A 57671-nucleotide genomic window follows, 5' to 3' on the forward strand; every position below is an offset into this window, starting at 1 on the left:
TCACTTAATGGCGCGTATTGCTATCCAAAATAATGCCATGATCCGTTTAACGGTGATTGGTTTAAAAGAGAGTGATTCAGGTGTGGCGGCAACTGGCACCATTACGCTAACAGGCACAGCAAGCAATGCAGGGGCGCTTAAAGTTATCATTGGTGGTCTTGATTATGCGGTGGCAATTGCTAAATCGGAAACTGCTGCCACCATTGCCGCCCGTTTAAATGCAGTGATTAATGCGGGGGAATATTGTCCTGTCAGTGCAACAGTCAATGAAGGTACTGTTACGCTTACTGCGAAATGTAAAGGCGAAATTGGCAATGAGATTAGTGTCAATGCCACATTAAGCGTAAATGATATGGCAGTGAATGTTTCTGCCCTTGCAAATGGTGCCGAAAATGCCGATTTAGCAGCGGCATTAGCATCTGTAGCTGGTCAGCATTATCACGTGATTATCTCCCCTTTTGCGGATGATAAAAATGCGAAAGCCTTGCGCGAACATTTAGAGTCGGTCGCAAGTCCTGTTGAGAAAAAACCAGGTGTTGGCGTATTAGGTTTTAATGGTACGTTGGCAAGCGGTACCACTTATACCGAGAAAATTAATGCTAACCGTATTACAGTGGGTTGGTATAAAGGGGCGGTGGAATCTAATGCCTTAATCGCTGCGGGATATGGGGCGGTTATTGCAGGCGAAGAAGACCCAGCTAAACCGTTAAATACACTTGAGATTAAAGGTTTAACCCCTGTTGATGCCACTCAATCACCGTTAAAAACCGAAGTCAATCAGGCGTTATTCCACGGTTTAACCCCTATTACAGTGGTAAATAATCGTGTGCAAATTATGCGTGCAATTACGACTTATACCAAGTCACCGGCGAATGTAGATGATCCTGCGTGGTTAGACTTAACCACAATTCGTACACTTGATTATACGCGTAAAGCCATTGAACAGCGTATTGAGTTACGTTTCCCTCGTGCGAAATTATCTAATCGCACCCCACCAAAAGTGCGGTCGGAAATCCTTGATGTGCTCTATCGTTTAGAGCAACAAGAGATTTTAGAAAATGTGGATGCGAACAAGGGTAAATTGCTTGTTGTTCGCAATGGCAAAGATCCAAATCGTTTAGATACGGCAATCCCAGCCGATGTGGTAAATGGCTTGCACGTTGTCGCTAACCGAATTGATTTAATTTTATAGGGGGCGTAAATGGAAAAATATGCTGGAATGGCGGTGTTAGAAGTAAATGGCGTTGAATTTGAAATTACCGATTTAAATGTCACAAAACAAACTGGGCGTAAATTAGTCAAAACCATGAACTCTGAAGGACGTGCACGTGGTTTTGCCAAAGGCATTACGACCTGGGAGCTGTCAGTGACTGCTGCGCTGCCGATTGATGGTTCAGAGATTGATTGGGCTGGTATCAGTGATGCGAAAATCACGGTATATCCGCTTAATCAAGAAGATAAGCGTACGTCCTACCTTGGCTGCTTTACTACGCAAGTAGGCGAGAAATACACGGTGGATAACGAAGCCGTTATTGATATCCAGATGAATGCGCTTAAAGAGGTAAAAGAATAATGCGTTTACTTCTTGGTATCTCTTATGAAGACAAGCGTTATTTTGACTTTGGCGTGCGATTACTAACCTTGGGTGGCGAATGTGCTGCCCTTGAGAAAGTCGCCGAGCTTGGTTTAGATGAGAAAGAAAACCTCACGAAAGCGGAGCAAATGCTCGTGGACTTGGCTTATTTATCTGAACAGCTTGATATTATCGGTCTTGCGCAAGATAAGCTCACGCCACAGTTTTTACTGGATAACCTTGCCACGGATGATTATGTGCTGATTACCCAAGCTATCGCAGAACTGCGAAAAAAGCACATCGACGCTGGGGAAAACCCGAGCAAAGCCGAAACCGAATAAAACAACATTACGTTGTGTTTGATGCCGAGAAGAATTACCGAAGTGCGGTTATTTTATTGGCTAAATTTGGGTTTACTGCTGAAGAAGTACGAGCAATGTGTCACGCTGAAGTTGCTGCGTGGGTGGCAAGTTGGCAATATTCGCAAGGTATTAAAACTCAGTCAGAAAAAGGCAACACGGTGCATTACAACCTTATGCGTCGTAAAACTAAGGGGGCGTAAGCCCCTTTTTTTGTGGATTTAAAATGAGTTTAAAGAGGGTTTAAAAATGGCTGAGTTGAATTTAGCGTTGAAGCTGAAAGCGCAAGACCAAGCAAGTCGTGTGTTTCGACGAGCGCAATCGCAGATTACGCAAAGCACACGTGCTATGGCGCAAGCGCGTGAAAGGTTAGGCGTGCGAAGTGAACATAAAATCCAACAAGAAATTAATCATACCATTGCCGCTTATAACCGATTAAAACGTAGTGGCACAGCCACTAGTCGCGAATTAGCGCGTGCGGCTGAAGCGACGCGCTCAAAAATTGCTGGGCTTAATGCGGAAATGGGGAAAACCACGTGGGGGCAACGATTAGGCAATGTTGGTCGAAATATTGCGGGTGCAACGGTAGGTGTTGCCGCTGGTGCAGCGGTTGCTGTACCCAAAATTAGAAAGGCGGCAGATTATGATCTTGAAGTGGCAAAAATTGCAAATACAGCTTATTCAGGTGCAAGTATAGAAGAAAAGACAAAAGGTAAAGAAAAAATCCATGGCGCAATTAAAGCGTCACTAAATTATGGCGGCACAAAAGAAGATGCATTAGGGGCTGTTGGACGTTTAATTGGTGAAGGCAATGTTTCGGTTGAGGACGCATTAAAACTTTTGCCAACGATACAAATGAACGCTACTGCAACTGGGGCAAGCACTGATGATATTTCCGCATTAGTCAATTCATTGCTGAATTTCGGCATTAAAGTTGATGATATTCAACAAGCACTTGATTATGCCAGTGCGTCAGGTAAAGCGGGCGGTTTTGAATTAAAAGATATGGCGCGTTATGCCCCTGAATTTCTTTCAGCCGCAGGCAATACTGGCTTGGGGGGATTGGAAGACTTAAAACAGGTGTTTAAAGGTGCGCAACAGGTTTATAAGGTATCAGGTGGTACGGGGCAATCCTCAACTAACCTAGTCAATTTCTTTTCAAAACTGCGTTCTAGTGATACAGCAAAAAAATTTGAAAAATTAGAAGTTTATGATCCCAAAACCAAGAAAACCCATGGCATTGATTTTGAAAAATCCATGACCAACGAAATGAAAACAGGCAAAAATGCGGTTGAAGCTTTTATGAGCATAATTGATCAGGTGCTTGCAAGCGATAGAACGTATCAAAAACTGCTAAAAAAACTTAATAACGCAAAAGACGATAAAGAAGCTCAAGCTATTGCAGAGCGTATAGCGAAATATGTGGAAACCACAAAACTTGCTGAAGTGATGCCAGATATTCAAGCAGGCACGGCAATGTTTGCAATGCGTCGTGATAAAAATACGGCTCAAAATGTAGATGAGCAATATGCCATTGCTGAAAAAGGCAACTTCAACAAAGAAGATTTTGATTTTATGCGCCAACAAAATTCAGTTCGTTTTCAGATTGCTAAAAACAAACAGGAAATGAATTCAATTGAAAACTGGAATGGTGCAAATGATAGATTAGGAAATGCCGCAGATTGGTTAAGTGAAAATATAGAAGAATTTCCAAATTTAACCAAAGCCGTTGTTGGTGCGACTGACGCGTTACAAATTTTCAGTGCAGGACTTGCTGGGTTTTCTCTAGTTAATTTATTAACGGGCGGGAAAATGGGGGGCGGTGCTTTAGGTAAAGTGACCCAAGGCGCAGCAACATCAGCGATTGCGAATGGAGCTGGCAAATTACTCAATATAGGCGGAAAAGTCGCTACTGCAACTGGTGCAGCAATGGTTGTAGGTGGTTTAATGATTGCTGGAGAACAACTTACAACGGAAGAAGCGAAAGCTGAAGAAAAAGCCGAAGCCAAAACTGCGCAAGAAAAGCAGTTAGAAAACCAATTTTATGCCAATGCTTACGGTGGCAATAAACCGACCACAACCCATTACGCACCGCAAGGTTTCGGTTATAACAAAAATTCAGTCTGGGGGACGGCTTCTCGCTCGGGCGAAGTGGCTGAAATTGCACGTAAAGATGAAGTGGCAAAGGTGCGTTTAGAGCGTGGCACATTGAATCAAGCCGAATACAACGAACGTATGCGTCAAAGTGCGGTGAAAATTGCGGAAATTCGCAATCAGGGGAAAGGCTATTCAGGCTTAGCTGTAGCGGCTAATGACACCGACTCCGCTTTAAGTCGCACACTGGGAGATTTATCTAGCTTGGCTAACTATCAAGCGGATTTTCAGCATTTTGGGCAAACCATTAGTGATGGATTAAAAACCGCCATTGAAAGCCAAAATTTTACAATTCAAAATCAAATTAAGATTGATATGGATGGGCGACCTGTTTATGAAGGGGTTGCTGAAAATATCTATCAATCAATGAAACGGGGGTAACTATGGGTTGGACAATGCCTGTGCAACGTGCAAGTTTTCGCGGCGTGCATTTCGATGTGCTTTCGGTGGATGATGATGTCTATCGCTCGACCATTGAGCATGCTTATCCTTTCGTCAATGGCGCAGACGTGGAAGATTTGGGATTAAATCCATTAACCGTGCGTATGCAAGCCGTATTTTATGGGACAGGCTATTACACGGACTTTAAGAAGTTTTTAAGCGTGTTACAAAAATCAGGGGCGGCAACATTAGTGCATCCGATTCGTGGGCGTTTGCAAAATATGATTTGCACCGGGGCGAGTTTTCACCACGAAGCAGAAATGATTGATTATGTGGCGTTAGATTTGACTTTTATTGAATCTACGCCAGCTAAACCGATTTTTGTCTTTAATTATTCCCTATTGGCAAAAATAGATGCCTTACTGACTGAATTAGAAAACTTTGTTGATGATGTGATGGCATTGTATGGCGAATTTATGGAGATTGTTGCCTTTGCCGCTAATACAAAATCACGTTTGTTGGGTGTTTATGGCGCATTATTTGGTTGTTTTGAGCAAGTGCGCGGGTTATTTGATTTTGACAAAACCAAGTATGGTGTGTCGCCTGTCGTGACACAAGATAACTTTAAAGCAAAATCTAGCCGTGCTGTGCGTGATTTGGTGACAATGATTGATTCAGGGTTGCGCCAAATTGCTGCGCGCAAGGACTTAACTACCCGAACAAAATTTGATGAGGTACTCCGCACAATACGTCAAATTAAGCATATCCCTGCAGATTTAGTGAGTGGTAAGAATATTAAATCTGCCAAAGAACAAGCGGCGTTGAAATCATTAACGACCTCTTTTAGTAAGGATGATACAGAATCTGTGCATTTAATGATGCAGTTAGCCTCCAGTGTTGCTTTGTTGCGTATTGCCACTGAATTGGTAGAGGGCGATGATTTATTGCCACAGGATATTGATTACATCACGACTCAAGTGCGGTCACAAATTATGGATAATTTACAATTGTTACGCAAACAAGTGGACGATGAACATCGTGGGGAAAATATCACGGTATTAAGCACACCTAATACGAGTTTTTATACGGCTGCGCACAATACAGCAGAGCAATTACGCAATAAAGCGCATAAGTTTACTCAACTTGCCCTTGCAGCAATTAATCGTAAACCGCCTTTAATGGTGCGTGAGGTGCCATTTAGCGGTACTGTGCAACAAATTGCACATGCATTTTTTCAGGATCACAAACGTGCAGATGAATTATTAAGATTGAATCCGCAGATCCGTTATCCGAATTTTGTTGAGCGTGGGGAGTGGTTAAATAGCTATGTCAAATAATTACCCTTATGAAAATGATGTCATTCTGGAAGTGGACGGTAAAGCCCACAATAGCTGGAAAAGTTATGATATTGATAGTGACTTTTTAATCCCTGCCGACGCCTTTAAATTTGATTTGGGCGTGCCTTCAAATAGTACGGTTTTACCTGACTTTTCGGGGGCTGAAGTGAAAGTGTGCATTAATGGCGAATTGGTGATGACAGGCATCGTGGATACGACACAGCATACTATGAGTAAAACTAACCGCACTTATAGCCTCAATGGGCGTGACCGTGCGAGTATCCTTGTGGATTGCTCTGCCCCCATTACCAATGTAAAAGGCTTGACTGTGTTAGATGCGGTAAAAAAAATTGTTGAACCACTTGGTATTAAAAAAGTGGCATTGCGTGCGGAAAATAATCCAACATTAGATAAAGTCGATATTGACGTAGGCGAAACAGCTTGGAATGCGGCAATGCGTTGTGCGAACTCGGCAGGCTTGCACTTGTGGTTTGAGCCAAATGGAGAGCTGATTGTGGGCGGTGCGGATTACAGCACGCCACCTGTGGCGACCTTGTGTTGCATGAAAGATGGTAAGCGAAACAACTTTGAGCAGTCGGATTTAACGTTTGATGTATCAAATCGGTTTAGCGAAGTCACTTTTCTTGCACAAAGCCACGGCAAGCAAGGGCAAGACAACAAAAACGATCTGAAATGGGTTTATCACGATCCTGAAATGACTACCTACAAGCCGAAAACCGTGGTGGTGTCTGATGTGGATAATTTGGAAGCCTTGCAAAAATGGGCGAAAAAATACATTGCGGACAGTATGCTAGAAGGTTTTACCCTTACTATCGTCGTACCCGATCACAAAATGCAAGACGGTACATTATGGCAACCAGGGCAACGTGTGCATGTAATTTGCGAGGAATATGATATTGATGCCATTTTCTTTTTAATGGGGCGACGTTTTACGCTGAGCCGAAACGCTGGCACACAAACGGAACTACGCTTTAAACAAGACGGCATCTGGACACCAGATGCTTACAGTGCAAAAGCAGAAAAAGCTCGCAAGCGCAAAGGCAAGAAATTAATGGCGACTAATGGACATGGCAGCTGGGTGGCTGCGAATTAAGGGGACAACATGAGACGATTAAGCCAAGCCATTCAACAAAGGGCGCAAGGTGCGGTGGACGAAATCCGTCAAGCCTTTCGCGGTGTGTTGCACTTAGTGAAAAGTGCGGACAATATTCAGAAAGTTCAGGCATCAGGGCTTGCGGATGAAACCTTGCAAGATGTGGAGTTGATGCAGCAGTTTGGTTTTACCTCTGTGCCTCCGGCAAACACGCAAGCAGTGATTTTACCCATTGGCGGACAAACTACCCACGGTATTGTGATTGCGACCGAGAACGGTTCTTTCCGCTTGAAAAATCTGCAAGGCGGCGAAGTCGCTATTTATGATGAAAGTGGCTCTAGCATTGTATTAAAAAAAGGGCGGTTGATTGAAATTGATTGTGATGTATTAAAGATTAACGCTACAACAAAAGTGGATATATCAAGTCCATTGGTTGAAACCGATCAGGTTTTTACCGCCCAAGGGCAAATCAATGGTAATGGTGGTATGGCTGTGCAAGGTGGCAGCGGTGCGAGCTTTACTGGTAATGTACAGCAAAGTGGCGGTAGCTTTACGACCGACGGCGACGTGAAAGCAGGTATAATTTCGTTAAGTAACCACAAACATACTGGCGATAGCGGAGGCAAAACCAGTAAACCTGAATAATCTAACCTTAAAGGAGATGCTGAAACCCTGCATCTCCTTTCTTTTTACCTCTTATCTTATCCTGTCAATATGGACAGAGAGATCAGCCCGCTTACCGGGGACTATACAAGTAAACAAATCAGTACGCTTGCCAATGCAGCGTATATCAGATTGACCACACCATTAGGCTCTTGGTGGGCAGATGGGCGTGTAGGCTCTCTGCTTCATCTTATTCCGCGCGAAAAAGATTTGTCACGCATAGGTTTAATTGCACAACAATATGCCGAAGAAGCCTTGCAACCCTTGATTGATGATGGACGTGCGGACGAAATTATTGTCAATCATACCCAACCACATAACGGTGTATTGATTTTAGATATATCCATCCGAGATAACCGGGGCGAAACCTATCATTTTAAACACCCGGTAAAAGTCATTTAAAAAGGGTTTAAACCATGTTTATTGTGCCGAGTTTAGAAGATATTCGCCAAGCGATTTTGCGCGATGTGCAGTCATTAGAGCCGAGTGCTGATGTGAGCATAGATAGTGACTATTATGCACGTGCCAGTAGCCTTGCTGCTGTAGCGGAAGGTATTTATGCTCATCAAAAATGGATTATTAAACAATTCTTTCCCGATACTGCCGACACAGATTTTCTTGAAAAACATGCTGGCTTGCGTGGTATTCGCCGTCGTAATGCGACTTATGCTAGTGGGCGTGGCGCAACAGTGACAGGTACCCCTGATGCGGTGATTAAAGTTGGATTACAAATTAAAACAGACGATAACCGATTTTACGAAACCACCGAAAGTGCGGTGATTTCTGCAAGCGGTTCTGCCGTTGTTACCGTGCGAAGTCTTGCGACAGGTGCCAGCCAAAATATTAAAACTGCGACAAAAGCAAACTTTATGGCAGCACCTTTAGGCGTGCAATCCGATGTGGTGCTAAATGATGTAATTGGTGCAACGGACGCGGAAAGCGATGCGTCTTTGCTCGAACGTTTGCTTGAGATTATTCGCCGACCACCTGCTGGGGGCAATCGTTATGACTATCGTACATGGGCATTATCGGTGGATGGCGTGGATGCTGCTTATGTTTACCCATTGCGTCGTGGGCTTGGTACGGTAGATATTGCGATCACATCAAATAACGATGTGCCAAGCGATGAAACAATACGTCGCTGCCAAGAATATATTGACGATGTGCGCCCTGTGACCGCGCGAGAAAGCAAAGTGGTGAAACCTGATGTAACAAAAGTCAATTTTAATATTCAGGTAAAAATCAGTGGCGTGACCTTACCCGAAATTAAGGCAGCGATTTCCACCGCACTTGTGGATTATTTTAATACGTTAATCCCAGGCGATGATTTGATTGTGTCGCAATGTGAAGCGGTGGTAAATAACTTGGTCGGTGTGGTTGATCGTAAGTTTACGGCACCTATCACTAATCTAAAAGCAGATGTGCGTACAAAAATTGAGTGGTTTCGGTTAGGTCAAATCACCGTTACGGAGATGGAATGATGCAAAATGACCACAAAAAGGTGTTAGCAAAACTTTATCCGCCTGTTTCATACGACGTAAATGGAGAGCGTTTTTTAGCACAGTGTGAGGTGGATGGTAATGCCTTTGACCGATTACAAAAAAGTGCGGTGGATTTATTGCAAATTATTGAACCTTCCACCTCCAATACGATGTTGTCTGATTGGGAACGTTTATGCGGCATAAAAACAGATTATACCAATAACTATCAAGCACGAGTAAAACGTGTTATTGCCAAGTTAAATGCAATTGGGGGCTTATCCATTCCCTATTTTAAACGTATTGCGGAAAGTATTGGATATCGCATCGAAATTAAAGAGTTTTCTCCCCTTGCGAATGACTTACCAACGACGGGAGATTTGGTTCAATTTCGCAATGAAGCGCGCGATAACTTGATTTTTATGTGGCGAGTATCGGTGCTTAATGGGGATGACAATATTGTGTATTTTCGTGCAGGCACCTCCTTTGCGGGTAATCATTTAGTGGAATTTGGCGACCCAATTATTGAGGAATTCTTCCGAGATTTAAAACCTGCACATACTTACTGTTATTTTGCTTATCAAACAGGATCTTAATATATGAAAAGTTTAATGCCTCAAATTGATTCAAATGATGGCCTTTTTCACAATGGTAATCCAGCAACAGGTGAACAAGGCACACGAGTAACCGATACGTGGCTTAATAATTTGCAAGACCGAGTACGCGATGTACAAGCGGAAGCCCATTATGTGTTGCAAAAAGCGGGGTTCCAGCCCGTAGAAAATAAGCAAACTCAGCTTTATGAGGCGATTGTTAAGATTATTGATGACAACCGAAAGACGGCAAGTTTAACTCAAAAAGGAGAAGTTCAGCTTAGTTCGTCCACTAACAGCAACAGTGAAACCCAAGCGGCAACCTCAAAAGCGGTTAAAACCGCCTATGATAAAGCAGTAGACGCCAAAACTACCGCAGAGAGCAAAGTAGGATTAAGGGGCAATGAATCGATTCAAGGTACCAAAAGTTTTGAATCTAAAATCATTGGGTTTCGTGGCATTGGGGTGGCTGATTCGCAAACTTATGCAAATGCTAATCACCTCTTAAATATGGGGGCAAATGATGGCGACGGCTGGATAGAGTATAAAAAAAGTAACCGAGTTATCGGCACCATTCGTATTCGGGCAAATGGGGAATTGTCATATAACAATCAAAAAATCTATCACGCTGGGGCAAAACCGCAATTTAATACGGATATTGAAGGCAAGCCTAATACACTTGCAGGCTATGGTATTGGGAATTTTAAAGTAGAACAAGGGCAGGGCGATGCCAATGGCTATAAAACCGATGGCAATTATTACTTAGCAAGTGGTCAAAATCTACCCGAAAATGGGGAATGGCATATTGAAGTTGTTAGCGGTGGGGCAACAAATGCGGTGCGTCAAATTGCACGTAAAGCGAATGATAACAAAATCAAAACACGCTTTTTTAATGGCTCAAATTGGTCAGAATGGAAAGATGCAGGCGGCGACGGCGTGCCTATTGGTGCCGTAGTGTCATTTCCTCGCGCAGTAACCAATCCCGTTGGTTTTTTACGTGCTGATGGTTCAACATTCAGCCAACAAACCTTTCCCGATTTATACCGCACTTTGGGCGACAGCAACCAACTTCCTGATTTAACCCGTAGTGATGTGGGGATGACAGCTTATTTTGCCGTGGATAATATCCCTTCTGGGTGGATTGCCTTTGATAGCATTCGCTCAACAGTCACACAGCAAAATTACCCAGAGTTATATCAATATCTTGTTGATAAATATAGCTCTATTTCAAATGTACCACTTGCGGAAGACCGATTTATTAGAAATACAGGGAATGGGTTAAATATCGGTCAGACACAAAGTGACGAGATTAAAAAGCACGTTCACAGAGTGAGAACACACTGGGCTGATTCATCTGATAGTAGTATTTTTTATGACAAAACGAAAACTGTTATAGATTCACGATTACGCACTGCAACTACAACCGATGATAATCTCAGTGATAATGGATTTATGCATCCGCTTTTAGATACCCCGATGGCAACAGGTGGAGATGAAACTCGCCCTAAATCGCTTATTCTCAAACTTTGTATAAAAGCAAAAAACACATTTGATGACGTGCAATTTTGGGTTAAAGCATTCGGTGTTGTTGAAAATGTTGGGGCTTTAGATGCGGGTACACTTGCACAAAATATGCAAGCGTTATCTGCGAGGGTTGACCAAGAAATAGAAGAAAATAAACAATATACTTTACGAGAAATAAACACTGCAAAATCTGATATAAATCAGCAATTTTTGCAGGCGAAAGAGAGTTTATCTCAAATTAGTACATTAAAAACAGTGTGGCAAGGTAATGTAAGTTCTGGGCGTATTGATATTTCAGAAAAGTGTTTTGGTAAAACACTTATTTTGTATCTTCAGTCATCATCAGGCCACAGTCTTGATGATAATAACAATATTGAACTTGTCAGTTTTGAAGTGGGTGCAGAAATTGAAGGTAAAAGAGGCGGCGTATCTTATTGGCAGACTATTCGTAAAGTAACTGCATACAACTCGAGAAATTATGCGGTAAGTCATGTAGAAGTCGATACATTCTCTGTGTCTGTTGATGGAAACGGTACAACAATAAATATTGTAGACCTTTCTGGTTATTTTGTAAAACGTATCGATATCCGATAAAGGAGCGTTAAATGAAAGTCTATTTTTTAAAAGAAAATTTGAATAGTTATCAAATTTTCCCTATTCCGCAAAACTTAAATGATTTTGTGGAAATGGAAGTAGAAAACGAATCAGAGCTTGAGACTAAACAACTTATTAATTTTAAAAGTCAATACATTCTAGTTGATAGACAACCAACAGAATTACACATATGGAATGGAAATAGCTGGGTTATTGATGAGGAGAAGCAAACTGAAGTTAAGCGTGAACTCATTAAAATACTAGTTGATAGCATTGATGATACAGCAGCTAGTATTAGTGCGAAGTGGACGCGTTTTTCCGAGGAATACAAAGAACGTGAATCTGCAGCTCTGGCATTTAAAGAAGCGAATTTTACTGGCGAAGTAAGCATCTATATATCAAGTTTTGCAACTGTCGCAGGACTTGATAATAAATCAGCAACATTGCTAATTTTAAAACAGGCTGAAGGATTACGAACACTGCAAGAACAACTCGCGGTGCAGCGTATGCGTAAGTATGAGCTCAAGCACGAAGAATTGAGTGAAGAAGAATTACAGCAAATTCATAATGACATTATCAGAAAAATGAAAGCATTAGCAGAGGCGCAACAATGATTGGGACTAAAATCTACTTAGCATTATATAAAGGAAAGAAGTCTGGTAAAAAACCGAAAGACTTATTAGCGCGTTTGAGCGATTGGCTTACAAGAAAATTAACAAAAGGCGCGTATTCACATTGTGAAATTGCAGTAATGAAAGAAACGTTTGTCAGCGGGCATCACTATGAAACAGAAGTGACGTACGAGTGTTATTCGTCTTCAATTCGTGACGGTGGCGTGCGTTGTAAAGAAATTGATGTTTCTGATAGCTTGAAGTGGGATTTAATCCCACTCAACGATGTTACTGAGGAACAAATCAAAGCCTATTTTAGCCGCACTTCTGGCAAAAAATACGACTGGTGGGGCGCGCTAGGAATCGTGCTTGGCATCAAACAAAAACGCTCTAAGTATTTTTGTAGCGAATGGTGTTTTAATGCCCTCAGAAATACTGACCAAGGCTGGCGGTTTAGCCCGAATCAGCTTGCCGTAATGTTCAATAAAAGAAGAATTTAAAGGAGAGTTTACCCTGCACAAAGTTTAATTCAATAAAGAAAAGACGGCGATAACAACGGCACTGGGAATGCTCGTTGTTACCAGCTACGCAGAACGAGCCTGCATATAGCCATACGCCGCCTACCTTGCGCAAGGCGGGCGGATTGTAACAAATCTTTTGATTAGGAGAAATATATGCAGTCAATTAAAGCAATCCGTTGCACATTTTGTAACAAATTATTGGCAAAAGTGGGGATAGTTGGTTATTTAGAAATCAAATGCCCTCGTTGCAAAACCGTTAATACTACACGTTAATTTGATTTGAGTGTCAGAATGCCTTGAGCATCGGAACGCCATAGAATAGAAAGGAAAAACTATGGCAAATCAAAACACCTTTAAACAAGCCCCGTTGCCGTTTATCGGACAAAAACGAATGTTTCTTAAGCATTTTGAAACAGTTTTAAATGAGAATATTAAAGGTAATGGCGAAGGCTGGACGATTATTGATACATTCGGCGGTTCGGGCTTACTCAGCCACACCGCCAAACGGTTAAAACCGAAAGCCCGCATCATTTACAATGATTTTGATGGCTATGCGGAGCGATTGGCACACATTGATGATATTAACCAGTTGCGAGCCGAGCTTTACTCTGTAGTTGGTAACGCTACACCAAAAAATAAACGCATGACGAAGGATTGTAAAGCAGAATGCATCAAAATCATTCAAAACTTCAAAGGGTATAAAGATTTAAATTGCTTAGCGAGTTGGTTATTGTTCAGTGGGCAACAAGTGGCAACGTTTGATGACTTATTCCAACATAATTTCTGGCATTGTATTCGTCAGTCTGATTATCCAAAGGCTGATGGCTATTTGGACGGCGTAGAGATTGTGAAAGAATCATTCCACACGCTTTTGCCTAAGTTTAGCGATGATCCGAAAGCGTTGTTTGTGTTAGATCCGCCTTACCTTTGCACCAAGCAGGAAAGCTACAAACAAGCCACCTATTTTGATTTGATTGATTTCTTGCGACTGGTCAATATTACGCGACCACCGTATGTGTTCTTTAGCTCGACGAAGTCGGAGTTTATTCGCTTTGTGAATTATATGCTGGAAGATAAGGTGGATAATTGGCAGGCGTTTGAAAACGCCAAACGGATTACGGTCAATGCCAAGCTGAACTACCAAGTGGCGTACGAGGACAATTTAGTCTATAAATTTTAGCTATGAAAAAGGCTTCGCGTGATCACGAAGCCTTTGTTTTAGTCTTCTAATTCGGAAAGCAAACAATAAAACGGTGGGGCGAAAGGGGCAAGTGTGGACGTAAATCTGACTACACAATCTTTATGCCCGTCTTCCACAAACCGCACATCTAAAAACGCTGTGTTATACACAAAGGTTTGCCCCCGTCCGTTAGGCAGTGAATATTGCGAACCGTCTACAATAAAACCGTCGTGTTCTTTCACTGCAATAAGGGCTAATTCCATCATCATTTCTTGCTCGGTTCTCATTCTAAAGTTTGTCATTTTGTGGTTTCCTGTGCTTGTTTAAGTTGGTCACAGGATTACTCTCTTCGGCAGGCATAGCAAGTCATCATTGCGGCAAAACGACTGACTGCGGTCGAATTAGACTGGGGAGGTATGGACGGCTAAATAAGTGCAGATATGTAACGCCATTTCACTAAATGAAAAAAGCAAGAAAAGGAAATTATCTTGCTTTTTTAGGAACAGTTATGTTGTGCGGGTTTATCTAAAGTGTAAAATTTAAACGCCCTTTAATGATGATTTAAAGGGCGTTTTTTGTCTAGGTTTAATCTGTGATTTATTTTGCATAATACTAAAACGCTTATGCAAAATAAATCCCAACTTTATGCAAAAAGTTTTGCGAACTTATAAAAATCGGAAAAATAAGCCAATAAACATTGCTGAATTTTTATATCAAGCGGCGTTTCACCATTGGTTTTAAACCAAGAATATTGCTCGGCTGGCAATTTTGTCCCGTTAAATGGGTTATTCAAATATTTGGTACGTACCTCAAATGGACGCTCTGCCGCAAATTTTTCATTGAGTGGTTCTGGCAAGGTTTGAGCCACTTTTTGTAGCATCACATTTTCATCTGTAAAGTCTTCAGGCGCGCCAACATTTGGCATTGAATTTTGATGTTCAAAACCTTTTTCCAGCACTTGGAAAGAAGTGGTTACATGACAAATGGTATTTTTATGTTGAATGGCTTTTACGCGTAATGCAGAAAAATTACGCCCTTCACGCAAGGTTTCCACATCGTAAATAATCGGATATTGGCTGTCTCCTGGGGCAAGAAAATAGGCATGACAAGAATGTAAAATGCGATCTTCTGGCGCCACCTGCATTGCTGCAGATAACGCCTGTGCCACTACTTGCCCGCCAAATACTTGACGAAAACCTAAATCTTGGCTTTCACCACGAAAGATTAAATCATCAATTTTTTCAAGTTTAAGAAGATGAATGAGGTTATTGAGAATATCTGACATATTGCTTTCCTAGAAGATAAGAAAAAGTGCGGTTATTTTAGCGGAGATTTTGGGGAATGCCAAAGTTGGTAACAAAAAGCACGCATTAAAAAATGCGTGCTTTTGCTAGGGAGTTAAATCAAAGGTGTTTAACTCTTCTCTTCACTTCTTCCTGTTTTCCCGCATTAAATGGGCGGGCATCAGGGCTGCCTAGATAGCCACAGACGCGGCGAGTGACAGACACTTTTGTGCTGTCGTGATTGCCACATTTTGGGCAAACAAAACCTTTGCTGGTACATTCAAACTCGCCAGTGAAACCACATTCATAACATTCGTCAATCGGTGTGTTTGTGCCGTAGTAAGGTACGCGATCGTAGCTATAATCCCACACATCTTCCAATGCTTTTAAGTTGTGTTGAATATTTGGATATTCGCCGTAGCAAATAAAACCGCCGCTGGCGAGTGGGGGATATGACATTTCAAAATCCAGTTTGTCGTAAGGATTCACTTTCTTTTCTACATCTAAGTGGTAACTGTTCGTGTAGTAGCCCTTATCCGTGATGCCTTCAATCACGCCAAATTTTTTGGTATCTAGACGGCAGAAGCGGTCGCATAAGTTTTCGCTTGGCGTGGAGTAAAGGCTGAAGGCATAGCCAGTTTCTTTTTGCCAGCGTTTTACTGCCTCGCTAAGGTGGCGAACAATCGCAATGCCTTTTTCGCGTAATTGTTCATCATCAAAAATATGCCCTTTTTTATATAGCGCATTAATGGTTTCATGAATACCGATATAGCCAAGGGAAATAGAGGCGCGTCCATTTTTGAAAATTTGTGCCACATTTTCATCCGCTTTTAACCGCACTCCGCATGCACCTTCCATATAAAGAATGGGAGCAACGCGAGCTTTGGTATTCTCAAGGCGGGCAACACGCGTCATTAATGCTTTTTTCGCAATAGCCAAACGTTCATCTAAAGTGCGGTAGAAATCTTCTTCGTTTTTGGACTCCAACGCGATACGCGGTAAATTCAAACTCACTACGCCAAGATTATTACGCCCATCGTGAATTTCATGACTATTTTCTTCGTATGCACCTAAAAAGCTACGACATCCCATTGGGGCTTTAAAAGAGCCTGTGACTTTGACAACTTGATCGTAATTGAGAATATCTGGATACATACGTTTTGATGCGCATTCTAATGCGAGTTGTTTGATATCGTAATTCGGATCGCCTTTATTTTGGTTCAAACCTTTTTTGATGGTGAAAACAAGTTTTGGAAATACAGGCGTTTTATGATTTTTTCCGAGTCCACGAATCCGATTTTTTAAAATAGCTTGCTGAATTAAGCGGGATTGCCAGCTTGTACCTAAACCAAAACCAAAGGTCACAAATGGTGTTTGCCCATTTGAAGTATGTAGTGTATTAACTTCATATTCTAAGGATTGGAAGGCATCGAAACATTCTTTTTCAATCAATGCTTTGGCATAACCTTCAACATCAGGCACGTTCCATTCTTGGGCATGTTTGAGATGTTTTTCGTAACTGATTTGCACATAAGGGGAAAGCACTTCATCAATACGATTAATGGTTGTGCCGCCGTAAATATGGCTGGCAACTTGGGCGATAATTTGTGCTGTCACTGCCGTTGCGGTGCCGATAGATTTAGGGGGTTCGATTTCCGCATTGCCCATTTTGAAACCACGAGAAAGCATCCCTTCTAAATCAACTAACATACAGTTAAACATTGGAAAGAACGGCGCGTAATCTAAATCGTGATAATGAATTTCACCTTTTTCGTGAGCCTCTACCACATCGCGTGGAAGAATATGGTGCTTGGCATAATGTTTTGCCACAATTCCAGCAAGCAAATCACGTTGCGTTGGAATCACTTTCGCGTCTTTATTGGCGTTTTCATTAAGTAATTCTACGTTGCTTTGTTCAATCAAACCTTCAATTTCTTTTGTTAGCTGGCTACGTTTTTCTCGCGCTAAATCACGATCATGACGATATTCGATATACGCACGAGCAATCTCAGGATAACGACTTGCCATCAATTTATCTTCAACGACTTTTTGAATCTGATTAATATCAATCTCGCCTTGATGACGGGTGAAAATTTCATTCCCTACTTCTTGCCCAATTTGGTGGCAATAAAATTCATCGGAAATATTGACCGCACTTGCGGCTTTTTTAATGGCATTAATGATACGTTGAATCTCAAACTCCGCACGAGAACCATCGCGCTTGATGACCCCAAAGTTACTCATGATATAGCTCCAATATATAGTGTTTTTGAAATGCGGATTGCACTATATATAGATCTAAAAAGATAATCAACACACAATATGTAGTGTTTTAGACCTTTTTGTCGTAAGATAATTTTGTTAAAGATTGATTTTATTAGAAAAATATCACATTAAGTTGTTGAGAGCTTTTCTCAAATATTTTTGATTTTGTGATCAATATCACAATGTTTACTTTTGGGGTTATAGGTTTTGAGAAAAAATAGTCTATGGTAAAATAGATGAGTATTTAACAGAGGTAAAAATGATGACTGATAAGCTAAATTTAAATGTATTAGACGCTGCATTTTATTCGTTAGAGCAAACCGTAGTACAAATTTCAGACAGAAATTGGTTTGATATGCAACCCTCTATTGTACAAGATACCTTAATTGCAGGTGCAATTCAGAAATTTGAATTTGTTTATGAGTTAAGTTTAAAAATGATGAAACGCCAACTTCAACAAGATGCAATTAATACCGATGATATTGGGGCTTATGGATTTAAGGATATTTTGCGAGAAGCATTGAGATTTGGTTTGATTGAAGATATGTCAAAATGGGTTGTTTATCGTGATATGCGTAATATTACATCACATACTTATGATCAGGAAAAAGCCATGGCTGTTTATGCACAAATTGATGATTTTTTAATAGAAAGTTGTTTCCTATTGGAACAATTACGTCAGAGAAATCAATATGACTAGTTTTGCACAGCTTGATATAAAATCTGAAGAATTGGCGATTGTGAAAACTATTTTACAACAATTCGTACCTGATTATACCGTATGGGCTTTCGGTTCTCGTGTAAAGGGAAAAGCAAAAAAATATTCCGATCTTGACCTTGCGATTATCTCTGAGGAGCCTTTAGATTTTTTAGCTCGTGACAGATTAAAGGAAGCTTTTTCTGAATCAGATTTACCGTGGCGCGTAGATCTTCTAGATTGGGCTACAACGAGCGAAGATTTTAGGGAAATTATCCGTAAAGTTTATGTTGTTATTCAGGAAAAAGAAAAAACGGTCGAAAAACCGACCGCTCTTTAGACAAAATATAAATTAAGCCGCCACCATTACCATCGCTGGGCGAATGACTCGACCACTTAAGGTGTAGCCTTTTTGCAATACGACGCTAATTTGATTGGTTTCAAAGCCTTCAGCTGGTTGCATTGAAATGGCTTGATGTAAATCAGGATTAAAGGCTTCACCGACAACTCCCACAGCTTCCACGCCAAAACGCCCAACGGTTGAAACTAATTCTTTTAAGGTTAGTTCTACACCGTCAAATAAGGCTTTTACGCTTTCATCTTCTTTATTTGCTGGAGTGGCAAGCGCACGCTCTAGGTTATCGATAGTATTCAAAATGTCTTTTGAAAATTTTTCCAAAGCGAATTTATGTGCTTTTTCTACGTCTTGTTCAGTACGACGACGAAGATTTTCAATTTCAGCACGAGAGCGAAGTAAAATATCCTGTTCTTTGTTTGCCGCTTCTTCTATTTGAGTTTTTAGCTGCTCTTCAAGCTCTTGCACGCGAGCAATTGCTTCTTCTAAAGGATCAAATTCTTGAGAAGGATCTGCTTGTTGTGCTTCTTCCACAACGACTTCTTCTTGATTTTCTACTTCTGGGATTTCAACTTTTTGTTCTTGTTCTGACATTTTTTTCTCCGTAAAACAAAATTGATTAATCGTAATTGGGCATAGTGTAGCAAAAAACGATATAATGACGAAAATGTTAAATTCAAGTGCGGTCATTTTATGAATCATTTATATCGTTCCTTTAAAACCATTGCTCTTGTAGGTAAGCCTCGCAATGATATTAACTTACAAATGCACAAAAACTTATTTCATTGGTTAATGGAACGTGGTTATCAAGTGTTGGTGGAAAAAGAAGTCGCCATAACACTTGAGTTACCTTTTGAACATCTTGCTACGTTAGAAGAAATAGGCCACCGAGCCCAATTAGCCATTGTGATTGGTGGAGACGGCAATATGCTAGGGCGCGCTCGGGTATTAGCAAAATATGATATTCCATTGATTGGTATTAATCGTGGTAATTTGGGATTTTTAACGGATATTGACCCGAAAAATGCCTATTCCCAGCTTGAAGCTTGTTTAGAACGTGGCGAATTTTTTGTGGAAGAACGTTTTTTATTGGAAGCAAAAATCGAACGAGCAAGTGAAATCGTATCAACCAGCAATGCGGTAAATGAAGCGGTTATTCATCCCGCCAAAATTGCACATATGATTGACTTTCACGTATATATCAATGATAAGTTTGCATTTTCTCAACGTTCTGATGGATTAATTGTTTCTACTCCAACAGGTTCTACGGCTTATTCTCTTTCCGCTGGTGGACCTATTTTGACACCAAACCTTAATGCCATTGCATTAGTGCCAATGTTTCCACATACATTAACTTCTCGCCCTCTTGTTGTTGATGGGGATAGTAAAATATCGATTCGTTTTGCTGAACATAATACCTCTCAATTAGAAGTGGGCTGTGATAGTCAAATTACCTTACCTTTTACCCCAGATGATGTGGTGCATATTCAAAAAAGCGAGCATAAACTCCGATTGCTTCATCTGAAAAATTATAATTATTACAATGTGTTAAGTAGCAAATTAGGTTGGTTAAAATCATTTTGATTATGGTAAAAATTTTCGATTGAAATAGATTTGACAAAATACTGTAAAAAATCCTTTACTGTAAATTAAATCAGTTATATCATATTAAATATACAGTTAAAGGATTTTGCTATGCTTACTCAACTTACTATCAATAATTTTGCGATTGTTCGTCAGCTTGATATTGAATTGGCGAAAGGAATGTCTGTTATAACAGGGGAAACTGGTGCTGGAAAATCTATCGCCATTGATGCTTTAGGTTTATGTTTCGGACAAAGAGTAGAAACCTCAATGGTGCGTGAAGGGCAAGAGCGTGCGGAAATTTGTGCAACTTTCCAACTAGAATCGCAAAATCCTGCTTATCACTGGTTGAGTGAGCAAGAATTACAGGATCCAGATAATCCAACTGAATGTATTTTACGTCGTATAATTAATGCAGACGGACGTTCTAAGGCTTTTATTAATAGTACACCAGTATCCGCTTCTCAATTAAAAGAAATTGCTCAATATCTCGTTCATATTAATGGGCAACACGCTTCTCAATTATTGTTAAAAAATGACTATCAGCTTCAGTTAGTTGATAATTTTGCCGCTCATCCTGAATTACTTGTGAAAATGCGTGAAGATTATCAGACATGGAAAAATCTTCAAAATCAAGTTAAAACCTTTCAACAAAAAGTGGCGGAAAATGAAGCACGTAAACAACTTTTACAGTATCAAGTGGATGAGTTAGATGAATTTAACCTTCGACCAAATGAATATTTGGAATTAGAAGATGAACAACGTCGTTTATCTAGCAGCGAACAGCTAACCCAACTTTCTCAATCGGCCCTGCAAATTTTAAGTGAAAATGACACCGTAAATATCGATAGTTTGCTTTATCGTGCGACACAATATATTGATGAATTAGCTGAACTTGATCCGCAATATGCTGAAGTGCAAAATATGTTGAATGATGCGTTGATTCAAGTGCAAGAAGCAACCAGTGAAGTGCAAAATTTATCAAGTAATATCGAGCAGGATCCTCAACTTTTACAGGAAATCGAACAGCGAATTAGTCAGGCTTTACAACTTGCTCGTAAACATCAAGTTAAACCTGAAGATCTTGTAGAACAGCACAAAAAATTAAAAGCGGAATTAACCGCACTTTTGGATTTTTCTGAAAGTGAAGAGATGTTGATTGAGCAAGAAAAACGAGCATTTGAACAAATGCAAGCAACGGCTACAGCATTAACAGCAAGTCGTCAGCAATCTGCAACCCGCTTAGCGCAAAATGTCACACAGTCGATAAAACAACTTGCAATGGAAAACGCTGAATTTTATGTAGAGTTGAATACGGATTTAGATAAAGTGAGTGCAAATGGTGCGGATAATGTGATTTTCACTTTGCGTAGTAATTTAGGACAACAACCGCAGCCATTAGCTAAAATTGCCTCTGGTGGTGAGCTTTCTCGTATTTCTTTAGCGATTCAAGTTTTAACTTCTGATCAATCGGCTATTCCAACGTTAATTTTCGATGAAGTGGACGTGGGCATTAGCGGAAAAACAGCAAGCGTTGTCGGAAAACTTTTACGTCAATTAAGTGAACGCTGCCAAGTATTATGCGTAACGCACTTGCCACAGGTTGCTTGTCATGGCCATCATCAGTTTAATGTGGAAAAATTTACTGTGGATAATAAAACTGAAACAAAAATGACCGCACTTTCACAAGCTGAACGTGTACCAGCCTTGGCAAGACTCTTGGGCGGAAGTGAAATCACAGAATTAGCTCTAGCCAATGCACAGGAAATGTTAGATTTGGTTCATTAAAAATAGGATTGAATATTTAGTTTTTGCGAGGTTTCAAGAAGATTTGTGATGAAGGCTATTTTTGAAACGTCCACAAGCCATATTTTAGGATACAAATAACCTATCCCAAAATGCTTGAATAAATGACCGCTCTTTAACAAATTCACTGTCTTCCACAACGGTAGATTTACCCAACAAATTCAAATGATGAATAGTATTGCGTAAATCGACATAACTTTGTTTTAAAGCGTCGCAGTCTGTTTGACTAATAATTTTAGCCTCTGCCATATCATCGAAAATACGAACATTGTCTGACCATTTTGTCAGTTGTGGGTTTTGTGGGGCATTAGCAAGCATTAAATATTGAGCGATAAATTCAATATCAGTGATACCACCGCGATCTGTTTTAAGATTAAATTCATTATCTTTTGAATGAGACAAATGCGTGAACATTTTTTCTCGCATCTCAACAACATCTTGTTTTAATTGTTCAATATCTCGTGATGCAGAAAGCACTTGTTGGCGGATATGCTCAAATTTAGCTTTAAGAGATGATTCGCCAAATACTGGACGAGCGCGCACAAGTGCTTGTTTTTCCCATGTCCAAGCGTCATTCAATTGATAATGGGAAAATGCAGAAAGAGAGCAGCCAATTAAGCCAGCATTGCCAGAAGGGCGAAGGCGCATATCAGCCTCATAAAGTACGCCAGCGGAAGTATTTATGCTGAAAATACTCACAATCTTTTGTGCCAAGCGTAGGTAAAATTGATTGCTATCAATCACTTTTTTGCCCCCTGTTGTTTGACTTTCTACGGCATCGTACAAAAATACGAGGTCTAAATCGGATTTGTAACCGAGTTCAATACCACCCAGTTTTCCATAACCAATAACTAGAAATCTTTTTTCATCATTTTGTAAATGTTCAGGCACGCCAAATCTAGAGGAAACTTGTTTCCAAGCTAGATTCACAACCACTTCAATAATTGCTTCAGCAAGATAGGTTAAATGATCGCTTACCTTCATTACCGGTAATGCCCCCAAAATATCTGCCGCTGCTACTTTTAATAGGGTTGCTTGTTTAAATTGACGTAAAGCATCAATAAGCTGTTCTTCATCATCAGGTGGTAAACGAAGCAAATATTGGTGTAATTCTGCAGGATATTGGGTAAATGGCAATGGATGGCGTAGTGCTTCTGTATTAAGTAATTCATCTAATAAGATAGGGTGGCGGGCCAGCTGCTCTGAAATAAGTTGAGACTGCGCACAAAGTTCAATAACTTGCTGAAGTGCGTGATGATTTTCCAACAGTAGTTCTAAATAAGTCGTTCTGCTCGAAATTTTCTCAATAATATTTAGAATGCGGGGAAGCAAAGTGCGGTAATTTTCTTGAGCAAAAATAAGAGTAAATATCGCTGGCATTAAATGACTTAATACATCACGCCCACGTGAACCTATAATTCTGTGATTTAGGTTATTTTTGAATTGAACAAGTTGTTCTAAAATTTCATTAATATGATTTTCCGATACACTACTATCTAATAATGTTTGTTCAATATCCTCAAAATCTGATTCTAAAAAATCTTGCCATTGGCTATCCGTTGGCGAGGGTTCATTTTGTTCATTACCGATTAATTGAGTAAATACAGCCCGCACTTTTTCTTGTTTTTGTTGCAAAGTGCGGTAAAAATCGTCCCAATTTTCTATTGGATAATATTTTTCAATGGTTTGATTATTTTTATTTAAACAAGTAAATTTTTTACAGGCTTCTACTAAACGAATTTGATCTATTTCATCGGTTGGTAGTGTTTGAGTTTGTTGATCGTTAATAGCTTGTAGAATGTTTTCTACGCGACGTAAAAAAATATAACTTTCATGTAAATCGTGGAATTGTTGTTCGGTAATTAATCCTAGTTTGGTAATTTCAGGCAAGATCTTTAAGAGTGAATGTTGTTGCAGACTGATTTCTCGCCCGCCTCGAATGAGTTGAAAAACTTGCACGATAAATTCGACTTCACGAATTCCACCTGCCCCCAATTTAATATTATCTTTCAAACTACGACGGCGTACTTCTCGCTCAATTTTGCCTTTCATTTCTCGTAAAGATTGAATCACACTAAAGTCAATATAGCGACGATACACAAAGGGGCGTAACATTTTTTGCAATTTAGGTACGTTGGGATCCTTTGTTTGTGCGTCCAATACTCGCCCTTTAATCATCGCATAGCGTTCCCAATCTCGACCTTGATCTTGATAATATTGTTCCATTGCCGCAAAGCTGAGAACAAGCGCACCACTGTCGCCAAATGGGCGCAAGCGCATATCGGTTCGATATACAAAACCCTCAGCGGTAAATTCATCTAAGGCAGAAATAAGGCGTTGCCCTAAACGCGTAAAAAATTTTCCATTATCCACAGGACGTCGAGCATTAGTATTATTAATGCAAGTTTCCCCTTGTGACGGATAAGTGAAAATTAAATCAATATCCGAGGAAAAATTGAGTTCAAAGCCGCCTAATTTCCCCATGCCTAGAATATAAAGCTGTTGCGGGTTGCCTTGTTCATCCATTGGCGTACCCATTTCCGCACAGGCTTGATGATAAAGCCAACCGCGAGCAGCGATAATTAAACTTTCTGCAAGTTGTGAAAGCTGAACAAAAATTTCTTCTACAGTGGCAAGATTCAAACTTTGGCAAAAACTTAATTTTGCCATTTCAATGTTACGGAATTGGCGTAATGTTTGATAGAGTGCGGTTTCGTCATGTATATGGGCTAATTCTCTATTCAAACGTTCAGTATAGGCAGAGCAATCTGCAAAACTGGGGGATTTTTCCCACCATTGTTTCCCTAAGTGCGGGTATTTTTGCAAGACTTTTTCCACAAAGCCAGACATTGCCATAGCATAGCCTAATTGGTAAATAGGCAGTTCAGGGTGGTTTGAATTTTTTTGAATGGCGTCGTGAATTTTTTCTGGGGAAAGTTCTGGAAAAGATTGGTACAGAATTGTGCCAAGAGATTGTAATTTTTGTTCAATGAGGGCAGAAAGTGCGGTCATTTTTTCTAACCTTTTTGATAGGAATCTAAGTGACGTAATACGGTTTCTTTCGCTTGTTGAGGTTGCAAACTATCCAGCCATTGTATTGGTGTTTTCCAGCCGCGCAGCCAAGTGAGCTGGCGTTTAGCTAGCTGGCGAGTTGCACAAATACCACGGAAAATCATTTCTTCGTGATCGTAATCGCCTTGTAAATATTCCCACATTTGACGATAGCCTATACAGCGAATCGACGGTAGATTAATATTTAAATCGCCACGCGCATAAAGTTTTTCCACTTCAGCTTGAAAGCCCAGTTCAATCATTTTATGAAAGCGTTGTTCGATGCGTTCGTGCAAAATATGACGATCTTGCGGCGCAATTGCAAATTGCACAAAATCATAAGGCAAGGCTTCGCCTTTTTCTTCTGTTAGCTCAGTGAGTGATTTTCCCGTGATATAAAAAACCTCTAAAGCACGATTGATTCGTTGAGAATCACTTGGATTAATTCGGGCGGCAGAAATAGGATCGATTTTGGCGAGTTCTGTATGCAATGCTGCCCAACCTTGTTGAGCTGCTTTTTGTTCAAGCTCGGCGCGAATATTTTCATCAGCAGATGGCAAGGGAGAAAGCCCTTCGATTAAGGCTTTGTAATACAACATCGTGCCGCCCACTAGTAACGGAATTTTGCCTTGTGCGGTAATATCCGCCATTTCGCGTAGCGCATCATCGCGGAAATTCATTGCGGAATAGCTTTCTGATGGATCTAAAATATCAATTAAACGGTGAGGCGCAAGGGCAAGTTCTTCTTTTGATGGTTTCGCTGTGCCAATATCCATTCCCTTATAAATAAGAGCTGAATCCACACTAATCACTTCGACTGGAAGTTGGCTTCGTAGTTGAATGGCTAAATCCGTTTTGCCTGAGGCCGTAGGGCCCATTAAAAAAATTGCGGTTGGTTTCATGAAGAATCTAAATTTCGTCTAATAAAGGCTGCCAATTAACAGGTTTGAGTAATTGGGTGAATGCTGTGCGATTTGTTTGCGTGAGTAAACGTTCCGTCTCGCTCAATAAATTGAGTGCATCCGCTAAAGCGTTAAAGGTTTTGCATTCTAATTGTGCGCAAAGTGCGGTTAAAAATGATGATGAATTTTCATCTCTAGTCAGCATTTCCATCACGCATTTTTGTAGATTTTGTGTGCGTAATGCACTTGGCACTTTATTTAAGGTTAAGCGTAATTGTGCTTGATTTTCGATAAATTCAAAGCCAATTTTTTTGAAGTCATCTGAATATTGTTGCCATGCTTGAAATTGTGATTCGGTTAATCGGAACACGATTGGAATCAACAATGGTTGTTGTTCAATCTGTATTTGTTTTAACGCTAGTTGCCATCGCAAGCGTTGTAATTTTTCCAATGAAAGCAAAAAGAAATCTTGGTTCTGTTGTAATAACAACGCACGATTTTCAATAAGTGAAAGGGCTCGTAGATGTGATGAACACTCAATTATTTCAGTTGAGATGATTTTAGCTGTATCTGAAATATTTTGTTGTGCTGTATTCGATATATCCTTTTGCGCTGTAGGCGGTAACGTGCGTAACAATTCAGCATATAAACGTTGCTCAGTTTTACTCGGTGCATCAGAACGGTAATCTCGATAACCAGTACTTACATGATTTGGAAACACTGGTGTGTTAGAAAAGTGCGGTTGATTTTGCTGTGGTTTTTCATGATATTGTGGCGCAAAGCTATTTTGCCCCGCAGCTGCACGATTAGGACGAATGCTGTAATTCGGTTGGGGCTCACGCACCGTATTTTCTTCGTGATTTTCTACCGCACTTTGTTCAGTATGCCAATTAAGCTGTTCTTGATTGTTTAGTGCATGGCTGATGCCTTCGTAAATAAAATCATGAATCAGACGTTGTTGATGAAAGCGTACTTCATGTTTGGTTGGATGAACATTGACATCTACATCGTGCGGGTTTAAATCAATAAACAACACAAACGCAGGATAAGCATCGGTTGGTAAATATTGAGCATAGGCTTGTCGAATAGCATGGCTGATCACTTTATCTCTCACCATTCGACCATTAATATAGCAATAACTTAAATCATTTTGAGTTCGGCTAAAATTTGGTGTAGCTACCCAGCCAGATAAGTGTAAATCATCGTGTTTCCAATCAATTCGTAAGGCATTTTTGACAAAATCATCCCCACAAATAGCAGCGACTCGTTTTAGTTGCTGATTGAGCTGTTCAGCAGGACGATATTGACGGATAATTTTTCCATTATGCGTTAATGTAAATGCTGTGTTGAATTTCGTTAAAGCAATACGACGAATGACTTCATCAATATGCGCAAATTCTGTTTTATCTGTGCGCAAAAATTTTCGGCGGGCTGGCGTGTTGAAAAAAAGATTGGCAACTTCAACTGTTGTGCCGACAGGATGTGATGCGGGTTTGATTGTGGTTTCCATATCACGACCTTGCGCATAAACTTGCCACGCTTCAGTTTGTTCTTCGGTACGAGAAGTAAGGGTTAGGCGTGATACGGAACTGATACTAGCTAATGCCTCGCCACGAAAACCTAAACTTAAAATCGCTTCGAGATCATCAAGATCGGCTATTTTACTCGTGGCATGTCGTGCCAAAGCGAGGCTTAATTCTTCTTTTGGAATACCACAGCCATTGTCACGAATGCGGATTAAATTTGCCCCACCATTTTCGATATCAATTTGGATTTTATTTGCACCTGCATCAAGGCTATTTTCCACTAATTCTTTTACCACTGATGCAGGGCGTTCTACCACTTCTCCAGCAGCAATTTGGTTAGCAAGTTGTGGGGAAAGAATTTTAATAGGCATTTATTTTTCTCTTAATTTTATTTTTTGTCCTGTAATAACTTTGCCATTTTTTAAATGTGGATTTAGGCTCAATAGTATATTTACTGGAATGTTATATTCCCTCGAAATAGCATAAAGTGTTTGGTTTTTTGTTACTTTATGATAGAGCGGAATTATATTTTTTTGATTATTAGTTTGTGTATTTTTCTCTTTTTTTAAATCTTTATTGGTATTATTTACTAAGCTATTTTGTTTTTTATGAAAATCATTTTCTTTAATTGTTAATGATTTATTTTTTATCTCGACATTATCAGGGATTTTAATACTTTCATTTAGCCAAAGTGTTTTTCTCTTTAATTGATTTAATTTAATAATATCAGAGACTTTTACGTGATATTTATTTGATAAGCTACCTAAACTTTCTCCTTTTTTTACAATATGGCGAATGCCACTGTCTTTAATATTATCTTCATTTATATTTTGTTCTGAAGTGCGGTTATTTTTCCCTGATTTTTTTATATCGTTTTGTTTGATGTTTTGCACTAAATTGTCTTTAACTAAAGTGTTGGTTTTACCGCTATGGAATGCAACTAAGCCTTCATAAATCATATAAGCAATGCGGCGACGATAAGTTTGGGAATTAAGTTTTTTTTCTTCTTCTGAATTGGAAAGAAATCCAGTTTCTACCAACACAGAAGGAATATCTGGCGAACGTAGAACACCCAGACTTGCATGTTGTGGCGTACTGCGACTTAATGTTGTTACTTTAGCAAAATGGTGCAAAATATGTTCGCCTAACACATAGCCTGTACGTTGGCTATGTCCGAATTGCAGATCAAGTACAGTCTGGTCAAGATATTTGTCATTATTGTGTGAAAGCACCTTTCCCGCTCCACCAAGTAATTCCGAGCGTTTTTCATCGTCTTCTAACCATTGACCCATTTCATCATTGGCTCGACGGTTTGACAATACCCAAACAGAAGCCCCGCGACGATCAGGTGATTTAGATGAATCGGCATGAATGGAAATAAGATAATTCGCTTTAAATTTACGTGCGATTTCTGAACGTTCTGGCACGGAAATATAATAATCACTTTTACGCGTTAATACACCACGAAAATGTGGATCTTTATCTAATAAGGCTTTTAATTCTTTTGCAATTGAAAGGGTAACATTTTTTTCATAAATACCTAAATTTCGGCCGATTGCACCAGGATCTTTTCCTCCGTGACCAGGGTCAATTGCAATCGTAATAGGAGCTGCAAAAATAGAAAAGCTAAATGTCGAGAAAAAAAGAAAAAATAAAATTTTAGTTTTCATAAATAAGTTAATTAGAAAATGCGCTTATAATATTTTTACCCAAATTTGTTTGTGCGATTAATTCAATATTTCGTGCATCATCGTAATAATCAATATTCACTAAAATATCAGCTTCTGGCAATATGCCTTGACCTTTTTCTGACCATTCAATTAAGCAGATGCTATCTGTATTAAAATAATCTCTAATGCCCATAAATTCGAGCTCTTCAGGATCTGCTAGACGATATAAATCAAAATGATAAATCATTTTGCCTGCAATATTGTATTCTTCAACCAGCGTATAAGTTGGGCTTTTTACATTACCTTGATGACCGATGCCTTGCAACATTCCGCGCGTTAGCGTTGTTTTTCCTGCCCCAAGATCACCGTTAAGATAAACCATAATTGCTTTTTCGGTATGCAATTTTAAAAGAATTTCTGCGAATTTTTTGCCGAAGCGAAGCATAGAAAATTCATCAGGGATATATTGAGTTAAGCTTTCCATAACGGGTCATGAATGAAGAAAAATGTGGGCTGATTCTACCGCACTTTTGAGGTTCATAAAAGTGCGGTGAAATTTCTAGGGATTTAATTTTATCATTTTGTGGTCAGCAAATTGCTTGACCAGCTCTGTTATGATTTGACTATTTGGTAAAACTAAATCCGATGCGATTTCAAACAACGGCACAATGACAAACTCACGGTTATGCATATCATAATGGGGAATTATTAAGCGTTCGTTTTGAATAATTTCATTGCCGTAGAGCAAAATATCTAAATCTAACGTGCGTTCGCCCCAGCGACGTAAACGCACTCGACCTTGCTCGTTTTCAATACGTTGTAATTCATCTAATAGCTTGAGCGGACTAAGTTCGGTTTCAATTTTTGCAACGGCATTCACATAATCGGGTTGATCTTGTGGGCCGAGCGGTTTGCTTTTATAAAAAGAGCTCGTCGTTACTAAATGCGTGTTTGGTAACTGACTTATCGCTTTAAGCGCAGCATGTAATTGTTCTACTGGTGTGTTTAAATTGCTACCTAGAGCAATATATGCAGTAATCATATCTCCCCTTACTCTGCTGAACGTGTTATTTTACGACGGCGTGGACGGTAGTATTTTTTCTTTGGTTTAGGATGTAAGCGTTGTTGCTCGTGTATCAACTGTTCGCGCTGTTCACCATTACTAAATTGATATTCGTGCCACCATTTGGCTAATTCAATGGTTTCGCCACCTTCAATTTCTGCACGCATAGCCAGTAAATCAAAGCCAGCACGGAATTTTGGATGTTCCATGGTACGCATTGGTGCTGAGCCAGTACGTTTTAATAATTGCAATTGTAAGAACCAAATGTCACGAATGACCGCAGTATGACGACGTGGTGCAGCCAAAGCACGGCAGAATAAGTCTAAAACTTCATTGCCTGCTAAAGCATAAGCATCATGATTATTTAAACCACCTTCATTTTTTAAAATTTCCACTTTTTCGCACAATGGATACCAGAAAAATGCTGCAAATAAGAATGCAGGATTAATACGAAGTTTATCCGCAACACGTTCATCTGTCGAACTAAGGGCGGTAACGATCATACGTTCTGCAAAGCTATCTTCTTTCTCTGTAAAATATGCGCTTAATGCAGGGAAAAGTTGTTCAAATAAACTATATTGGCGTAATAACCGATAGGTTTTTACCCCTTGTCCTGCCTGCAATAATTTTAAACTTTCGTCAAATAAGCGAGCTGGTGGAATATTTTTTAATAAAGGTGCAAGTTCACGAATTGGCTGTTCACTTGGTTTTTCAAGGAACATATCAAGTTTTGCCATAAAACGAATTGAGCGTAGCATGCGCACAGGATCTTCTTGATAACGTGTAACAGGATCGCCAATTAAGCGTAGCTTGCCTGCTTTGAGATCCTTAATGCCCTCGAAATAATCTCGTAACGTATTATCTTGCGGATTGTAATACAGTGCATTGACCGTAAAATCACGGCGTGCTGCATCTTGTTCGATCGTACCGTAAACATTATCGCGCAGTAACATGCCTTCATTGCTCTGTTTCGCTTGATTTTCATTGCGAGCATCACTGTGATTAGCACGGAAAGTGGCGACTTCAATAATATCTCGACCAAACATAATATGTGCTAAGCGGAAACGGCGACCCACTAAACGACATTGGCGTTGAAAAATGTTTTGGATTTGCTCTGGGCGAGCATTTGTTGCAACATCAAAATCTTTTGGTTTTTTACCGAGCAATAAATCACGGATACATCCACCGACGATATAAGCCTCGAAACCTTGACGTTGCAGTTTTTCCACTACATTGAGAGCATTACGGCTAAAATCACTCGGAGAAATATCAAATTGAGCCGCTTTAATCACATTTTTATCATAGCGACGTGTTTGTTCCGATTTTTTTGCTCGCGCTTTTGGCATTTGGCTATTAGAACGCTCAACTCGTTTAGAATGAGCACTTGTTTTGGCAACCTCTTTTGATTTTTTTGTCTTCTTGCCAAACAAATTTTTGATATAAGTAAGAATAATTTACTCCGTTTTGTTGTTGGAAATAAATGACTTGGCTCTTTTCTTGTAAAGAAAAAGGCAAGTGGATTTTCCTGCATTTTTAAATGCAAAAAAGTGCGGCTAATTTTAACCGCACTTTTGTATTTTTCAATAGAATGAATTAACCAGCGACTTGTTTTTCGCGGATTTCAGCTAAAGTTTTGCAATCAATGCAAAGATCTGCTGTTGGGCGCGCTTCTAAACGGCGAATGCCGATTTCTTCACCACAACAATCGCAGTAACCAAAATCATCGGTATCAAGTTTCTTCAAGGTTGCTTCGATTTTTTTCATTAGTTTACGTTCGCGATCTCGATTACGTAATTCTAGACTAAATTCCTCTTCTTGAGTTGCTCGGTCTGCAGGATCGGGGAAATTGGTTACTTCATCCTGCATATGTGCAACGGTGCGAGAAGCTTCTTCCACGATTTGCTCGTGCCAAGCATTAAGAATTTTTCTGAAATGAAGAATTTGCTCTTCATTCATATATTCTTCATCTTTTTTCATTTGATAAGGCTTAACGCCTGCTAAATCTAGCAAGCTCAATGATGCTTTTGACATCTCTCACTCCTAATACATACAGAATTAAGCGTGGACTTCACGACTTCCTGTCTTGTTATTTTAGTTTGTTCCTGACTGCTATTTTAGGAACCCAATTTTTGCGGGCGGTATAAATATCAGAAGTTGTTTGTTTTAGCAAGTAAATTTTCCTGAAAAATTTATTTTTACGATATGGATCGCAAAATTTGAAGCAACCGTTTGCATATTTAAATAAAACTAGCCTAGTCTTAGAGAGACTGGAATTAATTTTTTATAAAAATGAAATTAAACTTAATAACTTTAGCTGTCTTGTTAATTGTCGCGGATTTAACGTTGTTATTTCTACCGCAACCGTTGCTATTGCCTTGGCAAGTTGCTCTCGTTATTGCGCTTGTTTTGATTTTTCTTTTTATTTTCTTGCGTAGAAATTTCTTAGTTAGCCTTGCTTTTTTTGTTGCCTCTCTTGGCTATTTTCATTATTCGGCTTTGAGTTTATCACAACAAGCTCAAAATATTACCGCTCAAAATCAAGTGGTAACTTTTAAGATTCAAGAAATTTTGCACCAACAGGATTATCAAACGCTTATCGCCACAGCAACATTGGAGAATAATTTGCAAGAACAACGAATTTTCTTAAATTGGAAAGCGAAAGAGGTGCCTCAATTATCGGAAATTTGGCAAGCTGAAATTTCTTTACGTCCCCTTTCTGCGCGATTAAATTTTGGTGGGTTTGATCGGCAACAATGGTATTTTTCAAAAGGAATTACGGCTGTTGGAACGGTAAAAAGTGCGGTGAAAATTGCGGATGTTTCATCATTGCGTGCAGAAAAATTGCAACAAGTGAAAAAACAAACAGAAGGGTTGTCCTTACAAGGTTTATTGATTGCCTTAGCTTTTGGCGAACGGGCTTGGTTAGATAAAACCACTTGGTCAATTTACCAACAAACCAATACTGCGCATCTTATTGCTATTTCTGGCTTACATATTGGGTTGGCTATGGGAATTGGATTTTGCTTGGCGCGTGTTGTGCAAGTCTTTTGCCCCACCCGTTTTATTCATCCTTATTTTCCTTTAGTTTTTGGTGTTTTATTTGCTTTAATTTATGCGTATTTGGCTGGTTTTAGTGTGCCAACTTTTCGTGCCATTTCAGCACTTGTTTTCGTTTTATTTATTCAAATAATGAGGCGACATTATTCGCCCATTCAGCTTTTTACGTTGGTTGTCGGATTCTTGCTTTTCTGCGATCCATTAATGCCGCTTTCGGTCAGTTTTTGGCTTTCTTGTGGAGCGGTTGGGTGTTTGCTCCTCTGGTATCGTTATGTGCCTTTTTCACTTTTTCAATGGAAAAATCGCCCTTTTGCTCCAAAAGTGCGGTGGATTTTTAGTTTATTTCATTTGCAATTTGGGTTATTGCTCTTTTTTACGCCTTTGCAACTTTTTCTATTTAATGGCTTATCGTTAAGTGGATTTTTAGCCAATCTTATGGCGGTTCCAATTTATAGTTTTTTGCTTGTGCCATTAATTTTATTTGCCGTTTTTACTAACGGCACAATGTTTTCTTGGCAACTAGCAAACAAGTTAGCCGAAGGAATTACTGGGTTAATTTCTGTTTTTCAAGGGAATTGGTTTAATGTTTCATTTAATTTAGCATTGGTTTTAACCGCACTTTGTGCAGGAATTTTTATGTTAATTATTTGGAGTATTTATCGAGAACCAGAGGTTTCATCATCAACTTGGAAAATTAAACGACCAAGATTTTTTACATTGAATCTCAGTAAACCTTTGCTAAAAACTGATCGAATCAACGTTTTGCGATGTTCTTTCGGCATTATTCTTATGTGTTTTATGATTTTGTTGTTTAAACAATTGAGCAAGCCAACTTGGCAGGTAGATACTTTAGATGTGGGGCAGGGCTTGGCAACGCTGATTGTGAAAAATGGCAAAGGGATTCTTTATGATACGGGTTCTTCTTGGCGAGGTGGAAGTATGGCTGAGTTGGAAATTTTGCCTTATTTACAAAGAGAAGGGATTGTTTTGGAAAAATTGATTTTAAGCCACGACGATAACGATCACGCAGGTGGTGCTTCGACAATTTTAAAGGCGTATCCCAATGTGGAATTGATTACCCCTTCACGGAAAAACTATGGGGAAAATTACCGCACTTTTTGTACTGCTGGGCGTGATTGGCATTGGCAAGGGTTGCATTTTCAAATACTTTCTCCTCACAACGTTGCGACACGAGCTGATAATCCCCATTCTTGTGTGATTTTAGTCGATGATGGAAAGAATAGCGTTTTGCTAACTGGCGATGCTGAAGCAAAAAATGAGCAAATTTTTGCCCGCACTTTAGGCAAAATCGATGTGTTGCAAGTGGGGCATCATGGGAGTAAAACATCGACAAGTGAATACTTGCTTTCTCAGGTTAGACCAGATGTAGCGATTATTTCTAGTGGGCGTTGGAATCCGTGGAAATTCCCTCATTATTCGGTTATGGAAAGGCTTCATCGCTATAAAAGTGCGGTAGAAAATACCGCTGTTTCGGGGCAAGTGCGGGTAAATTTTTTTCAAGACCGATTAGAAATCCAGCAAGCTCGCACAAAATTTTCCCCTTGGTATGCGCGTGTAATTGGATTATCAAAGGAATAAAAGGTACAATGCGTGCAATTTTTACTATTAGATAGCGATTATGCAAGAGCAAAAATTACAAGAAAATGATTTTTCAACCTTACAAACGTTTAAGCGTTTGTGGCCAATGATTAAACCTTTTAAAGCGGGGCTTATTGTTTCTGGCGTCGCGTTAGTTTTTAATGCATTGGCTGACTCAGGCTTGATTTATTTGTTAAAACCGTTGTTGGACGATGGTTTTGGTAAGGCAAACCATTCATTTTTGAAAATGATGGCTTTTGTCGTCGTTGGGATGATTATTTTACGCGGCATTACCAACTTTATTTCTAATTATTGCTTGGCGTGGGTATCAGGCAAAGTTGTCATGACAATGCGTCGCCGCTTGTTTAAACATTTAATGTTTATGCCAGTGAGTTTCTTTGATCAAAATTCAACAGGGCGTTTACTTTCTCGGATTACTTATGATTCCCAAATGATTGCAAGTTCTTCTTCAGGATCTTTGATTACAATTGTGCGAGAAGGAGCATATATTATTTCGCTATTGGCAGTGATGTTTTATACCAGTTGGGAATTAACAATTGTGCTTTTTATTATAGGTCCAATCATTGCTGTTTTAATTCGTTTGGTATCAAAAATTTTTCGTAGATTAAGTAAGAACTTACAAGATTCAATGGGTGAACTTACGTCTGCTACAGAACAGATGTTAAAAGGTCATAAAGTTGTGCTTTCTTTCGGAGGGCAACATGTGGAAGAAGTACATTTTAATCATGTTAGTAATGATATGCGTCGAAAAAGCATGAAAATGGTGACAGCAAATTCCATTTCTGATCCTGTGGTGCAAGTTATTGCATCTCTCGCATTAGCTACGGTGCTCTATTTAGCTACCACTCCATTGATTGCAGAAGATAATTTGAGTGCAGGCTCATTTACAGTGGTATTTTCTTCAATGTTAGCTATGATGCGTCCGTTAAAATCATTAACTGCGGTGAATGCACAATTTCAAAGTGGAATGGCAGCATGTCAAACGCTATTTGCCATTTTAGATTTAGAGCCAGAAAAAGATAACGGGGCTTATAAAGCAGAACCTGCGAAAGGCGAGTTAGAATTTAAAAATGTGAGTTTTGCATATCAAGGAAAAGATGAACTTGCATTAAATAATATTTCTTTTAGCGTTCCAGCTGGAAAAACCGTAGCTCTAGTGGGACGTTCTGGATCGGGCAAATCAACCATTGCTAATTTAGTGACACGTTTTTACGATATTGAGCAAGGCGAGATTTTACTTGATGGCGTAAATATCCAAGATTATCGTTTATCTAATTTACGTGAAAACTGCGCTGTGGTTTCTCAACAAGTCCATTTATTTAACGATACTATTGCGAATAATATTGCTTATGCAGCACAAGATAAGTATTCTCGCGAAGAAATTATCGCTGCAGCAAAAGCGGCTTATGCTTTAGAGTTTATCGAAAAATTACCGCAAGGTTTTGATACGGTAATTGGCGAAAATGGCGCTAGCCTATCAGGTGGGCAACGTCAGCGTTTAGCGATTGCTCGTGCTTTATTGCGTAATTCGCCAGTATTAATTTTAGATGAAGCTACATCTGCACTAGATACGGAATCAGAACGAGCAATCCAATCTGCATTAGAGGAATTAAAGAAAGATCGCACGGTTATTGTGATTGCCCATCGATTATCTACTATTGAAAATGCGGATGAAATTCTTGTGATTGATCACGGAGAAATTCGTGAGCGTGGCAACCATAAAACATTGCTTGAACAAAATGGTGCCTATAAACAGTTGCATAGTATGCAGTTTACTGGCTAATTTATTGATTATCGAAAACGCGAGTTGAAAAACTCGCGTTATTTTATCCGCACTTATTAGAAAGGATTTTCTATGCCCTTCTGGTATTCCAACTCCAAACTTATTTGGCTCTTATCGCCTTTTTCTTTATTGTTTTGGTTGATTAGCCAACTTCGTCGCGCCTTATTCTCTTTGGGGCTGAAGTCTTCTTATCGCGCACCAAAACCAGTGATAATTGTGGGAAATTTGTCTGTGGGTGGAAATGGCAAAACGCCTGTGGTTGTTTGGCTTGTGGAAGAATTAAAAAAACGAGGTTTGCGCGTAGGTGTGATTTCTCGTGGTTATGGAAGCAAATCTAAAACGTATCCGTTATGCGTTACTGAAAATACGCATCCGATTGAAGGTGGTGATGAACCTGTATTGATTGCTAAACGCACTAATGCTCCAGTCGTGATTTCCCCGAATCGCCAACAAGCGATTGAATTACTCTTAAGCCAAGCAGAGTGCGATATTATTATTTCTGATGATGGTTTACAGCATTATCAATTACAGCGTGATTTGGAAATTGTAGTAATGGACGCTGAACGCGCATTGGGAAATGGTTTTGTATTGCCAGCAGGTCCATTGCGAGAATTACCAAGTCGATTAAAATCCGTAGATTTTGTGATCACTAATGGTGGAAAAAATCAGTATTCAGATGCAGTTATGCGTCTTGTGCCTCATTTCGCGATTAATTTAAAAACCAATGAAAAACGCCAATTAAATGAATTTCAATCAGGTGTTGCCATAGCAGGGATTGGCAATCCACAGCGTTTTTTCACTATGCTAGAAAAGTTAGGGATTCAGTTACAGCAAACTCGAGCATTTCAAGATCATCAACATTTTGAAGCCTCTCAATTAGAAAAACTTGCTGAAAATCAACCGCTCTTTATGACGGAAAAAGATGCCGTAAAATGCCAATCTTTTGCTAAAGATAATTGGTGGTATGTCCCTGTGGATGCAGAAATTATTGAGGCTGAAAAACAACGTGAAAATTTACCGCACTTTTGGAGCAAAATAGACAAACTTGTGGCGCAATATAGAAATGGCTGAAAAGATTAATCCCAAGTTGTTTTGATTGCTTGCCGATAAAGCTGAAATATTAAAGAATAAGGAATAAACTATGTCATTTACCGTGATTATCCCCGCTCGTTTTGCATCAAGTCGTTTGCCTGGAAAACCTCTTGCTGATATTGTGGGTAAGCCAATGATTCAACATGTATTTGAGAAAGCATTGCAGTCTGGGGCGAGCCGAGTGATTATTGCCACCGATAATGAAAATGTTGCTGATGTTGCCAAAAGTTTTGGTGCTGAAGTCTGTATGACTTCGGTTAATCATAATTCTGGTACAGAGCGTTTAGCGGAAGTTGTAGAAAAATTAGCGATTCCCGACAATGAAATCATTGTCAATATCCAAGGCGATGAGCCTTTGATTCCACCCGTTATCGTGCGACAAGTGGCAGATAATTTAGCAAAATTTAACGTGAATATGGCAAGCCTTGCGGTAAAAATTCATGATACTGAGGAATTATTTAATCCAAATGCAGTGAAAGTATTAACAGATAAAGATGGCTATGTGCTGTATTTTTCCCGTTCGGTTATTCCTTACGATCGTGATCAGTTTATGAATTTACAGGATATTCAGAAAGTACAGCTTTCTGACGCTTACTTACGTCATATTGGCATTTACGCGTATCGTGCTGGTTTTATAAAACAATATGTGCAATGGGCACCGACTCAACTTGAAAATCTAGAAAAACTTGAGCAGCTTCGTGTGTTATATAACGGCGAACGTATTCACGTAGAACTTGCGAAAGAAGTGCCTGCAGTGGGGGTGGATACTGCTGAAGATTTGGAAAAAGTGCGGTTGATTTTGGCGAAGGATTAAATACTTGGCTCCCCCTGCTTGTGGGGGGAGCTGCCGAAGGCTGAGGGGGGATAAATTTAACATCGCAAGCCCCCTTTTGCTCTTTAGGCTCTTTCCCCCGAAAGCAGGGAAGGCAAGATGTCTTTTGTTATTGGTAAAATATTCTATGTTCAATCCCAAAAAATTCCTCGCGGATGTCTCTCACGAACCTGGTGTTTATCGTATGTATGACGATAAAGATCAGGTTATTTATGTTGGGAAAGCAAAGGATTTAAAAAAACGTCTTTCAAGCTATTTTCGTAAAAATCTGAGCAGTAAAAAAACAGAGGCGTTGGTTGCGTCAATTCATCATATTGACACCACGCTAACTTCATCTGAAACGGAAGCTTTACTGCTAGAGCATAATTTCATCAAGCTTTATCAGCCTCGCTATAACGTATTATTGCGTGATGATAAATCCTATCCATTTATTTTATTAACCAAAGAACGCCACCCAAGAATTACTTCTTATCGTGGTTCTAAAAAATTTGCAGGCGAATATTTCGGGCCTTATCCTCACGCAGGGGCTGTGCGTGAAACTTTGTCGCTTTTGCAAAAACTTTTTCCTGTTCGCCAATGTGAAAATTCCGTTTATTCCAACCGCTCTCGTCCTTGTTTGCAGTATCAAATTGGGCGTTGTTCCGCGCCTTGTGTACAGGGATATGTTTCCGATGAAGAATATAATCAGCAAGTTGAATTAGCCCGCTTATTTTTACAAGGCAAAGATCAACAGGTGTTAGATTATTTAATCGGTAAAATGGAGCAGGCAAGCAGAAATTTAGATTTTGAACAGGCTGCTCGTTATCGCGATCAAATTCAGGCTGTGCGTTCGGTTATAGAAAAACAATTTGTATCCAATGAGCGTTTAGATGATATGGATATTATGTCTATCGCTTACCAACACGGGTTAGCCTGTGTACAGGTAATGTTTATTCGTCAAGGAAAAGTGCTAGGCAATCGCAGTTATTTCCCAAAAGTCCCCGCCAATACGGATTTATCGGAACTTACCGAAACTTTTGTGGGGCAATTTTATTTACAAGGTCATCAAGGACGAAGTATCCCGAATAGCATTATTGTGGATCGTCAATTAGCTGAAAAATCAGAGCTTGAGCAACTTCTTAGCGAGCAAGCGGGCAGAAAAGTGACGATTCAAGAAAGCGTAAAAGGCGATAAGAGTAAATACTTACAGCTCGCACAAGTTAATGCTAAAGCGGCTTTAAATGTACAACTTAAACAATCTTCACGAATGTCAGAGCGTTATCAAGCGTTGTGTGATCTGTTAAATCTTCCTGAAATTAAGCGTATGGAATGTTTCGATATAAGCCACACGATGGGAAATCAAACGGTAGCATCTTGTGTTGTTTTTAATAAAGAAGGTCCACTGAAATCTGATTATCGCCGTTTTAATATTGAAGGCATTACTGGCGGAGATGATTATGCTGCGATGGAACAAGCGTTGCAGAAACGTTATGAGCGTGATTTAGAAGAAGATAAAATTCCCGATATTATTTTTATTGATGGTGGAAAAGGGCAGTTAAATCGAGCATTGAACGTGTTCCAACATCTTCAAGTAAAATGGGATAAAAATAGACCGCACTTAATTGGCGTGGCAAAAGGGGTTGATCGTCGAGCAGGGCAGGAAGTACTGATTATCAGCAAACAAGACCGCGAAATTCATTTGCCTGATGATAGTTTGGCATTGCATTTGATTCAACATATCCGTGATGAAAGCCATAATCACGCAATAAGCGGACACCGTAAAAAACGTCAAAAAGCCTTTACACAAAGTGGTTTAGAAACCATTGAAGGAGTGGGAGCTAAACGTCGTCAGGCTTTACTGAAATATCTTGGTGGTTTACAAGGTGTGAAAAAGGCGACCTTAGATGAAATAGCCTCTGTACCGGGCATTTCCCCTAAACTTGCTGAAAGGATTTTTGAAACGCTTAAAAACGACTAATCAATCATTTCTCAAATATAAATAACGATTGCTTTTCGTCATAAAGCCATTATGATCTGTATTTTCGGATTTATTTAACTCAATTATAGGAAAAATTATGTTTGAATGGATTGCAGATCCTGAAGCGTGGATATCACTTGTGACACTTGCGGCTTTAGAGATCGTTTTAGGAATCGACAATATTATTTTTATTAACATCCTAGTTGGACGTTTACCTGAAAGCCAACGCCAGTCTGGTCGTATTATTGGACTTGGTTTAGCAATGCTGACAAGAATTTTACTTTTAATGTCACTTGCTTGGATTATGAAACTTACTGCACCATTATTTACTCTGTTTAATCAAGCAATTTCTGGGCGTGATTTGATTTTATTAATCGGAGGTTTATTCCTGATTATAAAAAGCTTTGGGGAAATTAAAGAGGCAATAAATCATCAAGAACACCATAATTCTGAAAGCAAAAACAAAGTGAGTTATTTTGGCGTATTAATTCAAATTGCAGTGCTAGATATTGTTTTTTCTTTAGATTCTGTGATTACAGCAGTAGGTATGGCAAGCCACCTTCCTGTGATGATTTTGGCGATTATGATTGCCGTGGGGGTGATGATGTTTGCGGCAAAACCAATCGGCAATTTTGTAGATACACATCCAACGTTGAAAATTCTAGCTTTAGCTTTCTTAATTTTAGTCGGAATTAGTTTAATTGCAGAAAGTTTGGATATTCACATCCCGAAAGGTTACATCTATTTTGCAATGGGATTCTCTGTTGTGGTCGAGATGATCAATATTCGAATGAGAAGATTGATGAAATAAATTAGAAGTGCGGTCGATAAAAATAATGTTTTTTATGACCGCACTTTTTCTTTTACTTATTGAAATACACTTTTTTTAGTGCCATCTCTAAACCGCGAAATTCAGCTAGACCTTTTAACCGACCAATGGCAGAGTAGCCAGGGTTGGTTTTTTTACGTAAGTCATCCAACATTTGATGCCCATGATCTGGGCGCATTGGGATTAAACGCGTTTCTCCTTGATTTAATCGACGATATTCTTCATTTAATAAGGCTTTTACCACATTAAACATATCTACGTCTCCTTCTAGATGAGCTGCTTCATGGAAGGTTAGTGGATTATCTTCACGTTGAGTAGAACGTAAATGTGCGAAGTAAATACGATCTGCAAATTGTTCTGTCATTTTTACGAGATCATTATCGGAGCGTACGCCATAAGAACCCGTACACATTGTAAAACCATTTGCTGGTAATGGTTGAGTTTCTACAAACCATTGCATATCTTCAATAGTTGAAACTATGCGCGGTAAGCCTAAGATTGGGCGTGGAGGATCATCTGGATGAATCGCCATTTTGATTCCTACTTCTTGGGCAACAGGTACGATCTCATTTAAAAAATAAGCCAAATGCGTACGGAATTTTTCGGGTGAAATATCTTTATAGCGATCTAATTGAGTTTGAAATTCATCAAGAGTATAACCTTCTTCTGCACCGGGTAAGCCCGCAATAATATTACGCGTTAATTGCGTTATATCTTGCTCTGACATCTTGTCATAATAGGTTCTTGCTGCAACTTGTTCTTCTTGATTATAGGCTTTTTCTGCATCAGGACGTTTTAAAATATGAAGTTCAAATGCTGCGAAAGCGATATGATCAAAGCGCAATGCTTTAGAACCATCTGGTAATTCATAAGCGAGATCAGTACGAGTCCAGTCTAAAACAGGCATAAAATTGTAACAAACAGTGTCAATTCCGCATTGAGCAAGATTGCGAAGAGTTTGTTTATAGTTATTAATCCATTTTTGATAATTTCCAGTCTGAGTTTTAATCTCTTCATGAACTGGTACACTTTCCACTACTGACCAGCTTAAACCAGCATTCTCTATTTCAGTTTTGCGTTTTTTAATTTCTTCGATACTCCACACTTCACCGTTAGGAATATGGTGAAGTGCAGTGACTATACCAGTTGCGCCTGCTTGACGAATATCAGATAAAGAAACAGGATCTTTTGGTCCATACCAACGCCATGCTTGTTCCATTTTTAACTCCTATGTTATTACAAGTATTTAGATACCTACAACAACTGGATTTGTATTGAATAGGTATCCATCAAAATGTGGATCTTCTACATCAGATAATTCAAATAATTTTACTTTTACATTTTCTAAGTGTTGCCACATAGCTTTTCTAGCTTCATTAGCATTTTTCTTTTGAATAGCAGATAAAATTGTTTGATGATCTTCTATCCATAAATGATGATAATCATTTTGTAAAATACGAGAATGTAATTGTGCCCACATCGCACTATTAAAGCGATATTGCCACAATTGTTCTTGTAATTTGACTAACACATCATTTTGTGTAATTTCTGCAAGTGCCAAATGAAAATCTTTGTCTGCACTATAGTCATCTTGATTCTGAGTAAGTAATTCTTTCTCTCGATTCAGTATTTGTTTTAAATTTAAAATATCTTTTTTAGTCGCTTGTAACGCTGCGAATTCAGCAATACTACTTTCTAATAGTTGTCTAGCTTGTAAAAGTTCAAATGGACCTACATCTGGTAAATCTGAATGTTCCATATGTATTGATTCGGGGGTTCTTACTACATAAACGCCTGACCCTTTTTTTACCTCTACTAATTTTTCTACTTCTAACATAACCATTGCTTCTCTAACAATAGTTCTACTTACACCAAATTTTTCAGAAATTTCTCGTTCTGTAGGGAGTTTGTCTCCAATGCTATAAATTCCTTGAGAAATATCTTGTTTTAGCAATTGACCGATTCGGGTATATGTTCTATTTACTATATTTTCCATATTTTTCCTTAAATTGGTATTCCAATTTTTTATTTTTGTGATACGGCTCACAAAAATAGATATTTGGTATTCCAAAAAGAGTTTTTATGTTTCATAATCATATCATAGTTAAACATAACAAGTAATTTTATTCTGTCAATGGCATATAAGGAGTCTAAAAATGAAGGAGCGAATCAAAGCAATATGCTTAGAAAAACCAAACAATGTAGTTGTTAAAGAAGTGCCTTATCCCGAGAAAAGTGATAATGATGTACTTATTCAGGTAGAATCAATGGGGATTTGTGGTTCTGATATTGGTGCATATAGAGGAACTAATCCATTAGTAACTTATCCAAGAATACTTGGGCATGAAATTGTAGGGAGAGTAATTGAAAGTGGAATTGGTATGCCGGATAGGGTGAGGGTTGGAGACCGAGTAATTGTTGATCCTTATGTTTTTTGTGGTCAATGCTATCCTTGTTCAATTGGTAGAACCAATTGTTGTGAATCATTAAAGGTAATTGGTGTTCATATTGATGGAGGTATGCAAGAGGTAATTAGACATCCCGCTCATCTTTTAACTAAAGTCCCAGATAACCTACCGATTCATCAATTACCTTTAGCTGAACCTTTAACAATAGCTTTACATGCTTTACATAGAACAACTTTAAAATCAGGGGAACACATAGTAATTATTGGAGCTGGTGCAATTGGATTAATGGCAGCATTAGCAGCGGTTCAATATGGAGCAATCCCAATTTTAGTTGATATATTAGAACAACGTCTTGAGTATGCAAAATCCTTGGGAATTGAACATATTGTAAATCCGCATAAGGAGGATGACATTAAAAGAATTAAGGAAATTACAAGTGGTCGTATGGCAGAAGTTGTTATGGAGGCATCTGGTGCTAATATTTCTATCAAAAATACTCTGCATTATACCTCCTTTGCAGGAAGAATTGCTTTAACAGGATGGCCAAAAACAGAAACTCCATTACCAACAAATTTAATTACCTTTAAAGAATTGAATATTTATGGTTCTAGAACAAGCAAGGGGGAATTTGAGGAGGCATTGGATATGCTTGCTACTAATAAAATTAATGCATCTCATATCATTACTAAGTGTATCAAATTTGAAGAAATTCCTAGTTTTATTTCTGATTTATCTGATCATCCAGAAAATTATTTAAAAATTAATGCAGTTTTCTAAAAAACATAATCAATAAGGAGAAAGTTATGAAGTCAATTAAAAGCTTAGGTAAATTATTACTTGCTTCAAGTATATTGTTTAGTAGCAGTGCATTTGGAAAAACAATTATTAAGTTAGGACATTATAATTCTGATATACATCCATCACATATTGCATTACAGGAATATTTTAAGAAAACAATTGAAAATGAAACAAATCATAGATATGAGATTAGACTTTATCCTAATAATCAACTTGGCGGTGAAGATCAAATTGTAAATGGATTACGTAATGGCACTATAGAAGCAGGTATTACAGGTTTATTATTGCAAAATGTAGATCCTATTTTTGGAGTTTGGGAATGGCCTTATTTATTTAAGGATAATCAAGAGGCTAAAAAAGTATTGGAATCTCCAATCGCAAATAAAATTGGTCAAAAAATGGAGAAGTATGGAATTAAATTACTTGCCTATGGTATGAATGGATTTCGTGTTATTTCATCTAATAAAAAATTAGAGAAATTTGACGATTTTAAAGGTTTACGTTTAAGAGTTCCGCTGAATTCACTTTTTGTTGATTGGGCTAAAGCAATGAATATAAATCCACAAAGCATGCCGCTCAGTGAAGTTTTTACTGCATTAGAACAAAAGGTAATTGATGGTCAAGAAAATCCGTATATGTTAATTAAAGACTCTGGGTTATATGAAGTACAAAAATATATTATCCAAAGTAACCATATTTTCTCTCCAGGATTATTACAAATTAGCTTAAAAACTTGGAATAAAATTCCAAAAGAAGATCAAATTATTTTTGAAAAAGCAGCTAAATTGTATCAAGAGAAAGAGTGGGAATTAGCAATTAAAACAGAATTAGAAGTTAAAGATTATCTAGCTAAACATGGAAATGAAATTATCGTACCAAGTGAAGCATTTAAAAATGACATGGTGAATGCATCTAAGGTGCTTTATGATAGTTTTTATAAAAAATATGATTGGGCTAAGGATGTAGTCCAAAAAATTAACGAAGCTAAATAATTAATAAGATCCCCTATGTTCAATTTTATAAATTGCTCATGGGGGATAAAGAAGGAGCTTGTTTTATGAAAATAGCAAAGTATTTAGACAAAGCATTAGAATATCTTTCTATCTTAGCATTAGTTATTATGATTTCTCTCGTGTTTTTTAATTCTGTCTTGAGGTACTTCTTTGATTCTGGAATTGCATTTTCTGAAGAGTTTTCTAGGATTTGTTTTGTATATATGATTTTCTTTGGGATTATCCTTGTTGCCAAGGATAAAGCTCATCTTACTGTTGATATTATTATTTCTGCGTTACCTGAGCAGTATAGAAAAATAGTCTTAATAGTTGCAAATATATGCGTTCTGATTGCAATGATTTTTATAGCTTATGGTGCATTACAACTGATGTCTTTGACCTATACTCAACAAATGCCAGCTACAGGTATATCTTCATCTTTTTTATATTTAGCTGCTGTTATATCTGCCGTATCTTACTTTTTTATTGTCATGTTTAGCATGATTAAAGATTATAAAGAATCCTCTGATAAATAGGAGCTTATAATGTTACTATTATTTTTGTGTAGTTTATTCTTATTGTTATTTCTTGGTGTACCTGTAGCACTATCAATGCTGTTGAGTGCGAGTATTATGCTATATCATCTTGATATGTTTGATACGCAATTAATTACAGAAAACTTTGTGATGGGAACGAATAATTTTCCTTTGATGGCTATTCCTTTCTTTATGCTTACTGGAGAAATAATGAAGCATGGTGGAATTTCTGAGCGAATCATTAATTTTGCAACAAGTATGGTTGGTCATATTAAAGGTGGTTTAGGTTATGTTGCGATCATTTCTGGGTTGATATTTGCAGGGTTATCTGGTTCTGCGGTAGCGGATACGGCCGCGTTAGGTGCAATACTAATTCCTATGATGATTTCTAAAAAATATGATGGTGCTCGTTCCATAGGATTAATTTGTGCTGCAGGTATTATTTCAGTTGTTATTCCTCCAAGCATTCCTATGATCATTTACGGTATTACTGCTGGAGCATCCATCACTAAATTATTTATGGGGGGAACTGTACCAGGCTTATTAATGGTCGTTGGATTATGGGTTACTTGGAAAATTTTGTATAGAAATAATGATACAAGTCTAGAAAGAAAACAAACTGGCAAAGAAAGATGGGTTGCTTTTAAAAAAGCATTTTGGCCTTTATTATTACCTATCATTATTATTGTGGGATTAAGAGGAGGGATTTTTACTCCAACAGAAGCGGGAGTTGTTGCTGCAATTTATGCTGGCATAGTAAGTATTGCTTATAAAGGCTTAACATTTTCTAAATTAAAAGACGTCTTCATTGGCACCATCAAAACAACATCAATGGTAATGTTTGTTGCTGCATCAGCAATGATATCTGCTTTTGCGATTACAGTTGCTCAAATTCCAACAGAATTAGTCCAAACGATTAAAGGATTAACTGATAGTCCGACAATTTTAATGTTTATTATAATGCTATTTTTATTACTTGTTGGATGTGTAATGGATTTAATTCCTGCGGTATTAATTTTTGTTCCAGTCTTATTACCAGTGTTAAGAGCATATAATATTGATATTGCGTATTTTGGAATCATGATGGTGATTAATTTATCTATAGGATTAATAACACCGCCTGTGGGAACAGTTTTGTATGTAGGCTCAGGGATATCAAAATTAGGGATAGGAGCATTATCCAAAGGAATTGCTCCATTCTTATTTGTGTACGCAATTATTATGATGTTGATCGTATTTTTTCCTGAAATTGTAATTGTTCCAATGAATTGGTTATCTTGATTTATTAGGAAGTTGCATCATGAAAAAAATAGCATTTATCGGCGAGTGTATGATTGAACTCAATGGGAAACCCTTTGCGGAAATGTGGCAAAGTTATGGTGGTGATACCTTAAATTCTGCAACTTATCTTAGTCGAGTAAGTTCATCAAAAGAGATTCAAGTTCATTATGTCTCTGCATTAGGAACTGATAATTTAAGTAAACAAATGCTTAAATATTGGCAAGCTGATGGCATCCAAACAAATTGGGTTTTACAGGATGAACAGCATCAACCAGGTCTTTATCTAATCCAATTAGATGCTCAAGGCGAACGCACGTTCCTTTATTGGCGTAATCAATCTGCAGCACATTATATGGTTCAACATCCGGATTTTGCTAAGGTTATTGCAGAACTTCAGCAAGTTGATGTGATTTATTTAAGTGGTATTTCATTAGCAATCTTACCGAAAAATGACCGCACTTTTTTAATTGAGCAATTATCTTCTTTAGCTAAAAAAGGCGCAGAAATTGTTTTTGATAGTAATTATCGCCCTGCACTTTGGGATTCATTAGAAGAAGCCCAAGATTGTTATTTGCAGCTTTTACCTAGTGTTAATATAGCTTTGGTGACTTTTGATGATGAACAAGCATTATGGAAAGATAAAACATCTAGGGATACTTTAGAACGATTACATAAAATTGGTATACCAAAAGTGATTGTGAAGTGCGGTAAGAATGGTGCTATTTTTTCAGATAGGTATTTATCTCAATATGGGCAAGTGATGACTGAACCTATTTTAAATGTGGTAGATACAACCTCTGCTGGTGATTCTTTTAATGCTGGATTTCTGAACGGTTATTTACGAAATAAACCTCTCGAAACTTGTTGTCAGCAAGGCAATCGTATTGCTGGCATCATCATTCAATATAAAGGTGCGATTATAGATAAAGTCGCAACGTCTCATCTTCAATCTGAATTTAATTAATGGAGTTTACTATGAATATTGCAGCAAACCATAACTTAGAAAATAAACTAATTATAATCACGGGGGCTGGCGGAGTGCTATGTTCATTTCTAGCTAAGCAGTTAGCGTATACTAAAGCTAATATTGCCTTGTTAGATTTGAATTTCGAGGCAGCAGACAAAGCAGCAAAAGAAATTAACCAATCAGGTGGAAAAGCAAAAGCTTATAAAACTAATGTGTTAGAACTTGAAAATATTAAAGAAGTGCGTGATCAAATAGCTATTGATTTTGGCACTTGTGATATTTTAATTAATGGTGCTGGTGGGAATAATCCAAAAGCGACAACAGATAATGAGTTCCATCAATTTGATTTAAATGAAACGACAAGAACATTCTTTGATTTAGATAAATCTGGTATAGAATTTGTATTTAATCTCAATTACTTAGGTTCATTATTACCAACCCAAGTTTTTTCAAAAGATATGCTTGGTAAACAAGGGGCAAATATTATTAATATTTCCAGTATGAATGCCTTTACACCACTTACAAAGATACCTGCTTACTCTGGTACAAAAGCTGCAATCAGTAATTTTACTCAATGGCTTGCTGTATATTTCTCAAAAGTTGGTATTCGTTGTAATGCTATCGCACCAGGATTTTTAGTTAGTAATCAAAACCGCACTTTATTATTTGATACTGAAGGAAAACCAACAGATAGAGCAAATAAAATCCTCACTAACACACCAATGGGACGTTTTGGTGAGTCAGAAGAATTGCTCGGTGCATTACTTTTCTTAATAGATGAAAATTATTCTGCTTTTGTCAATGGCGTAGTTTTACCTGTTGATGGCGGTTTTTCTGCGTATAGTGGAGTATAGGAGGGCAAAATGAAGCAATTTATGGATGAAAATTTCCTTCTTTCAACGGATACAGCAAAAATTCTCTATCATGATTATGCCAAAAATAAACCTATTTTTGATTATCACTGTCATTTAAATCCAAGAGAAGTGGCGGAAAATCGTCAATTTAATGATTTAGCTGAAATTTGGCTAGAGGGTGATCACTACAAATGGCGAGCTTTGCGTACAGCTGGAGTACCAGAAGAATTGATTACAGGGAAGGCTACTAACTATCAAAAATATTTGGCTTGGGCGAAAACAGTCCCCCTTTGTATTGGTAATCCAATTTATCACTGGACACATTTAGAATTACGCCGTCCTTTTGGTATAACCAATATGTTATTTAATCCGCAAAATGCGGAAAAAATTTGGCATCAATGTAATGAAATGTTGCAACAACCTGAATTTTCTGCGCGAGGCATTATGCAGAAAATGAACGTGAAATTAGTGGGGACAACAGATGATCCCATTGATTCTTTGCAATATCATCAAGCAATCAAGAATGATGAAAGTTTTGATATTGATGTTGTACCAAGTTGGCGACCTGATAAAGTATTCAAAATTGAGTTGCCACAATTTAATGACTACCTTGTACAGTTAAGTGAAATTGCAGATGTAGATATTTATACGTTTGCAGATTTAAAAAAAGCGTTGTTAAAACGTCTCGAATATTTTGATGCTCAAGGTTGTAAATCTGCTGATCATGGTATGGAAATTGTCCGTTTTTCAGCTATTCCAGATGAATCAGTATTGAATAGTATTTTACAAAAACGTTTGCAAAATCAACCGCTCTTGGAAGAAGAAGTTGCTCAATTTAGTACTGCAATTTTAGTCTGGTTGGCTTCGGAATATTGTAAACGTCACTGGGTAATGCAAATGCATATTGGTGCAATACGTAACAATAATAGTCGAATGTTTGCTTTACTCGGTGCAGATAGTGGCTTTGATTCCATTGGTGATCGAACTTATGCATATCCCCTCTCTCGTTTGTTAGATGCAATGGATAAGGAAAATCAACTGCCTAAAACTATTTTATATTGCTTAAATCCTCGAGATAATGAAATGATCGCTAGTATGATCGGAAACTTTCAAGGCGATGGTATTGCAGGGAAAATACAGTTTGGTTCTGGATGGTGGTTTAACGATCAAAAAGACGGAATGGAACGTCAGTTACAACAGCTTTCTCAATTAGGGTTACTCAGTCAATTTGTTGGAATGCTAACTGATTCACGTAGTTTTTTATCTTACACTCGCCATGAGTATTTCCGCCGTATTTTGTGTGAAATGATTGGTGGATGGGTTGAAAAAGGTGAAGCTCCAAATGACATTTCATTACTGGGTAAAATGATTGAAGATATTTGTTTCAACAATGCAAAAAATTATTTTAAATAGGGAAAATTATGTCATACACAACTCAACAAATTATTGAAAAACTTCGTGAACTCAAAATTGTGCCTGTAATTGCGTTGGATAATGCAGACGATATTTTGCCGCTAGCAGATACGTTGGCTAAAAATGGTTTACCTGTGGCAGAGATTACTTTTCGCTCTGAAGCAGCGGCAGATGCGATCCGTTTGTTGCGTGCAAATAGACCTGACTTTTTAATTGCTGCCGGTACAGTTTTAACTGCGGAACAAGTAGTTTTAGCTAAAAGTAGTGGGGCGGATTTTGTGGTAACACCAGGATTTAATCCAAAAATTGTGAAATTATGTCAAGATTTAAATTTTCCAATAACACCAGGGGTGAATAATCCTATGGCAATTGAAATTGCATTAGAAATGGGAATTTCGGCGGTAAAATTTTTCCCTGCAGAGGCTTCAGGCGGAGTGAAAATGATTAAAGCATTGCTCGGTCCTTATGCTCAATTACAGATAATGCCGACTGGTGGTATAGGGCTTCATAACATAAGGGATTATCTTGCTATTCCTAATATTGTTGCTTGTGGAGGCTCTTGGTTTGTGGAGAAAAAATTGATTCAATCCAAAAATTGGGATGAAATTGGACGATTAGTCAGAGAAGTGATTGAGATTATTAAATAAATTTATTTCTTTAAAGTGCAAAGTGCGGTCTATTTAGACCGCGTTTTTTCGATTAAGCCTTTTTCAAAAACTCAGATTTCAACATGATTTTGCCGCAATCGACATTATGATCGCCATTTACTAAGCGGATGTTTTTGAATTTTGTACCTTTTTTCAATACTTCTGATGAACCTTTTAATTTTAAATCTTTAATCAAAAGTACATTGTCGCCTTCTGCAAGCAAATTCCCATTGCTGTCTTTTACGATTAGTTGATCGTCATCTGATTCTTGAATTTCATTATTATCCCATTCATTACCGCAATCAGGGCAAACAAAATTAATTGAATCGTGGTAAACGTATTCACTTTGACATTTTGGGCAATTAGGCATTTGATCCATTGGGTTTTCCTTCTTGATTACATATAATAGGCGCACGAGTATAGCAAAAAGATGTCTTTCGCCAAAGCGTGAAAGTTTTTGATAAATTTTTGAGGAAAATGTATGAAAAAACAAATTCTTGCCTTAGTTTGTGGCGTAATGTTTAGTAGTTCAACTTGGGCACACAATTTGCAATTAGAGCAATCTTTACCAGCAGTGCAAGTAACGGAGTACGGTGAAATTGTGCTTTCAGGAAAAGATACTGCGTTTCAACCTTGGGGTTCTGCGGAATTAGCGGGTAAAGTGCGTGTTGTTCATCATTTAGCGGGTAGAACGGCTGCAAAAGAGAAAAATCAGTCGATGATTGATGCGATAAAAGCATCCCATTTTAATCCTGTAAAATACCAAACAACCACTATTATTAATGCGGATGATGCGATTGTTGGTACAGGTATGTTTGTAAAAAATAGTGCACAAAAAGGCAAACAGGAAAATCCACATAGTCAAGTTGTGTTAGATGATAAAAGTGCGGTAAAAAATGCTTGGGGATTAAATTCTAAAGATAGTGCAATTATCGTGTTAGACAAAACGGGAAAAGTAAAATTTGTGAAAGAAGGAAAATTGTTTGATAGCGATATTCAGACTGTTATTTCACTAGTGAATGGATTGACCAAATAACGTAATACAAAGTAAAAATCCCTAAGCCGTGTGACTTAGGGATTTCTTAATTCTGATGGCGGAGGAATAGGGATTCGAACCCTAGGAGGGCGTAAACCCTCGCCGGTTTTCAAGACCGGTGCCTTCAACCACTCGACCATTCCTCCGTGATTGATGGGCGTAGTATAATGAATATTTTATTGATGTAAATAGAAATTTGATGATTTAACTTTAGATGATGATAATTTATTCATTTTGATGAAATTAATTCCATTAATACCATTGACTTTTTTATCCCTAGCCCTTACTTTACAGAAGACTTTTTATTTATTTTACAAGGAGCTTTTATGCAATCACGTCTTATTGTGGATGCTCAAAAAGAATCGTTACTCAGCACACATAAAGTGTTGCGTAACACGTATTTTTTACTGGGATTAACAATGGCTTTTTCAGCGGTTGTTGCGTTTATTTCAATGAGCTTAAACTTGCCTTATCCAAATATTATTGTGTTACTAGTGGGTTTTTATGGCTTACTTTTCTTAACCAATAAATTAGCTGATCGCCCTGCTGGTATTTTGGCGGCCTTTGCTTTCACTGGATTTATGGGATACACCATCGGGCCAATTTTAAATATGTATGTGGCACGTGGAATGGAAGATTTGATTATGCTTGCATTCGCAGGAACTGCTATCGTATTTTTTGCGTGTTCCGCTTATGTATTGACTACGAAAAAAGATATGTCATTTTTATCAAGCGCAATGTTCGCATTATTTATTGTGTTATTGCTTGGTATGGTGGCGAGTTTCTTCTTCCAAATTCCTGCGTTATCGGTCGCAATTAGTGCATTATTTGTAGTGTTCTCAACAATGACCATTTTGTATGAAACCAGTAATATTATTCACGGTGGAGAAACAAATTACATTCGCGCAACCGTGAACATCTATGTTTCAATCTACAATTTATTCTTGAGTTTATTAAGATTACTTTCTATCTTTTCAAGTGATGAATAATGATTGAATTTTGACTTTATGACCCCACTATTTAGTGGGGTTATTTTTTGGAATAGGCAATGGAAAAACAAATTTTTGAACATTCAGTTAATGTAGAGGAAGAACACTATCAGCCCAAGCAAGAATTCCATAATATGGAAGCAAAGCTAGATGAAGCGTTGGATGGAGAGTTACTTGATGCTCAACTTGAACAAGCATTGAAACCAAAATCCAGTTTTAGAAAAACTTTATTAAAATTTACCGCACTTTTATTTGGCTTGGCGACGGTTGCACAATCCATGCAGTGGATTTGGGATAGCTATCAACAACATCAATGGATTTATCTTGCTTTTGCTTTAGTCAGTTTGATTATCATTTTATTGGGGATTAAAGAGATTATTGGCGAGTGGCGACGTTTAGTTCGTTTAAAAAAACGTGAGCAATGGCAACAACAAAGTCAGCAGATTTGGTTAGAAAGTGCGGTAAAAAATGGCGATGTTTTTTCCGTTCATAACGCAGAAAAAAGTAAAATTCTTTGCTTAGATATTGCAGAATCTTTAGGTTTGGAAAATGATTCTCCAGCGGTAATTCAATGGCAACACCAATTAAATGAAGCTTATTCGGCGCAAGAAATTGCTCATTTATTCAGTCGTCATGTTTTGTCTTCTTTTGATGCACAAGCTAAAAAATTGATTAGTAAAATGGCAGCTGAATCAGCTGTGATTGTCGCGATTAGTCCACTTGCTGTAGTGGATATGTTTTTTATCGCGTGGCGCAATCTTCGATTAATGAATAAGATTGCTGAAATTTATGGGATTGAATTAGGGTATTTTTCACGTATTAGATTGTTAAGAATGGTATTGGTCAATATCGCTTTTGCTGGAGCAACCGAAGTGGCACAAGATATTGGAATGGATTGGCTTTCTCAAGATGTGACAGCAAAATTATCTACACGTATCGCTCAAGGAATTGGTGTGGGATTACTCACTGCTAGATTAGGCGTGAAAGCAATGGAACTTTGTCGTCCGTTAGCATTTCAATTAAACGAAAAACCAAAACTCTCACATATTCAACAGGAATTACTTAGTTCGGTAAAAGATATTGTTCTCGGTAAAAATAAAATTTACAAAAAGGAGCAAATCTGATGGAAATCGAGGTTGTTTATCAACATAGCGATTTTATTATTATCAACAAGTCTGAGGGTATTAGCGTTCATAAAGATCAAGAAGAGCAAGGCTTAACAGAACTTGTTGCAAAACAACTGAATGTGCCTAAAGTATGGTTGGTTCATCGCTTAGATAAAGTAACTTCAGGTTTGTTAATTCTGGCGTTAAATGCTGAAAGTGCGGCTGAATTTTCACGACTTTTTTCTGAACATAAAATACATAAAACGTATCTGGCATTAAGTAACCAAAAGCCTAAAAAGAAACAAGGTTTGATTATCGGGGATATGAAGAAATCCCGAGAGGGTGCATGGAAACTTTGTCAAACCAAAGAAAATCCAGCAATTACACGTTTTGCAAGTGTAAGCTGTGAACCTAATTTACGTTTATTTATTTTAAAACCACAAACGGGGAAAACGCATCAATTACGTGTTGCGATGAAAAGTTTAGGTAGCCCGATTTTAGGCGATGGGCTTTATGGTAAAAACACAGAAAAAATTGACCGCACTTATTTGCACGCTACTCAATTGGAATTTGATTATCTAAATGATTTTATTTCGGTCACTTGTTTACCTTCTCAAGGTCAATTTTGGATTAAGCCTACAGTATTTGAGCAAATTCAGGTTTATCTGACAAAGCCGTTTTTATCAAAATAGAAATCTCTGTATAATAAAGCCAATTTCACTCTTTAATAGGAACAAAAATGAAATTTATTTCTTTCAATATAAATGGGTTACGTGCTCGCCCACATCAACTTGAAGCCATTATTGAAAAATATCAGCCAGATGTGATTGGCTTACAGGAAATTAAAGTTGCTGACGAGGCTTTTCCCTATGAAATTACAGAAAACTTAGGTTATCACGTATTTCATCATGGTCAGAAAGGTCATTATGGAGTAGCATTATTGACTAAACAAGAACCTAAAGTGATTCGTCGTGGTTTTCCAACTGACAATGAAGATGCACAAAAACGCATTATTATGGCTGATCTGGAAACTGAATTTGGTTTATTGACCGTCATTAATGGCTATTTCCCACAGGGGGAAAGCCGTGCGCACGAGACTAAATTTCCAGCTAAAGAGAAATTTTATGCAGATCTTCAACAGTATTTAGAAAAAGAACACGACAGATCTAATCCGATTTTAATTATGGGCGATATGAATATTAGCCCAAGTGATTTAGATATTGGTATCGGAGATGAAAATCGTAAACGTTGGTTACGCACAGGTAAATGTTCTTTCTTACCTGAAGAAAGAGCGTGGTATCAACGTTTGTATGATTATGGATTAGAAGATAGTTTTCGTAAGCTGAACCCAACAGCAAATGATAAATTCTCGTGGTTTGATTACCGTTCTAAAGGTTTTGATGATAATCGAGGTTTACGAATTGATCATATTTTGATAAGCCAAAAATTAGCTGAACGATGTGTCGATGTGGGCATTGCATTAGATATTCGAGCAATGGAAAAACCGTCTGATCACGCACCGATTTGGGCTGAATTTAAATAGGAAAGCGAAATGGATATGGCAAATTGGCAGAATTATCGTTCTACTGTGAATGGTATGCCTGCCGTGTTTACCGCAAATATTGAAGATGTTGAAAAATATCACGGTAAAGGTCTCGATAAAATAGTGCAGTTTACTATTGATTATCAGGCTGATGATGAAACGGGTTTACCCTCAGAAGTTGAATACGATAAGTTAATTAACCGTGTATTTAAAATTTTGACACAACTAACCGCACTTCCAAATGTATTTTTTGCGGGGCATTTTATTTGTAATTCTCAAATAAAAATACATTTTTATTGTAAGCACGAAAATCTTATTGTAGAAACTTTACAGCAAATTGATTTTGTTAAAGATATTAATGTGCAAAAGGATTTAATTTGGGATACTTATTTTGACTTTTTGCTCGCTTCTCCATTGGAGATTAAGTTAAATGCAACGGAAGAATTGCTTGATTTATTAAAAAGTAAAGGTCGTAATTTAAGTGATACCTATTTAGTAGAGCATAGTTTTCATTTTGATGAAGAGCAGAAAATGTTCCCTTTTATGGATGAGCTTAGTTTAGGGGATTATTCTTTCACGACATTACAATATTCTGCACAAGCGATTCAGTTTAATGAAGATGACGAACCTTATTTCTTGGTAAAATTAGAGCAAGAAATTTCATTAGAAAATAGCGAAATTTTTGAACAAGTAGAACGTTTTGAAAAATTGGCTGAACAATTTTCGGGAGAGTATATCGGTTGGGAATGTGATTCTTTACTGGATAGCAATAAGCCATTGAATTAGGTGTTTGAAACATTCATAAATCATAAAAAAGAGAGAGTTATCTCTCTTTTTTAATGTAATTTAACTTTTCTGCGTATTTTGCGCATTAATAAAAATACCCACGGCCATAGTAAACCAGAAGCGAATGCGCCTAAGATGGCTTGCCAATGAAAAAAGGCAGTATGGAGTGAAAATTCAACTAAGAAAATAAGTAATCTTATAATGAAGACGAAAAGTACAACCAATAAACTTTGGAACCAAAGTGATAAATTTCGCAGAATTAAATAGTTTTTGGCAATGATGTACATGCTCGTAGAAAGTACGAGAGCGTGAACGCCTAATGTAGAGCCTAATATTAAATCCCAAGTTAATCCGAGTAAAAATGACCAGCCTATACTTACTTTATTGGGAATAGCTAATACCCAATAAAGTAATACAAGTACAAGCCACGCAGGCTTTAGCATTTGGAAACCAACTGGCCAAGGTGCAAGTTCTAATACAAAGGCAATAACAAAGAAGCTTAAAATAGTGAACCATTGTAAAATAAATCGTGTTTGCATTAGTCTTCTATCCTTTCTTCTTGCTGTTCTATGGGAAGATCTTCTTCATTTTGAAGAAAATCTGTTGGAATATCTGGTTCAATAATGGTTTTTTCTTCATTTTCTAGAAAGTCTTTTTCTGTTAAGGGTGTTTTTTTCACTCTATAATTTGCTTCATTAGCTTGGCTTTCTAAACGTTTTTGCACCAGATTGCGAACTTCTTCTGGCGACATTGATTTTACTTTTGATATATCTAGGTTACTTGGCCAAAGTAAAAGTACATAACGTAAACGTTCTAATAAAGCTAAAGGTTTAGCTTTAACTATTGCAAAGTAATTAGAGC

Annotated in this window: 56 protein-coding genes, 1 tRNA gene and 1 pseudogene (2 of these 58 cut by a window edge); 40 read left to right on the forward strand and 18 right to left on the reverse strand. The window is 38.1% G+C overall.

What is annotated here, in order from left to right:
• The 16 genes from AT683_RS05260 to AT683_RS05335 form a co-directional block, all read left to right on the forward strand.
• Positions 1–1192: the 3' portion of a phage tail sheath subtilisin-like domain-containing protein gene (locus AT683_RS05260; protein ID WP_050845936.1), read on the forward strand. The gene continues 224 nt to the left of window position 1, outside the view; 1192 of the gene's 1416 nt are visible here — the last part of the coding sequence; the start codon falls outside the window, past its left edge; it ends in the stop codon at positions 1190–1192.
• 9 nt (positions 1193–1201) lie between these two features.
• Positions 1202–1573, forward strand: a complete 372-nt coding sequence (locus tag AT683_RS05265) for a hypothetical protein (protein ID WP_021034875.1) — start codon at positions 1202–1204, stop codon at positions 1571–1573.
• On the forward strand, positions 1573–1914 hold the full coding sequence (locus AT683_RS05270; protein WP_050845937.1) for a hypothetical protein: 342 nt from the start codon (positions 1573–1575) through the stop codon (positions 1912–1914). The genes AT683_RS05265 and AT683_RS05270 overlap by 1 nt, the downstream gene beginning before the upstream one ends.
• 56 nt (positions 1915–1970) lie before the next feature.
• Positions 1971–2135, forward strand: a complete 165-nt coding sequence (locus AT683_RS05275; RefSeq protein WP_218834128.1) for a hypothetical protein — start codon at positions 1971–1973, stop codon at positions 2133–2135.
• Positions 2136–2181: 46 nt separating this feature from the next.
• The gene (locus tag AT683_RS05280) at positions 2182–4467 is read left to right on the forward strand and encodes a phage tail tape measure protein (RefSeq protein WP_050845938.1); all 2286 of its coding nucleotides are present in this window, start codon (positions 2182–2184) and stop codon (positions 4465–4467) included.
• A 2-nt stretch (positions 4468–4469) separates the two neighbouring features.
• Entirely contained in the window at positions 4470–5804 is a 1335-nt protein-coding gene (locus AT683_RS05285; RefSeq protein ID WP_050845939.1) for a DNA circularization protein, read from the forward strand.
• Complete coding sequence (locus tag AT683_RS05290; protein ID WP_050845940.1) at positions 5794–6918, forward strand: phage baseplate assembly protein; 1125 nt, start codon at positions 5794–5796, stop codon at positions 6916–6918. Before AT683_RS05285 ends, AT683_RS05290 begins: the two co-directional genes overlap by 11 nt.
• Before the next feature lie 9 nt (positions 6919–6927).
• Positions 6928–7563 (forward strand): phage baseplate assembly protein V, encoded by a 636-nt coding sequence (locus AT683_RS05295; RefSeq protein WP_050845941.1) that lies wholly within the window; start codon positions 6928–6930, stop codon positions 7561–7563.
• Positions 7564–7632: 69 nt separating this feature from the next.
• On the forward strand, positions 7633–7983 hold the full coding sequence (locus tag AT683_RS05300; RefSeq protein WP_032824912.1) for a phage GP46 family protein: 351 nt from the start codon (positions 7633–7635) through the stop codon (positions 7981–7983).
• A gap of 14 nt (positions 7984–7997) precedes the next feature.
• On the forward strand, positions 7998–9062 hold the full coding sequence (locus AT683_RS05305; RefSeq protein ID WP_050845942.1) for a baseplate J/gp47 family protein: 1065 nt from the start codon (positions 7998–8000) through the stop codon (positions 9060–9062).
• On the forward strand, positions 9059–9655 hold the full coding sequence (locus tag AT683_RS05310) for a YmfQ family protein (RefSeq protein WP_174507678.1): 597 nt from the start codon (positions 9059–9061) through the stop codon (positions 9653–9655). Before AT683_RS05305 ends, AT683_RS05310 begins: the two co-directional genes overlap by 4 nt.
• A 3-nt stretch (positions 9656–9658) precedes the next feature.
• Positions 9659–11770 carry a pyocin knob domain-containing protein gene (locus tag AT683_RS05315; protein WP_058222196.1) on the forward strand — a complete coding sequence of 704 codons (2112 nt, stop codon included), beginning with the start codon at positions 9659–9661 and terminating at the stop codon, positions 11768–11770.
• A gap of 11 nt (positions 11771–11781) precedes the next feature.
• Positions 11782–12384: a hypothetical protein gene (locus tag AT683_RS05320; protein WP_050845944.1), complete on the forward strand. Its 603-nt coding sequence runs from the start codon at positions 11782–11784 to the stop codon at positions 12382–12384.
• Positions 12381–12881, forward strand: coding sequence for a hypothetical protein (locus tag AT683_RS05325; protein WP_050845945.1), 501 nt, complete (start codon positions 12381–12383; stop codon positions 12879–12881). The genes AT683_RS05320 and AT683_RS05325 overlap by 4 nt, the downstream gene beginning before the upstream one ends.
• 174 nt (positions 12882–13055) lie before the next feature.
• Complete coding sequence (locus tag AT683_RS05330) at positions 13056–13175, forward strand: Com family DNA-binding transcriptional regulator (RefSeq protein WP_005641687.1); 120 nt, start codon at positions 13056–13058, stop codon at positions 13173–13175.
• A gap of 61 nt (positions 13176–13236) precedes the next feature.
• Positions 13237–14082, forward strand: coding sequence for a hypothetical protein (locus AT683_RS05335; protein WP_050845946.1), 846 nt, complete (start codon positions 13237–13239; stop codon positions 14080–14082).
• A gap of 38 nt (positions 14083–14120) precedes the next feature.
• On the opposite strand, the gene AT683_RS05340 is transcribed toward AT683_RS05335, so the two are convergent.
• The 3 genes and pseudogenes from AT683_RS05340 to nrdD all read right to left on the reverse strand — a co-directional run bounded on the left by AT683_RS05340 (position 14121) and on the right by nrdD (position 17609).
• Positions 14121–14384 carry a hypothetical protein gene (locus AT683_RS05340; RefSeq protein ID WP_050845947.1) on the reverse strand — a complete coding sequence of 88 codons (264 nt, stop codon included), beginning with the start codon at positions 14382–14384 and terminating at the stop codon, positions 14121–14123.
• Positions 14385–14749: 365 nt separating this feature from the next.
• Positions 14750–15367: pseudogene (locus AT683_RS05345) on the reverse strand (acyl-CoA thioesterase domain-containing protein); the annotation flags it as partial.
• Positions 15368–15485: 118 nt separating this feature from the next.
• The gene (gene nrdD / locus AT683_RS05350; protein WP_042593635.1) at positions 15486–17609 is read right to left on the reverse strand and encodes an anaerobic ribonucleoside-triphosphate reductase; all 2124 of its coding nucleotides are present in this window, start codon (positions 17607–17609) and stop codon (positions 15486–15488) included.
• 280 nt (positions 17610–17889) lie between these two features.
• On the opposite strand from nrdD, the gene AT683_RS05355 reads away from it, so the two are divergent.
• Positions 17890–18330 (forward strand): HI0074 family nucleotidyltransferase substrate-binding subunit, encoded by a 441-nt coding sequence (locus AT683_RS05355; RefSeq protein WP_011271815.1) that lies wholly within the window; start codon positions 17890–17892, stop codon positions 18328–18330.
• Complete coding sequence (locus AT683_RS05360; RefSeq protein ID WP_005687534.1) at positions 18323–18667, forward strand: nucleotidyltransferase family protein; 345 nt, start codon at positions 18323–18325, stop codon at positions 18665–18667. Before AT683_RS05355 ends, AT683_RS05360 begins: the two co-directional genes overlap by 8 nt.
• Before the next feature lie 12 nt (positions 18668–18679).
• On the opposite strand, the gene grpE is transcribed toward AT683_RS05360, so the two are convergent.
• Complete coding sequence (grpE, locus tag AT683_RS05365; protein WP_136439101.1) at positions 18680–19276, reverse strand: nucleotide exchange factor GrpE; 597 nt, start codon at positions 19274–19276, stop codon at positions 18680–18682.
• Positions 19277–19375: 99 nt separating this feature from the next.
• Between grpE and AT683_RS05370 the strand changes: the two genes are divergently transcribed.
• Complete coding sequence (locus AT683_RS05370; protein WP_005663214.1) at positions 19376–20266, forward strand: NAD(+) kinase; 891 nt, start codon at positions 19376–19378, stop codon at positions 20264–20266.
• Between the two features lie 111 nt (positions 20267–20377).
• Positions 20378–22054, forward strand: coding sequence for a DNA repair protein RecN (gene recN, locus AT683_RS05375; RefSeq protein ID WP_011271812.1), 1677 nt, complete (start codon positions 20378–20380; stop codon positions 22052–22054).
• Between the two features lie 84 nt (positions 22055–22138).
• On the opposite strand, the gene glnE is transcribed toward recN, so the two are convergent.
• The 8 genes from glnE to dksA form a co-directional block, all read right to left on the reverse strand.
• Entirely contained in the window at positions 22139–25084 is a 2946-nt protein-coding gene (gene glnE, locus AT683_RS05380; protein ID WP_038440947.1) for a bifunctional [glutamate--ammonia ligase]-adenylyl-L-tyrosine phosphorylase/[glutamate--ammonia-ligase] adenylyltransferase, read from the reverse strand.
• Between the two features lie 5 nt (positions 25085–25089).
• Entirely contained in the window at positions 25090–26025 is a 936-nt protein-coding gene (miaA, locus tag AT683_RS05385; protein WP_038440949.1) for a tRNA (adenosine(37)-N6)-dimethylallyltransferase MiaA, read from the reverse strand.
• A gap of 7 nt (positions 26026–26032) precedes the next feature.
• The gene (gene mutL / locus AT683_RS05390; protein ID WP_005689911.1) at positions 26033–27922 is read right to left on the reverse strand and encodes a DNA mismatch repair endonuclease MutL; all 1890 of its coding nucleotides are present in this window, start codon (positions 27920–27922) and stop codon (positions 26033–26035) included.
• Positions 27923–29221: a LysM peptidoglycan-binding domain-containing protein gene (locus AT683_RS05395; protein ID WP_038440953.1), complete on the reverse strand. Its 1299-nt coding sequence runs from the start codon at positions 29219–29221 to the stop codon at positions 27923–27925. It abuts the gene before it with no gap.
• Positions 29222–29228: 7 nt separating this feature from the next.
• Entirely contained in the window at positions 29229–29705 is a 477-nt protein-coding gene (tsaE, locus tag AT683_RS05400) for a tRNA (adenosine(37)-N6)-threonylcarbamoyltransferase complex ATPase subunit type 1 TsaE (protein ID WP_005693857.1), read from the reverse strand.
• A gap of 75 nt (positions 29706–29780) precedes the next feature.
• A complete protein-coding gene (folK, locus tag AT683_RS05405; RefSeq protein WP_011271807.1) occupies positions 29781–30263 on the reverse strand; it encodes a 2-amino-4-hydroxy-6-hydroxymethyldihydropteridine diphosphokinase in 483 nt (160 codons plus the stop codon).
• An 8-nt stretch (positions 30264–30271) separates the two neighbouring features.
• The gene (pcnB, locus tag AT683_RS05410; protein WP_038441450.1) at positions 30272–31630 is read right to left on the reverse strand and encodes a polynucleotide adenylyltransferase PcnB; all 1359 of its coding nucleotides are present in this window, start codon (positions 31628–31630) and stop codon (positions 30272–30274) included.
• A 247-nt stretch (positions 31631–31877) separates the two neighbouring features.
• Complete coding sequence (gene dksA / locus AT683_RS05415) at positions 31878–32315, reverse strand: RNA polymerase-binding protein DksA (RefSeq protein ID WP_011271805.1); 438 nt, start codon at positions 32313–32315, stop codon at positions 31878–31880.
• Between the two features lie 258 nt (positions 32316–32573).
• Here dksA and AT683_RS05420 point away from each other — a divergent pair, with 258 nt between their 5' ends.
• The 6 genes from AT683_RS05420 (at position 32574) to AT683_RS05445 (ending at position 41436) form a co-directional block, all read left to right on the forward strand.
• Positions 32574–34940 carry a DNA internalization-related competence protein ComEC/Rec2 gene (locus AT683_RS05420; protein ID WP_038440955.1) on the forward strand — a complete coding sequence of 789 codons (2367 nt, stop codon included), beginning with the start codon at positions 32574–32576 and terminating at the stop codon, positions 34938–34940.
• Positions 34941–34980: 40 nt separating this feature from the next.
• Positions 34981–36744 carry a lipid A ABC transporter ATP-binding protein/permease MsbA gene (msbA, locus tag AT683_RS05425; protein ID WP_038440957.1) on the forward strand — a complete coding sequence of 588 codons (1764 nt, stop codon included), beginning with the start codon at positions 34981–34983 and terminating at the stop codon, positions 36742–36744.
• Between the two features lie 72 nt (positions 36745–36816).
• On the forward strand, positions 36817–37815 hold the full coding sequence (gene lpxK / locus AT683_RS05430) for a tetraacyldisaccharide 4'-kinase (protein ID WP_038440958.1): 999 nt from the start codon (positions 36817–36819) through the stop codon (positions 37813–37815).
• Between the two features lie 70 nt (positions 37816–37885).
• Positions 37886–38650: a 3-deoxy-manno-octulosonate cytidylyltransferase gene (gene kdsB / locus AT683_RS05435; RefSeq protein ID WP_038440959.1), complete on the forward strand. Its 765-nt coding sequence runs from the start codon at positions 37886–37888 to the stop codon at positions 38648–38650.
• A gap of 145 nt (positions 38651–38795) precedes the next feature.
• Entirely contained in the window at positions 38796–40625 is a 1830-nt protein-coding gene (uvrC, locus tag AT683_RS05440; RefSeq protein WP_038440960.1) for an excinuclease ABC subunit UvrC, read from the forward strand.
• Positions 40626–40722: 97 nt separating this feature from the next.
• The gene (locus tag AT683_RS05445) at positions 40723–41436 is read left to right on the forward strand and encodes a TerC family protein (RefSeq protein ID WP_038440962.1); all 714 of its coding nucleotides are present in this window, start codon (positions 40723–40725) and stop codon (positions 41434–41436) included.
• 52 nt (positions 41437–41488) lie between these two features.
• On the opposite strand, the gene uxuA is transcribed toward AT683_RS05445, so the two are convergent.
• Together uxuA and AT683_RS05455 are read right to left on the reverse strand one after the other, a co-directional pair.
• Positions 41489–42673, reverse strand: a complete 1185-nt coding sequence (uxuA, locus tag AT683_RS05450) for a mannonate dehydratase (RefSeq protein ID WP_011271799.1) — start codon at positions 42671–42673, stop codon at positions 41489–41491.
• Between the two features lie 27 nt (positions 42674–42700).
• Positions 42701–43450 (reverse strand): GntR family transcriptional regulator, encoded by a 750-nt coding sequence (locus AT683_RS05455; RefSeq protein WP_005687499.1) that lies wholly within the window; start codon positions 43448–43450, stop codon positions 42701–42703.
• 160 nt (positions 43451–43610) lie between these two features.
• Here AT683_RS05455 and AT683_RS05460 point away from each other — a divergent pair, with 160 nt between their 5' ends.
• From AT683_RS05460 to AT683_RS05495, 8 genes are read left to right on the forward strand one after another with little or no spacing between them, the layout of a single operon-like run.
• Positions 43611–44639 carry a zinc-binding dehydrogenase gene (locus tag AT683_RS05460; protein WP_005667996.1) on the forward strand — a complete coding sequence of 343 codons (1029 nt, stop codon included), beginning with the start codon at positions 43611–43613 and terminating at the stop codon, positions 44637–44639.
• A 26-nt stretch (positions 44640–44665) separates the two neighbouring features.
• Positions 44666–45652 carry a DctP family TRAP transporter solute-binding subunit gene (locus AT683_RS05465; protein ID WP_005667998.1) on the forward strand — a complete coding sequence of 329 codons (987 nt, stop codon included), beginning with the start codon at positions 44666–44668 and terminating at the stop codon, positions 45650–45652.
• Positions 45653–45690: 38 nt separating this feature from the next.
• Positions 45691–46188, forward strand: a complete 498-nt coding sequence (locus AT683_RS05470) for a TRAP transporter small permease (protein WP_005693871.1) — start codon at positions 45691–45693, stop codon at positions 46186–46188.
• Positions 46189–46197: 9 nt separating this feature from the next.
• Positions 46198–47469: a TRAP transporter large permease gene (locus AT683_RS05475; RefSeq protein WP_058222197.1), complete on the forward strand. Its 1272-nt coding sequence runs from the start codon at positions 46198–46200 to the stop codon at positions 47467–47469.
• Positions 47470–47488: 19 nt separating this feature from the next.
• Positions 47489–48433 carry a sugar kinase gene (locus AT683_RS05480; RefSeq protein ID WP_038440964.1) on the forward strand — a complete coding sequence of 315 codons (945 nt, stop codon included), beginning with the start codon at positions 47489–47491 and terminating at the stop codon, positions 48431–48433.
• Positions 48434–48444: 11 nt separating this feature from the next.
• Positions 48445–49290, forward strand: coding sequence for an SDR family oxidoreductase (locus tag AT683_RS05485; RefSeq protein WP_058222198.1), 846 nt, complete (start codon positions 48445–48447; stop codon positions 49288–49290).
• 9 nt (positions 49291–49299) lie between these two features.
• Positions 49300–50703: a glucuronate isomerase gene (gene uxaC / locus AT683_RS05490; RefSeq protein WP_011271795.1), complete on the forward strand. Its 1404-nt coding sequence runs from the start codon at positions 49300–49302 to the stop codon at positions 50701–50703.
• 8 nt (positions 50704–50711) lie between these two features.
• A complete protein-coding gene (locus AT683_RS05495; protein WP_011271794.1) occupies positions 50712–51350 on the forward strand; it encodes a bifunctional 4-hydroxy-2-oxoglutarate aldolase/2-dehydro-3-deoxy-phosphogluconate aldolase in 639 nt (212 codons plus the stop codon).
• Positions 51351–51402: 52 nt separating this feature from the next.
• On the opposite strand, the gene AT683_RS05500 is transcribed toward AT683_RS05495, so the two are convergent.
• A complete protein-coding gene (locus tag AT683_RS05500; protein ID WP_010868923.1) occupies positions 51403–51729 on the reverse strand; it encodes a zinc ribbon domain-containing protein YjdM in 327 nt (108 codons plus the stop codon).
• A 102-nt stretch (positions 51730–51831) separates the two neighbouring features.
• Here AT683_RS05500 and AT683_RS05505 point away from each other — a divergent pair, with 102 nt between their 5' ends.
• Positions 51832–52386, forward strand: a complete 555-nt coding sequence (locus AT683_RS05505; RefSeq protein WP_005687488.1) for a YtfJ family protein — start codon at positions 51832–51834, stop codon at positions 52384–52386.
• Positions 52387–52442: 56 nt separating this feature from the next.
• Here AT683_RS05505 and AT683_RS05510 read toward each other — a convergent pair.
• Positions 52443–52532: transfer RNA gene (locus AT683_RS05510), tRNA-Ser, on the reverse strand.
• A 180-nt stretch (positions 52533–52712) separates the two neighbouring features.
• Here AT683_RS05510 and AT683_RS05515 point away from each other — a divergent pair.
• Genes AT683_RS05515 through AT683_RS05535 form a run of 5 tightly spaced genes read left to right on the forward strand, consistent with a single transcriptional unit; the run spans position 52713 to position 56810 of the window.
• Positions 52713–53375, forward strand: coding sequence for a Bax inhibitor-1/YccA family membrane protein (locus AT683_RS05515; RefSeq protein WP_005649826.1), 663 nt, complete (start codon positions 52713–52715; stop codon positions 53373–53375).
• A 59-nt stretch (positions 53376–53434) separates the two neighbouring features.
• Positions 53435–54499, forward strand: coding sequence for a YcjF family protein (locus tag AT683_RS05520; RefSeq protein WP_011271793.1), 1065 nt, complete (start codon positions 53435–53437; stop codon positions 54497–54499).
• Positions 54499–55173 (forward strand): TIGR01621 family pseudouridine synthase, encoded by a 675-nt coding sequence (locus AT683_RS05525; RefSeq protein ID WP_011271792.1) that lies wholly within the window; start codon positions 54499–54501, stop codon positions 55171–55173. The genes AT683_RS05520 and AT683_RS05525 overlap by 1 nt, the downstream gene beginning before the upstream one ends.
• Before the next feature lie 47 nt (positions 55174–55220).
• Entirely contained in the window at positions 55221–56024 is an 804-nt protein-coding gene (xthA, locus tag AT683_RS05530; protein ID WP_011271791.1) for an exodeoxyribonuclease III, read from the forward strand.
• 9 nt (positions 56025–56033) lie between these two features.
• Positions 56034–56810, forward strand: a complete 777-nt coding sequence (locus AT683_RS05535; protein ID WP_005657798.1) for a TIGR01619 family protein — start codon at positions 56034–56036, stop codon at positions 56808–56810.
• Positions 56811–56860: 50 nt separating this feature from the next.
• Here the strand turns inward: AT683_RS05535 and mreD are convergent, their stop codons facing one another.
• Both mreD and mreC read right to left on the reverse strand, forming a co-directional pair.
• The gene (gene mreD / locus AT683_RS05540) at positions 56861–57349 is read right to left on the reverse strand and encodes a rod shape-determining protein MreD (RefSeq protein WP_005657800.1); all 489 of its coding nucleotides are present in this window, start codon (positions 57347–57349) and stop codon (positions 56861–56863) included.
• A protein-coding gene (gene mreC, locus AT683_RS05545) for a rod shape-determining protein MreC (RefSeq protein WP_058222199.1) crosses the window boundary here: on the reverse strand, positions 57349–57671 show its 3' portion. The gene runs 733 nt beyond the window's last position; 323 of the gene's 1056 nt are visible here — the last part of the coding sequence; its start codon lies beyond the right edge, outside the window; the stop codon is at positions 57349–57351. The genes mreD and mreC overlap by 1 nt, the downstream gene beginning before the upstream one ends.

It is taken from the genome of Haemophilus influenzae (assembly GCF_001457655.1).
Taxonomy (GTDB): domain Bacteria; phylum Pseudomonadota; class Gammaproteobacteria; order Enterobacterales; family Pasteurellaceae; genus Haemophilus; species Haemophilus influenzae.

Bases quoted from the DNA above. Each gene is read 5' to 3' on its own strand.
- AT683_RS05265 (WP_021034875.1), top strand. From the start codon at position 1,202: ATGGAAAAATATGCTGGAATGGCGGTGTTAGAAGTAAATGGCGTTGAA.
- AT683_RS05270 (WP_050845937.1), top strand. From the start codon at position 1,573: ATGCGTTTACTTCTTGGTATCTCTTATGAAGACAAGCGTTATTTTGAC.
- AT683_RS05280 (WP_050845938.1), top strand. From the start codon at position 2,182: ATGGCTGAGTTGAATTTAGCGTTGAAGCTGAAAGCGCAAGACCAAGCA.
- AT683_RS05285 (WP_050845939.1), top strand. From the start codon at position 4,470: ATGGGTTGGACAATGCCTGTGCAACGTGCAAGTTTTCGCGGCGTGCAT.
- AT683_RS05290 (WP_050845940.1), top strand. From the start codon at position 5,794: ATGTCAAATAATTACCCTTATGAAAATGATGTCATTCTGGAAGTGGAC.
- AT683_RS05295 (WP_050845941.1), top strand. From the start codon at position 6,928: ATGAGACGATTAAGCCAAGCCATTCAACAAAGGGCGCAAGGTGCGGTG.
- AT683_RS05300 (WP_032824912.1), top strand. From the start codon at position 7,633: ATGGACAGAGAGATCAGCCCGCTTACCGGGGACTATACAAGTAAACAA.
- AT683_RS05305 (WP_050845942.1), top strand. From the start codon at position 7,998: ATGTTTATTGTGCCGAGTTTAGAAGATATTCGCCAAGCGATTTTGCGC.
- AT683_RS05310 (WP_174507678.1), top strand. From the start codon at position 9,059: ATGATGCAAAATGACCACAAAAAGGTGTTAGCAAAACTTTATCCGCCT.
- AT683_RS05315 (WP_058222196.1), top strand. From the start codon at position 9,659: ATGAAAAGTTTAATGCCTCAAATTGATTCAAATGATGGCCTTTTTCAC.
- AT683_RS05320 (WP_050845944.1), top strand. From the start codon at position 11,782: ATGAAAGTCTATTTTTTAAAAGAAAATTTGAATAGTTATCAAATTTTC.
- AT683_RS05325 (WP_050845945.1), top strand. From the start codon at position 12,381: ATGATTGGGACTAAAATCTACTTAGCATTATATAAAGGAAAGAAGTCT.
- AT683_RS05330 (WP_005641687.1), top strand. From the start codon at position 13,056: ATGCAGTCAATTAAAGCAATCCGTTGCACATTTTGTAACAAATTATTG.
- AT683_RS05335 (WP_050845946.1), top strand. From the start codon at position 13,237: ATGGCAAATCAAAACACCTTTAAACAAGCCCCGTTGCCGTTTATCGGA.
- AT683_RS05340 (WP_050845947.1), bottom strand. From the start codon at position 14,384: ATGACAAACTTTAGAATGAGAACCGAGCAAGAAATGATGATGGAATTA.
- nrdD (WP_042593635.1), bottom strand. From the start codon at position 17,609: ATGAGTAACTTTGGGGTCATCAAGCGCGATGGTTCTCGTGCGGAGTTT.
- AT683_RS05355 (WP_011271815.1), top strand. From the start codon at position 17,890: ATGATGACTGATAAGCTAAATTTAAATGTATTAGACGCTGCATTTTAT.
- AT683_RS05360 (WP_005687534.1), top strand. From the start codon at position 18,323: ATGACTAGTTTTGCACAGCTTGATATAAAATCTGAAGAATTGGCGATT.
- grpE (WP_136439101.1), bottom strand. From the start codon at position 19,276: ATGTCAGAACAAGAACAAAAAGTTGAAATCCCAGAAGTAGAAAATCAA.
- AT683_RS05370 (WP_005663214.1), top strand. From the start codon at position 19,376: ATGAATCATTTATATCGTTCCTTTAAAACCATTGCTCTTGTAGGTAAG.
- recN (WP_011271812.1), top strand. From the start codon at position 20,378: ATGCTTACTCAACTTACTATCAATAATTTTGCGATTGTTCGTCAGCTT.
- glnE (WP_038440947.1), bottom strand. From the start codon at position 25,084: ATGACCGCACTTTCTGCCCTCATTGAACAAAAATTACAATCTCTTGGC.
- miaA (WP_038440949.1), bottom strand. From the start codon at position 26,025: ATGAAACCAACCGCAATTTTTTTAATGGGCCCTACGGCCTCAGGCAAA.
- mutL (WP_005689911.1), bottom strand. From the start codon at position 27,922: ATGCCTATTAAAATTCTTTCCCCACAACTTGCTAACCAAATTGCTGCT.
- AT683_RS05395 (WP_038440953.1), bottom strand. From the start codon at position 29,221: ATGAAAACTAAAATTTTATTTTTTCTTTTTTTCTCGACATTTAGCTTT.
- tsaE (WP_005693857.1), bottom strand. From the start codon at position 29,705: ATGGAAAGCTTAACTCAATATATCCCTGATGAATTTTCTATGCTTCGC.
- folK (WP_011271807.1), bottom strand. From the start codon at position 30,263: ATGATTACTGCATATATTGCTCTAGGTAGCAATTTAAACACACCAGTA.
- pcnB (WP_038441450.1), bottom strand. From the start codon at position 31,630: ATGCCAAAAGCGCGAGCAAAAAAATCGGAACAAACACGTCGCTATGAT.
- dksA (WP_011271805.1), bottom strand. From the start codon at position 32,315: ATGTCAAAAGCATCATTGAGCTTGCTAGATTTAGCAGGCGTTAAGCCT.
- AT683_RS05420 (WP_038440955.1), top strand. From the start codon at position 32,574: ATGAAATTAAACTTAATAACTTTAGCTGTCTTGTTAATTGTCGCGGAT.
- msbA (WP_038440957.1), top strand. From the start codon at position 34,981: ATGCAAGAGCAAAAATTACAAGAAAATGATTTTTCAACCTTACAAACG.
- lpxK (WP_038440958.1), top strand. From the start codon at position 36,817: ATGCCCTTCTGGTATTCCAACTCCAAACTTATTTGGCTCTTATCGCCT.
- kdsB (WP_038440959.1), top strand. From the start codon at position 37,886: ATGTCATTTACCGTGATTATCCCCGCTCGTTTTGCATCAAGTCGTTTG.
- uvrC (WP_038440960.1), top strand. From the start codon at position 38,796: ATGTTCAATCCCAAAAAATTCCTCGCGGATGTCTCTCACGAACCTGGT.
- AT683_RS05445 (WP_038440962.1), top strand. From the start codon at position 40,723: ATGTTTGAATGGATTGCAGATCCTGAAGCGTGGATATCACTTGTGACA.
- uxuA (WP_011271799.1), bottom strand. From the start codon at position 42,673: ATGGAACAAGCATGGCGTTGGTATGGACCAAAAGATCCTGTTTCTTTA.
- AT683_RS05455 (WP_005687499.1), bottom strand. From the start codon at position 43,450: ATGGAAAATATAGTAAATAGAACATATACCCGAATCGGTCAATTGCTA.
- AT683_RS05460 (WP_005667996.1), top strand. From the start codon at position 43,611: ATGAAGGAGCGAATCAAAGCAATATGCTTAGAAAAACCAAACAATGTA.
- AT683_RS05465 (WP_005667998.1), top strand. From the start codon at position 44,666: ATGAAGTCAATTAAAAGCTTAGGTAAATTATTACTTGCTTCAAGTATA.
- AT683_RS05470 (WP_005693871.1), top strand. From the start codon at position 45,691: ATGGGGGATAAAGAAGGAGCTTGTTTTATGAAAATAGCAAAGTATTTA.
- AT683_RS05475 (WP_058222197.1), top strand. From the start codon at position 46,198: ATGTTACTATTATTTTTGTGTAGTTTATTCTTATTGTTATTTCTTGGT.
- AT683_RS05480 (WP_038440964.1), top strand. From the start codon at position 47,489: ATGAAAAAAATAGCATTTATCGGCGAGTGTATGATTGAACTCAATGGG.
- AT683_RS05485 (WP_058222198.1), top strand. From the start codon at position 48,445: ATGAATATTGCAGCAAACCATAACTTAGAAAATAAACTAATTATAATC.
- uxaC (WP_011271795.1), top strand. From the start codon at position 49,300: ATGAAGCAATTTATGGATGAAAATTTCCTTCTTTCAACGGATACAGCA.
- AT683_RS05495 (WP_011271794.1), top strand. From the start codon at position 50,712: ATGTCATACACAACTCAACAAATTATTGAAAAACTTCGTGAACTCAAA.
- AT683_RS05500 (WP_010868923.1), bottom strand. From the start codon at position 51,729: ATGGATCAAATGCCTAATTGCCCAAAATGTCAAAGTGAATACGTTTAC.
- AT683_RS05505 (WP_005687488.1), top strand. From the start codon at position 51,832: ATGAAAAAACAAATTCTTGCCTTAGTTTGTGGCGTAATGTTTAGTAGT.
- AT683_RS05515 (WP_005649826.1), top strand. From the start codon at position 52,713: ATGCAATCACGTCTTATTGTGGATGCTCAAAAAGAATCGTTACTCAGC.
- AT683_RS05520 (WP_011271793.1), top strand. From the start codon at position 53,435: ATGGAAAAACAAATTTTTGAACATTCAGTTAATGTAGAGGAAGAACAC.
- AT683_RS05525 (WP_011271792.1), top strand. From the start codon at position 54,499: ATGGAAATCGAGGTTGTTTATCAACATAGCGATTTTATTATTATCAAC.
- xthA (WP_011271791.1), top strand. From the start codon at position 55,221: ATGAAATTTATTTCTTTCAATATAAATGGGTTACGTGCTCGCCCACAT.
- AT683_RS05535 (WP_005657798.1), top strand. From the start codon at position 56,034: ATGGATATGGCAAATTGGCAGAATTATCGTTCTACTGTGAATGGTATG.
- mreD (WP_005657800.1), bottom strand. From the start codon at position 57,349: ATGCAAACACGATTTATTTTACAATGGTTCACTATTTTAAGCTTCTTT.